General features: G+C 58.6%; 34 protein-coding genes and 5 pseudogenes. 25 read left to right on the forward strand and 14 right to left on the reverse strand.

Annotated elements, in window-relative coordinates:
- Positions 1–104: 104 nt before the first annotated feature.
- The 3 genes and pseudogenes from ASD36_RS30255 to vapB all read right to left on the reverse strand — a co-directional run.
- Positions 105–254, reverse strand: a pseudogene (locus ASD36_RS30255) (aldehyde dehydrogenase family protein); the annotation flags it as partial.
- Positions 255–613: 359 nt separating this feature from the next.
- Positions 614–1,015, reverse strand: coding sequence for a tRNA(fMet)-specific endonuclease VapC (gene vapC / locus ASD36_RS17925; protein WP_060511572.1), 402 nt, complete (start codon positions 1,013–1,015; stop codon positions 614–616).
- Positions 1,015–1,245, reverse strand: coding sequence for a type II toxin-antitoxin system VapB family antitoxin (gene vapB, locus ASD36_RS17930; protein ID WP_060511574.1), 231 nt, complete (start codon positions 1,243–1,245; stop codon positions 1,015–1,017). The genes vapC and vapB overlap by 1 nt, the downstream gene beginning before the upstream one ends.
- A gap of 231 nt (positions 1,246–1,476) precedes the next feature.
- Here vapB and ASD36_RS17935 point away from each other — a divergent pair, with 231 nt between their 5' ends.
- Together ASD36_RS17935 and ASD36_RS17940 are read left to right on the forward strand one after the other, a co-directional pair.
- Entirely contained in the window at positions 1,477–1,776 is a 300-nt protein-coding gene (locus ASD36_RS17935; RefSeq protein WP_060511627.1) for a hypothetical protein, read from the forward strand.
- Positions 1,776–2,207, forward strand: a complete 432-nt coding sequence (locus ASD36_RS17940; RefSeq protein WP_060511576.1) for a type II toxin-antitoxin system VapC family toxin — start codon at positions 1,776–1,778, stop codon at positions 2,205–2,207. The genes ASD36_RS17935 and ASD36_RS17940 overlap by 1 nt, the downstream gene beginning before the upstream one ends.
- A gap of 53 nt (positions 2,208–2,260) precedes the next feature.
- Here ASD36_RS17940 and ASD36_RS17945 read toward each other — a convergent pair whose 3' ends face one another.
- Positions 2,261–3,442: a Fic family protein gene (locus ASD36_RS17945; protein ID WP_060511578.1), complete on the reverse strand. Its 1,182-nt coding sequence runs from the start codon at positions 3,440–3,442 to the stop codon at positions 2,261–2,263.
- Between the two features lie 245 nt (positions 3,443–3,687).
- Between ASD36_RS17945 and ASD36_RS17950 the strand changes: the two are divergent.
- A pseudogene (locus tag ASD36_RS17950) lies at positions 3,688–6,039 on the forward strand (hypothetical protein).
- A 156-nt stretch (positions 6,040–6,195) separates the two neighbouring features.
- Here ASD36_RS17950 and ASD36_RS17955 read toward each other — a convergent pair.
- A complete protein-coding gene (locus ASD36_RS17955; protein ID WP_060511580.1) occupies positions 6,196–7,827 on the reverse strand; it encodes a GMC family oxidoreductase N-terminal domain-containing protein in 1,632 nt (543 codons plus the stop codon).
- Positions 7,828–8,020: 193 nt separating this feature from the next.
- Entirely contained in the window at positions 8,021–8,812 is a 792-nt protein-coding gene (locus ASD36_RS17960; RefSeq protein WP_060511582.1) for an alpha/beta hydrolase, read from the reverse strand.
- Between the two features lie 144 nt (positions 8,813–8,956).
- Between ASD36_RS17960 and ASD36_RS17965 the strand changes: the two genes are divergently transcribed.
- A complete protein-coding gene (locus ASD36_RS17965; RefSeq protein ID WP_060511584.1) occupies positions 8,957–9,424 on the forward strand; it encodes a MarR family transcriptional regulator in 468 nt (155 codons plus the stop codon).
- 50 nt (positions 9,425–9,474) lie between these two features.
- Here ASD36_RS17965 and ASD36_RS17970 read toward each other — a convergent pair whose 3' ends face one another.
- The 3 genes from ASD36_RS17970 to ASD36_RS17980 form a co-directional block, all read right to left on the reverse strand.
- Positions 9,475–10,446, reverse strand: a complete 972-nt coding sequence (locus ASD36_RS17970; RefSeq protein WP_060511587.1) for a zinc-binding dehydrogenase — start codon at positions 10,444–10,446, stop codon at positions 9,475–9,477.
- An 81-nt stretch (positions 10,447–10,527) separates the two neighbouring features.
- Positions 10,528–11,316, reverse strand: a complete 789-nt coding sequence (locus tag ASD36_RS17975; protein WP_060511589.1) for an SDR family oxidoreductase — start codon at positions 11,314–11,316, stop codon at positions 10,528–10,530.
- Positions 11,313–11,642: a nuclear transport factor 2 family protein gene (locus tag ASD36_RS17980; RefSeq protein ID WP_060511590.1), complete on the reverse strand. Its 330-nt coding sequence runs from the start codon at positions 11,640–11,642 to the stop codon at positions 11,313–11,315. Before ASD36_RS17980 ends, ASD36_RS17975 begins: the two co-directional genes overlap by 4 nt.
- A gap of 96 nt (positions 11,643–11,738) precedes the next feature.
- Here ASD36_RS17980 and ASD36_RS17985 point away from each other — a divergent pair, with 96 nt between their 5' ends.
- The 12 genes and pseudogenes from ASD36_RS17985 (at position 11,739) to ASD36_RS18050 (ending at position 25,804) form a co-directional block, all read left to right on the forward strand.
- The gene (locus ASD36_RS17985; RefSeq protein WP_060511592.1) at positions 11,739–12,650 is read left to right on the forward strand and encodes a LysR family transcriptional regulator; all 912 of its coding nucleotides are present in this window, start codon (positions 11,739–11,741) and stop codon (positions 12,648–12,650) included.
- A gap of 752 nt (positions 12,651–13,402) precedes the next feature.
- On the forward strand, positions 13,403–14,158 hold the full coding sequence (locus ASD36_RS17995; RefSeq protein ID WP_347360136.1) for a GntR family transcriptional regulator: 756 nt from the start codon (positions 13,403–13,405) through the stop codon (positions 14,156–14,158).
- 72 nt (positions 14,159–14,230) lie between these two features.
- A pseudogene (locus ASD36_RS31140) lies at positions 14,231–15,792 on the forward strand (putative N-acetylmannosamine-6-phosphate 2-epimerase).
- A 1-nt stretch (position 15,793) separates the two neighbouring features.
- Positions 15,794–17,122, forward strand: a complete 1,329-nt coding sequence (locus ASD36_RS18010; protein ID WP_060511601.1) for an extracellular solute-binding protein — start codon at positions 15,794–15,796, stop codon at positions 17,120–17,122.
- Between the two features lie 144 nt (positions 17,123–17,266).
- Positions 17,267–18,148, forward strand: a complete 882-nt coding sequence (locus ASD36_RS18015; RefSeq protein ID WP_060511603.1) for a sugar ABC transporter permease — start codon at positions 17,267–17,269, stop codon at positions 18,146–18,148.
- On the forward strand, positions 18,145–18,966 hold the full coding sequence (locus ASD36_RS18020) for a carbohydrate ABC transporter permease (RefSeq protein WP_060511605.1): 822 nt from the start codon (positions 18,145–18,147) through the stop codon (positions 18,964–18,966). Before ASD36_RS18015 ends, ASD36_RS18020 begins: the two co-directional genes overlap by 4 nt.
- Before the next feature lie 20 nt (positions 18,967–18,986).
- A complete protein-coding gene (locus ASD36_RS18025) occupies positions 18,987–20,054 on the forward strand; it encodes an ABC transporter ATP-binding protein (RefSeq protein WP_060511607.1) in 1,068 nt (355 codons plus the stop codon).
- Positions 20,055–20,472: 418 nt separating this feature from the next.
- On the forward strand, positions 20,473–21,588 hold the full coding sequence (locus ASD36_RS18030) for an ROK family transcriptional regulator (RefSeq protein WP_060511609.1): 1,116 nt from the start codon (positions 20,473–20,475) through the stop codon (positions 21,586–21,588).
- The gene (locus ASD36_RS18035) at positions 21,585–22,379 is read left to right on the forward strand and encodes an ABC transporter permease (RefSeq protein WP_082562836.1); all 795 of its coding nucleotides are present in this window, start codon (positions 21,585–21,587) and stop codon (positions 22,377–22,379) included. The genes ASD36_RS18030 and ASD36_RS18035 overlap by 4 nt, the downstream gene beginning before the upstream one ends.
- Positions 22,379–23,194 carry an ABC transporter ATP-binding protein gene (locus ASD36_RS18040; protein ID WP_060511610.1) on the forward strand — a complete coding sequence of 272 codons (816 nt, stop codon included), beginning with the start codon at positions 22,379–22,381 and terminating at the stop codon, positions 23,192–23,194. Before ASD36_RS18035 ends, ASD36_RS18040 begins: the two co-directional genes overlap by 1 nt.
- Before the next feature lies 1 nt (position 23,195).
- Positions 23,196–24,182: an aliphatic sulfonate ABC transporter substrate-binding protein gene (locus ASD36_RS18045; RefSeq protein ID WP_082562837.1), complete on the forward strand. Its 987-nt coding sequence runs from the start codon at positions 23,196–23,198 to the stop codon at positions 24,180–24,182.
- A 59-nt stretch (positions 24,183–24,241) separates the two neighbouring features.
- The gene (locus ASD36_RS18050) at positions 24,242–25,804 is read left to right on the forward strand and encodes a sulfatase (RefSeq protein WP_060511613.1); all 1,563 of its coding nucleotides are present in this window, start codon (positions 24,242–24,244) and stop codon (positions 25,802–25,804) included.
- A gap of 154 nt (positions 25,805–25,958) precedes the next feature.
- Here the strand turns inward: ASD36_RS18050 and ASD36_RS18055 are convergent.
- From ASD36_RS18055 to ASD36_RS18075, 5 genes and pseudogenes are all read right to left on the reverse strand, one after another.
- Positions 25,959–27,355 (reverse strand): annotated as a pseudogene (locus ASD36_RS18055) (aldehyde dehydrogenase family protein).
- A 57-nt stretch (positions 27,356–27,412) separates the two neighbouring features.
- Entirely contained in the window at positions 27,413–28,336 is a 924-nt protein-coding gene (locus ASD36_RS18060; RefSeq protein ID WP_060511634.1) for a 2-hydroxyacid dehydrogenase, read from the reverse strand.
- A 40-nt stretch (positions 28,337–28,376) separates the two neighbouring features.
- Positions 28,377–29,102, reverse strand: a complete 726-nt coding sequence (locus tag ASD36_RS18065; protein ID WP_060511615.1) for a ribonuclease activity regulator RraA — start codon at positions 29,100–29,102, stop codon at positions 28,377–28,379.
- A gap of 39 nt (positions 29,103–29,141) precedes the next feature.
- The gene (araD, locus tag ASD36_RS18070) at positions 29,142–30,872 is read right to left on the reverse strand and encodes an L-arabinonate dehydratase (RefSeq protein ID WP_060504101.1); all 1,731 of its coding nucleotides are present in this window, start codon (positions 30,870–30,872) and stop codon (positions 29,142–29,144) included.
- Positions 30,873–31,084: 212 nt separating this feature from the next.
- Positions 31,085–31,786: a GntR family transcriptional regulator gene (locus ASD36_RS18075; protein WP_060511636.1), complete on the reverse strand. Its 702-nt coding sequence runs from the start codon at positions 31,784–31,786 to the stop codon at positions 31,085–31,087.
- Positions 31,787–31,890: 104 nt separating this feature from the next.
- Between ASD36_RS18075 and ASD36_RS18080 the strand changes: the two genes are divergently transcribed.
- The 9 genes and pseudogenes from ASD36_RS18080 to ASD36_RS18120 all read left to right on the forward strand — a co-directional run.
- A complete protein-coding gene (locus ASD36_RS18080; protein WP_060511638.1) occupies positions 31,891–32,622 on the forward strand; it encodes a FadR/GntR family transcriptional regulator in 732 nt (243 codons plus the stop codon).
- A gap of 75 nt (positions 32,623–32,697) precedes the next feature.
- Positions 32,698–33,657 (forward strand): dihydrodipicolinate synthase family protein, encoded by a 960-nt coding sequence (locus ASD36_RS18085; RefSeq protein WP_060511617.1) that lies wholly within the window; start codon positions 32,698–32,700, stop codon positions 33,655–33,657.
- A 143-nt stretch (positions 33,658–33,800) separates the two neighbouring features.
- Positions 33,801–35,309: an ABC transporter substrate-binding protein gene (locus ASD36_RS18090; RefSeq protein ID WP_060511619.1), complete on the forward strand. Its 1,509-nt coding sequence runs from the start codon at positions 33,801–33,803 to the stop codon at positions 35,307–35,309.
- Between the two features lie 65 nt (positions 35,310–35,374).
- On the forward strand, positions 35,375–36,298 hold the full coding sequence (locus ASD36_RS18095; RefSeq protein ID WP_060511640.1) for an ABC transporter permease: 924 nt from the start codon (positions 35,375–35,377) through the stop codon (positions 36,296–36,298).
- An 11-nt stretch (positions 36,299–36,309) separates the two neighbouring features.
- Positions 36,310–37,242, forward strand: a complete 933-nt coding sequence (locus tag ASD36_RS18100) for an ABC transporter permease (RefSeq protein WP_244482077.1) — start codon at positions 36,310–36,312, stop codon at positions 37,240–37,242.
- 11 nt (positions 37,243–37,253) lie between these two features.
- Entirely contained in the window at positions 37,254–38,906 is a 1,653-nt protein-coding gene (locus tag ASD36_RS18105; RefSeq protein ID WP_112834641.1) for an ABC transporter ATP-binding protein, read from the forward strand.
- Positions 38,903–39,772, forward strand: a complete 870-nt coding sequence (locus tag ASD36_RS18110) for a DMT family transporter (RefSeq protein ID WP_060511623.1) — start codon at positions 38,903–38,905, stop codon at positions 39,770–39,772. The genes ASD36_RS18105 and ASD36_RS18110 overlap by 4 nt, the downstream gene beginning before the upstream one ends.
- 729 nt (positions 39,773–40,501) lie before the next feature.
- Positions 40,502–41,404, forward strand: a complete 903-nt coding sequence (locus ASD36_RS18115; RefSeq protein ID WP_060511625.1) for a HEPN domain-containing protein — start codon at positions 40,502–40,504, stop codon at positions 41,402–41,404.
- Between the two features lie 1,200 nt (positions 41,405–42,604).
- Positions 42,605–42,876 (forward strand): annotated as a pseudogene (locus tag ASD36_RS18120) (conjugal transfer protein TraH); the annotation flags it as partial.

Genomic DNA, 42,876 nt, shown 5'->3' on the forward strand with positions numbered 1-42,876 from the left:
ATCGCCCTCGATTGGCACCAGATCCATAATTCCCTCCTTCAAATCTCGAAAGATAAGAATTATGCGCGAACTCAAATCCCGTTAAAACGTGGGGTGTTCGCAATGCTTACGGTAAAGGTGATGCCCGCCAGATCCGGGCTGTCGAGCATCGCCTGACCCACGACAGAACCCTTGCCCATCACAAGGTTGAGCACGCCCTTCGGCAGGCCGGCGCGATGAAGAATATCGACCATCGCCCAGGAGCAGCGCGCCGGATGCGCGCTTCAAGATCACCATGTTGTTCACAAATCGCGGCGAAACTCGAAAATGCCGGGCGGCTTCCCGGTGACTATTACCTTCCTCAACAAACGCAACACCACGCGCACGCAATTCGATCGGATGCGGCTTGCCCATGGTCGTCCTCCTTCCATTGGCAAATGGAATCACAAACAGACGTTTTGGGTATCTGAATCAGGAAAACCACACCCTGCTTTAGTAATATTAAATCAGTAGACACTTTATGTGCGCATCAGACAACTGATCTATTGAAATTGCATAACCTGCGACCCGGCAGTAGATGCCGACAGAGGGACGTTATCCGGGGCTATCGATGGCTATCGTGAAGCGCTTGAGACTAGCTCGTCCAGTCTTCCACCCGTAATCCGGGAACGCGAACAAATTCCCTGTGATTATTAGTAACCACAATCAACCCCCGCGAGCGAGCGTGTCCCGCAATCAGTTGATCATATGGACCGATTGGAGTTCCACTGCGCGCCAGTTCGGCTCGTAGTTGACCCGTATGGATTGCAGCCGGTTCATCGTACGATAACACTTCAAGACGCGCTGCGAAGCCCTCCACTACGGAAAGGTTCTTTTCAGGGCTGCCTGACTTTTCCGCTCCGTAAATCAGTTCCATCAAACTAACCGAGCTGATGCACAATTGATCATAGAAACGATTGAACGCCACGCGCACCTGCTGTGGTCGATATTTGATTGTGAACATGCAAATGTTGGTGTCTAGCATGTACTTCAGCATTAAAATGCCTCGCGCTCCTGGGAGGTGGCCTGATCACGCTCACTCATGAAGTCGGATGTGGCCGCCGCTCCTTCAAACCAGCTGTCCCAGACCTCGCCAGCAGGTGCGATAATGCGGGTGCGTCCGACGGCTACTATATCGACGCGCTTTACATCGTCAGGCAAAGCGACTGCCTTTGGAAGACGGATAGCTTGGCTTCGATTGCTCTGGAATACTGCACCCTGCTCCACCTACGTCCCTCCGGATTGCATCACCGACTGTATGATATACATAAGCCCCGCCTGGGATATGTCAACGGGATATACATTTGGCGGCGCCGCGAATTCTCGATCAGTGCCTTCGCCTTGAACGGTATCGAACCGTCAGCCAGGGCATCTGGGCCGCAACTCACAGAACGAGGGGCCACCCTTGAAAGACAGAATATTTCCGGCTATATTACCGGGAATAGCAAGGAGGGCAAAATGTCTAGCTCCCAGACCCGCGCAATTCAAAACTACAGAGCCAGATTGAGTGACCGTGGGCTCGCCCGTTTCGAGGTACTGGGGCGCGATTCCGATCGTGAGCTTATCAGGCTGGTAGCACGCCGCTTGGCGGAAAATAGCCCTGAGTCAGCCAGATTACGCACGGCAATGAGTGATACGATCAATGGTGAACCACCCAAAAAGGGCGGAATTCTCGCAGCGCTTCGCCGATCACCACTTGTGGGTGCTGACATCGAATTCCCGCGTCACCGCGAAGAAGGTCGTGAAATCGAGCTTTAATGCGCTACCTTCTTGATACAAACATCCTGAGCAACGCAACCAAGCCAGAGCCATCGGCCGCGCTGATGACATGGATGGCTGATCAGACTGATGAGGATCTTTTTATTGCTTCCCTCACGGTGGCTGAGATCCAAAAGGGGATCTTGGAGAAACCCGCTGGCAAGAGGCGAACTTCTCTTGAGAGCTGGTTTGTCGGTGAAGATGGGCCACAGCATCTCTTTGCTAATCGTGTCTTACCCTTTGATGAAACGGCGGCACTCATATGGGGCCAATTGATGGCAGAGGGAAAAGCAACCGGACGCCCGCGCAGCGGCCTCGATATGATCATAGCGGCCACCGCCCAGGCAAACGGGTGTGTTGTCGTAACCGACAATGAGAAGGACTTTTACGGCGTCGAAATGATCAATCCCCTTCGCATTGGCCCGGGCTGAAGCAGCACTACTTAAGGCCTTGATGAAAATCGAACCTTTGGCCCATCTATTTCTCATGAACTGAGAGGCAAAGGATCCGTGCCTTCGCTTAGAATTGCAAGGTATCGTGGATAGCTGAACACGCGGCCACGCTTGCGGCCGGTCACCTCATCAACAATGCCCAATCGCTCCAGATCGGCGAGTGCGGCGTTGACGGTTGGTGCGGACAGACCTGTTATCTGAACAATCTGGTTCGCTGTGTGAAAAGGATTCTGCTGAAAAAGCTCGTGAATACGAAGGGCCGACCCTGCTCTATCACTCTCCACCGTGATCCGCTCCCGATCTTCCTTGAAAAGATCGACGATCTGGGTCGCAGCCTCAAACGCTTGATTGGCAGTGTCGGCAACGCCGGTCAGGAAAAAGTCGAGCCAAGCTTCCCAGTTTCCATGCTCACGGACCTCTTGCAATAACCGATAATATTCTCTCCGATGGGACTTTAAGTAGAGGCTGAGATAGAGAAGCGGCTTCCGCAAAACCCCGTTCACACAAAGGTACAGGGTTACAAGCAGGCGACCAATACGGCCGTTGCCATCGAGAAACGGATGGATCGTTTCAAACTGCACATGCAGCAGGCCAGCTTTGATCAGCGCCGGGAGCCGAGATTGGTCGTCATGCATGAAGCGCTCGAATGCGTCCAGGCAACCAGCCATTTCAGTGACGGGTGGCGGTACAAAGAGTGCGTTACCGGGGCGCGTGCCACCAATCCAGTTTTGCGAGCGGCGGAACTCTCCAGGATCCTTGGTGCCTCCCCGCCCACTGTGTAAGAGCCTGGCGTGCATCTCACGGATCAGACGCAACGACATGGGCAGCGTTTCAAGCCGCTCCAAACCATACATCATGGCGTCAACATAGTTGGATACTTCACGGATATCATCAACCGGCTGCCCGACTTGAGCTTCGGTCTCAAACCGCAAGAGATCAGAAAGCGTGGACTGCGTGCCTTCGATCTGCGAGGAGAGAACGGCTTCCTTTCTCACATACATGTAAAGAAAAAGCTCCTGTCTCGGCAGCAGCATTGTGATACCATCCAGGCGTCCTAGCGCGCGCTCAGCCAAGCTGAGACGTTCTAGCAATGAAAGCACATCGATCGTCGGCTCGGGTGGCAATGGCGGCGGCACGAACGCCCGCACTGTTTCATTGGCGGCGACCGTCTCGACGAAACGACCCAGGCGGTTTTTGGATTGGGAATCAGACATAACCAAATATCAGCCGCGCCCGTTATTTAAGCAAGACGCCTTTCATTTAATTAATCGACAGACTTAGATAAGCGCGCTTAATTAACGCGCCGACGTTGAACTCTCGAGCTTTGATCTAAGCGACAACGACCCCTAATACGATGAACGGGCGCCATTAGAGTCACACGCCCGATACATCCTTTGTTAAAGGTCGCCTCATATTCCCGCTCGCCCACGGCACTGGTGCCGAGAGAAACGGAATGAGTATGCCCAAACACGAACTTTCATCACGTCATTTTCAGCGAAAAATATCCCAATTCTGCGATCTGCGTATCGCGCCGATCACATCCAAGCGGGTGCTGGAGAACATCCGGCCCTTCCTGATCAGCTTAATCATCTATAGGAACTCGCCTCCGCTCGGGAGCGGCCAACTCGATTGGACAGCGATAGGCTGTGATATCGAAGCTGAGCTGACGGTGGAACTGAAAAAGCGGCTCCGGCCGGGATTGGAAGCGATCATCCGATGGCTCGACGGAGCACCAGCAGTCGAAGAACAACGGCCACCGAAGCCAACGGCTCGCCCGGAAAAAATGGCGCCAGCCAGAAAGGCAACCTCCGTCACCTCAACCAAAAAGCCTCAACGTGCGACGGCAGACGGCACCTTTGCCTCGTCTGCATCTGCGCCACGTGGGCCGGCTCCAAAACCGATCAGCCCTTTCCCGGAACCACTATTCCAGGCGACAGAGGATCCGGCGAGCTTTCAGGATGCACTGATCTATCATATGCGTCGGTTCGGCGACACCTATTGGCAACTTTACCGCGCCGTTGTTCATCTAAATGAGACCTTCGACAACAAGACTCTGCTATCTTGGATCCAGGGAGAGCGCGTACCCCGCTCTGTTGCCAGTTTCAGTATCCTCCGCCGCATCGAGCGACGCTATCGACTTTCAGAAGGATATTTCAAAGAGAAACTGCCGCATCAGGCGCGCTCGCTGTATGGTCACAATCTCGGTGATATCAGCCCAGCTGAGCGTCGACGGATTTCAGTGCACCTGCCCGAGGACTTCAATAGCCTGCCCTTTGCCAAGCGCGAGGAGATCCTCGATTGGGTGCGCCGGGTGATCATTTCAGGCTCTACGGAATAGAGCCGCTATCAGGCGGCGGCCGTCAAGCAGCGATATGCCATCCGCTTTCCCGGCGTCACCTATGGCAGCAGCTTTCTTTCCTCTCGATCGTTGGCCTCGGCGGCCGGCGCCAATCAGAACGTTGCCGCAGAACTTGATGATCCTGATCTGCTCTCCGGCGTTATCGACGCACCGCCGAGACTTGCCATGGAAATGGCTGATCTCATCCGCTTCAAGACTTCGACGCTGACGGCGATTGGTTTCCAACGGAACGGCGTCTGGGGTGAAGAAGCGGCCTCCCAAAAGATTGAGCACCTCGGCTTGATGTTTGGTGCGCTTGCTGCCTCGCCAAACGGTGTTGTGAAAGGTTTTGGTGTGCCAGTCAGCCAGTTAAGCTTCGGCCTTCTCGTCTTCCCCGGTGTTTGGGACTGGTATCTGCAGTGGCGGGAACAGCGACGTGGCTTCTACACCAAGTGGGAAGAAGACATGCTGATGGTCGCCCAAGCCCTATCTCGTGCGGACGTTGGTTGGATCCGACAGCATCCGGAGCTGCTTCGGAATGTCAGGCCCATCGCGGGTTTGGTCGAACAGGAAGAAATCGACTTAGCGGCCCGCGATTGGCATGGTGCCTGTGATGCTTTTCACCGACATGCCGCTAACCGTTCTAAGGAGATTCAACGAGTGATGCGAGTGCATCGCGATCCATTTGAACCGATCATGTGTGTACTTGAAGCAGACAGCCCTCTGGCGGAATATCGCAAGATCACGGACGAGATCGTGAGACGTATGCCGGATGAGAACAGATATCCACGACCGGCCGCGGAAGCCGTTAGGTCGTTCCTATTGCTTCGGCTGGGCCTGCACCTTGGGCTCAGACAAAAGAACCTTCGCCAACTACGTGTCTGCCCCCGCGGACACTATCCGACGTCAGAACGCCGGCTGGAGGATTTGAAATGCGGTGAGCTGCGCTGGAGCGATCGCGACCATGGGTGGGAGGTCCTTATCCCGGCGGTAGCATTCAAAAACTCCGGTTCATCCTTCTTTGGACAGAAACCGTTTCGGCTGATCCTGCCGGACCTGCTCGACCTCTATGAATATCTCGATGCCTATATCGACCGTCATCGTGGTGTCCTGCTTGGCGGCGCCAAAGACCCCAGAACCCTGTTCGTCAAAACGGTGAAGACCACCAGCATAGACGCGGCTTACAACTCGACCACGTTCTACGAAGCTTGGAGAACCGTCATCCAACGCTATGGAATTTTTAACCCTTACACCGGACGAGGTGCCATCAAAGGCTTGTTGCCGCATGGACCCCATAACCTGCGGGACATTCTCGCGACGCATATTCTGAAGCAGACCGGATCCTACGAGCAGGCGAGCTACGCAATCCAGGATACACCCGATGTCGTTCGGCAGCACTACGGTCGCTTTCTTCCGCAAGACAAGGCTGCACTGGCCGCAAAGATCCTCAATCAGGTTTGGGAAGCTGCGTAAGGTCGAATGAGATGCTCGGCTCGGATACTCAGAACATGTTGCATCTGAGCCGAGCGTCCTCGTCTCCGCCTTGATGGGATCAGAACCATTGACCCGCCGATCGCAGCGAGCATGACCCTAAGCGAGTGGCGCCATGCTCGCACGTTTCGATCGACTTTAGCTGTCAGAGGCAACGCGTTCGGCCGTCGGCACCAGGCCATGACTTGCCCTCACCAGATCGGCCGCTCTCTCACCAATGACAACGCATGGCGCCATCGTGTTGCCGGTGGTGATCCGCGGCATGACTGAGGAGTCCGCGATGCGGAGCCGTTCGATCCCATACACTTTGAGCTCACCGTCAACCACCGACATGCTGTCGCGTCCCATCTTGGCTGTGCTGGTTTGATGCCAATAAGTGACTGCAGACCGCCGGATAAAGTCGGCCATTCCTGACCTGTCGCGCGCACCCGGAGCTGTTTCACCGGTTACCAGGGAAGAGAAGGAATCGCTGTTGCCAAGCTCGCGGCATAATTCGACGGCGACCAAGGCGGCAGCCAAATCTTCCGGCTCACTGAGAGAGTTCGGTTCGATCAGCATGGTATCGTTCACGTTCGCTCCGGAGAGCCTCAGCCGGCCGCGGCTTTTTGGCTGGGCGAGACCATTGAACATCGTCCAACCGTGTTCGGGCGTCTCAAGACCCGTCTCTGCCGGCGAAGGGACGGCAAACTCCAATTGGCACTGAAGAATGTCTGGGTGGGCAAGCTGTGAGTTGCTTTTCCAGTAGAGTTTCGCTTCGCAGCCAGTACCACCGACGGCCTGCGGGTCTCGATATGCCCATGTGCAACCGAAGGCGAGGTGATCCTGGTGATTGCGACCGACGCCAGGTAGATGCTGAACCACCGGAATGCCGTGCGCCCGTAACTCATCTTCGGGACCTATGCCTGATTGCATCAGCACCTTCGGGGTATTGATCGCGCCAAGCGACAATACCGTCTCGCACCGCGCCGTAAACCGACGTGTCTGGCCATCGACAACGACCTCTACCCCCGTCACCCGCTTGCCATCGAATATGAGGCGTGAGACCAGCGCGTCGGTCATGACCGTCAAATTGGGCTGCAGCATTAGCGGACGCACATAGGATCCGAACACGGATTCACGCTTTCCGTCCCGGATGCGCAGTTCGGCAATCGATGCACCACCGGAGCCCTCCATCATCTCTCCGTTCGGTGTGTCGTAGACGGGAATGCCAATTGTCGAAGCAGCCTGCAACATAGCCTCTGCGATCGGCTGCGGCGCATCCGGTTGCGCGACATAGGCCGGTCCTCCCACTCCTCGGCGTATCGGGTCAGGTGTTCCCTGCCAATTTTCAATCCGACGATAGTAACCAAGGATAGATTCATAGCCCCAAGCGTCGTCACCGGCTTCAGCGGCGAAGTGATCCCAGTCACCCTTATGTCCTCTGGCCCATACCAGTACATTGATGCTTGATCCTCCGCCAAGCCCCTTGCCCATGCTGAGGGGAAGGCGTCGACCGTTGAGACCAGGCGCCGGTTGACCGACAAAGCCCCAGTCGCGGCTGGTGCCAAGATTGAGTGGCCACATTGCGGGATTGGAGACGGTTTCGGCGGCATCGTCTCCGCCAGCTTCGAGTAGCAGAACGCTGGCGTTGCCATCCTCAGCCAGTCGCGCCGCGACAACGGAGCCGCTGGAGCCAGCGCCGCAAACGATGAAGTCGAAAACGTCACCGACTTCGCGTAGCGGGATTGATGATGCGTTCGGCGCATTATGTTCATGAGTATTCAGCTTCACGTGGTTACCTCCGTGAATTGATTTGAAGAAAATTGAGGGAGCGCTGCAGGATCTCGAACCAAAAGCGGCGCCGGATTTTGCTGGGCGACAGACCGGCAAATTTGTTTGCCTTGGCTCTACGCCGATCAATGCGATGGAGGTGGCAGCGTCATCGGGGCAGTTTGTCGCCCCAATGACATCGCTGGCTCCGCCACTACTGCTTGGTCGAGACGGCCTTGGCGGCCTGATCGATTGTGTCGGCGACCACAGTCGGCTGCGTCATGAACAGCGCGTGGCTTGCCGATACCTTGGTGATCCTCGCCTTGATGCGGTCCGCCATGTGGATCAGCATCGCCTGATCGAATGCCTTGTCTTCGGTGGCGATGACGGCCCAACTCGGCTTGGTGCGCCAGGCGGCGTTTTCGAGCTTCGTGGCGAAAGAGGCCATGTTGATTGGCACCTGCGAAGCGCTCATAAACGTAGCCTCGACATCGCTGACGTCATGCGCGAAACCGGCCTTGAATTTTGCCGGGCTGACATATCCAAAACCATCCTTGGTGGTCTCGATGACGAACTCCGACGCGGGCGCGAACCCTTCGTACTGCTGAGCCGTCGTCTCGCCAGCGTCTGGCGAAAGCGCAGAAACATAAACGAGGCCAGCAACCTTCGGATCTATGCCTGCTTCCGTAATGACCGTGCCGCCCCAGGAATGTCCAACGAGGATGGCCGGACCATCCTGACGCTCCAGCGCCCGTTTGGTGGCGGCAACGTCATCTGCAAGAGAGGTCAGTGGGTTCTGCACAATGGTGACGCGATAACCACGCTTGGTGAGATTGTCGTAGACGCCCCTCCACCCGGAGCCGTCCGCAAATGCGCCGTGAACAAGCACGACATTTTTGACGGACTGATTGACGGGGATCGTGTCAGCGGCATTTGCCGCCGTGGCGGTGGAGAATGCAGCGGCAGCTGCGATTGCGGCTATGGTGGTCGTTGCCTTGCTGGTCATGGCTTTCTCCTTGTTGTTATAGCGATATCTGTTATCGCGATATCTATAAATTGTCAGACTTCGATAATGGCGTCAAGATAATTCTTATCGCGATATTGGTTTCCGCTGTAACACGGGATATATGGAGCTACACAGGAGTTCAGAATGACCAAACGCCACAACGATCCTCCGCGGCTCAAAGACCAGCTCTGCTACGCGATTTACACCGCCGGCATTGCCATTCAACGCGCCTATAAACCGCTCCTCGACGAACTCGGTCTGACTTACCCTCAGTATCTCGTCCTCAACGTGCTTTGGAGCGAGGATGGACAAACGGTAGGCTCCATTGCCAACGCACTTGCCTTGGAATCCAGTACGCTGACCCCGCTTTTGAAGCGCCTTGAGGCATCGGGGCTACTGCACAGAACTCGAAACCTCGACAACGAGCGGCAGGTCCTGGTCGCTTTGACCGACGAGGGCCGTGCCCTGCAGCACAAGGCCGGCTGCCTCAGCGACACGCTTCTCAAGACCTCCACGCAAACACCACAGGAACTGGCGGCGCTGAACCGGGACGTGCGTCATCTCCGCAACGCGATCTATTCCCAGATCGGCGGATGGGACGCGCCGGCCTGAGCAAGTGGCCAGAAGGTTCAGCTCGGCGAAGCGGATGTCACCCTGCGCGATCACCAGGTGAAGACGGTCTTGCCCCGGGTGCGCCCTTCGATCATGTCGCGGATGGCCTCGCGCGCTTCAGTCATTGGCACCACCGCTCCGACTTCGGGCGTGATGTTGTTCCGGATGACGAACTGCATCATGGCCTTCATTTCCTCGAGTGTGCCCATAATGGTTCCTCGGATGTCGATCTGTTCGACGAAGATGCGCAGCAGATCGGTCTCGGCGGTGTGGCCAGTCGTGATGCCGTTGATCAGCAAGACGCCGCCCCGCTTCACAGCTTTCAGGCTATCCGCCCATGTCGCAGCTCCGATATTGTCAACGACCGCGTCAACGCGGCGAGGAAGGACGTCGCCATGTCGGAATATCCGGTTGGCACCAAGACGCTCGGCGATCGCTGCCCCTTCATCATTGCGAGTCGTGACCCACACTTCGAAGCCAGCAGCCCGACCCATCTGGATGAGGGCCGTCGACATACCACCCGAAGCCCCCTGCACGAGAAGGGTCTGGCCGGGGATCAGCCGTGATTTGGTGAAGAGAGAGCGATAGGCCGTGAGCCAGGCAGTGCCGAGCAGTGATGCATTGAGCGGGGACAGACCTTCAGGAATAGGCACCGCGTTGCGCTTCGGAACCGCGACATAGTCAGCCATTGTCCCGGGCACAAGCTCGCAGAGAACGTGCCAGTGAGGGTCAATCGTCTCGTCCCCCTTCCAGCTATCTCTCCCCATCACGGGGTATAGCACGACGGACGTCCCGTCGTCGAGCAATCCTGCGGCATCATTGCCCAAGATCATCGGGAACGGGATCGGCTCCTCTTGGGAAGTCATCCCGCGAAGGGTGAAGATGTCGTGCCGGTTTAGGCTGGCATGTGTCACTTTCACTCGCACCCAGCCCTCTTTCACGATCGGATCAGGGCGTTCGCCGACGACAACAGAGGCAAGAGGGTCGTCGAGATTCGCTTCTTTTGCATAGACGGCGAACATGGTGTTCCTTTCAAACCGTAATGAAAGTTTGGTGCTGCGCGGTGGCATCGATCGATTGCCATCGGCCGCATACCGACACCCTCAAACCGTGCGGATGGTCCCGCCATCGATCACGAACTCGGCGCCGTGGATGGCAGCAGCACGGTCGGAGGCGAGGTAGGCGATAAGGTCGGCCACCTCTTCTGGCTCGGCTCCGCGCCCGATCGAGATCCCGCCCAAGGCATCGAGCACGGACTGCCGCGCGTCCTCGATCGTGCCGCCACTGGCAGTCCGAAGCATTTCGAGAAAGTCTCCAGTAGCATCGGTCATGATCCAGCCGGGCGAGACGGAGTTGACCCGCACGCCCTTGGGACCGAGCTCTTTCGAGAGTGACTTGCTGTAGGTTCTCAGCGCAGCCTTCGCGGCGGCATATCCTGTCGTGGATTCGGGCAGCGGCAGGACGGACTGAATTGAGGTGATGTGCACCACAGTGCCCTTGCCCCGCTCAAGCATCTGCGGGATCAACAGGCGATCGAGCCGGACGGTCGCCAGCAGGTTAAGGTTCAGTTCGGCGAGCCAGTGGTCGTCCGTCAGCGCGGCGAAGCCACCCGCCGGCGAAGCCGAGCCACCGATAACGTGGGCAAGGATGTCGATGCCGCCTAGCCGCTCCTGCGCCGCCTCAGTTACTGCTTCGCTGCCTGCCGCGGTAGTCAGGTCTGCCTGGACATATTCGACGCCCTCGATAGGATCCTTGATCGTGCGGGCGGTCGTCATAACACGAGCACCACCAGCGAGAAAGCGCTCGACCGTGGCGCGGCCCAGCCCCTTGGTGCCACCGCTGACGAGCACGCGCTTGCCAGCGAACTCTTTGGAATCTGCCTGGATGCTCATACCGTGGTCTCCAGAACCTTGATGGCGTCGTTCGCCAGCGTGAAGCGATAGGTGAAGCGGATCGGGCTGCCCGGGAAGTCACCATGAGCGGGACCTTCGAGCACGACATCGCCGTCTTCTTCCCGAACAGTGTCCGGCGTGAAGATCGCCTTCACCGCGATCGCTTCGTCCTTGAGTAGCTTGCGGATCTCAGCCAGTCCCTCGTAACGCTTGCCGTTGTCGATGAAGACGGCGTCATCGAGGAAGGGCTTCATCATGCCGTCGATATCGAGACGGGCGTTTGCCTCGACATAGTCGGCGATTGGTTTGGGCAGGTTCATTGTCATGTTCATCTCCTCGATAGTGATGAAGCTAAGTTAGCAATGGACTTTTCTCCTGATAAGCAAGATAAATCGGCGTGACGTGTTGCGAAAATCAGGACAATGACTCGGCATTCGCTAATCGAACTTGAAGCGGTTCTCGCGATCGTTCGGTGCGGCTCGTTTCGAGCGGCCGCGCTCGATCTCGGCATGTCGACCACGGCCATCAGCAACGCGGTGGGCAAGCTTGAGCGTGAGCTTGACGTTCGTTTATTCAATCGCACCACGCGCAGCGTCTCGCTCACCTATGCTGGGCGTATCTTCGTCGCACAGATCAAACCAGCACTCGAGGGCATCCAGAAAGCGATGAATACGGCGCGCTCCCAACAGGAGACGCCGTCCGGCGTCTTGCGCATCAATGCCTTCGCGACGGCCGCGCGTGAGATCATGGCGCCGCTGGTCCTGAGCTATCTTAAGCTCTATCCGCAGGTTCATATCGACATCGTCACCGAGGGGCGACTTGTCGACGTCGTGGCGGCAGGCTTCGATCTGGGCGTGCGCAGCGCGGATCTGGTGCCCAGCGACGCGATCGCCATACCGCTGGGTAAGATGCGGCGCATGGCGGTTGCCGCATCTCCCGCCTTTTTCGAAAACAGGGCTATCCCCGAAGTGCCGCAGGATCTGCTCTCTTACCCTTGCGTTCGCGGGCGACTTCCCAATGGCGCATTGTTCCGATGGCGGTTCGAGAAGGGCGGCGAAGAATTGCAGCTCGATGTCGAGGGCCCGATCACTCTTGACGAAGCATCCCTGGCGCGGATTGCGGTGACGAACGGCGTGGGGATCGGCTATTTCATGGAAACCGATGTCCGCGAAGACATCGCAGCAGGACGGCTCGTGCGCATTCTCGAAGACTGGACCCCGCCGCTCGTGCCGCTGTGCCTTTATTACTCCAATCGGCGCAATTCTTCCGCCGCATTCCAGGCCTTTATTGCGCTCGCGCGCGACTACGCGGCCGGACGGCTCGCACAGCCCTAAGCACGATGGTGCGCGTCCGCAAAGTGCACCGCAGGTCCTTCACCAGCCATTTGGACGACGCGGCGATTGGCGAAACGACGCTCCAAATACAGACAAGGATGATGTCCAAACTGCTACGTTGGAAGCGCAATGCTGTCATTGCTGCTGGGCGGCATGCGACCAAAATGCCTTGCTGCGTCTTCGCCTTGAACCAATTTGAACCTGTGACCCCGTCGCGAGAGGAAGGTATGATCGGCCTGTATTACTTCGCCATCGCCTACTCTGCCTTAGATGTCCTGCAAGCCACGTGCCGACGCCTTCTGCGACCAGCATCAATTATCGACGATGTGGTGGATCATGGAGAGCCTATCGGTATATACGCGCGATCCCGGCCAGAGAACGGCGGAGAGCTGACCGAAACATGGTGGTTCGCGGATGGGGCGCTCCAGCTGGGCCATCGGCCCATCACAGTTGATCATCGCCGGGGCTTGGCAGACCAGTTGTCGAACTGACGACCGGTTCGTTGTCGTGCTCTTCCCCTACACCGCAATGCCGTCACCCATACGATCTGCCTCGTCTGGGTCACGTGGTAGGGTGACGTTCAGGATGGTTCATGCGCGCAATACCGGGCAGGGCGCGACCTGGCCAAGCAGTCTATACGTCGCCAGCGGCGTGGGGCCAAACAGGCTAAATACAGCAAACTGGTCGCAGCAGAACAATACCAGTTTACCTGTTGAAAATAATTTTGCATAAGGAAGCTCTCTCTTAAGCAGGTGCTTCGATTGAGCGATCTAGCGGTTCTAACCCTCCTCACAAAAGCTCTGGCCAGCGAAAGTGGCGAGCCGCTTTACCGCAGGCTTGAAGATGCGATCAAGGCGGCGATCGGGACAGCACATATCAAGCGGGGCGCCGTCATCCCCAGTGAACGCGCCTTGTGTGCGGCTCTCGACATTTCTCGGGTGACAGTACGCAAGGCCATAGACAATCTGGTTTCCGACGGTTTTCTCGATCGTCGCCAAGGTGCCAAAACTGTCGTTTCATCGCGTCTCGAGAAATCGCTGGCTACCATGACCAGCTTTTCCGAGGACATGCGCTCTCGTGGTCTGGAGCCCGGTTGCGTATGGATTTCGCGTGATATTTCGCGGCCTTCGCCCGCCGAAATGATGGCTCTGGGGATTTCAGGCAGTGAAAAGGTCGTTCGGCTCAAGCGTTTGCGCACAGCCGACAATACCCCCATCGCTATCGAAATCGCGACCTTGCCGGCACGTTTCGTGCCCAACCCGCAGGCGATCCAGGCCTCCCTCTATGAATATCTGGAAGCCAATGGCGCGCTTCCCGTGCGCGCCCTCCAGCGGATGCAGGCAAAGCCCGCCAGCGAAGAGGAACGCGACCTTCTCGGCATCCCTGAAGCTGCCAGTCTGCTAATCATGGAGCGGCGCTGCTTTCTTGCTGACGGCCAGATCGTTGAGTTCACGCAAACTAAATATCGCGGCGACGTCTACGATTTCGTCATTGAGCTTATGCGATAATACCAGTTAAAGTCCTGTTGCAATCTGGTCTTGTCCTGCTACCGTGATCACACAACAGGAGAGCCGGACGTGCTGCTTGATATTCAAGCCTTAAAAAATGGACTAATCGTATCGTGTCAGCCGGTAAAAGGTGGCGCGATGGACAATGCCGCAATGGTCGTCGGCTTCGGCCTGGCGGCATTGGATGGCGGTGCGGCGGGGCTCCGCATCGAGTCGGCTGACTATGTCCGCGCCGTCCGTTCGGCAACCGACAAGCCGATTATCGGATTGGTCAAGCGCGACCTCGACAACACGCAGGTGCGCATCACGCCATGGATCGAGGATGTCGATGCATTGGTAGCAGCCGGTGCAGATATCATCGCCTATGACGCAACCCAGCGCATCCGCCCGGTCGACACCAAGACGCTGATCGACCGTATCCACGCACATGGGCGCATCGCCATGGCCGATTGCTCTATTCTGGCGGACGCCGAACGGGCACTGGCCGAGGGCGCCGAGATCGTCGGCACCACACTAGCCGGATATACCGGACCGGTAGAACCCACGGAGCCCGATTTCGCGCTGATCGCGGCGTCTTCGAAGCTTACGCCTCATGTCATCGCTGAAGGTAACGTCCGTACACCCGAGCAAGCCTCGAAAGCCCTTGCAAGTGGCGCGTTCACAGTGGTGGTTGGTTCAGCGATCACGCGCCCGGAACACGTCACCTCCTGGTTCCGCGCCGCGCTCGATGACACCCTCGCTTCGGTCGGAGCATGACCCGCATGATCGACCCGGATACTGTTCTCGCACTCGACATAGGCGGCACCAAGATGCTTGCCGCACTGGTGCGCGGAGGCGTTGTCCTGGAAAACCAAAAGGTGCCGACACCCCGCGGCGGCAATCCCAAACAGTGGCTTGAAGCGCTGTTTGCAGCCATCCCTTCGTGGCAGGGCCGTTACGCGACAGCGGGCGCGGCCGTCACTGGCATTGTCGATCAAGGCTTCTGGTCGGCGCTCAACCGCAACACGCTTGACCTCCCGGATCGCTTTCCTCTTGCAGAAACGGTTGCACGCCTTTCTGGAGTGCCGGTTCTCGCCGCTAACGATGCGCACGCAGCAGCCTGGGGCGAATTCCGTTTCGGCGCTGGCCAGAACGAAGACATGGTGTTTCTTACCATCTCAACCGGCATCGGCGGTGGCATCGTCGTCAACGGCAAACCGATGTTCGGCCTTGCCGGCCATTTCGGGCAGTTCCGCGTCGCCGAGGATGTTGCCGGGACGCTGGAAGATCAGGTTTCAGGTCACTGGATAGCTAGCCAGGCCAAGGACCATCAGGCAGGCGCAACCGCGCGCGATGTTTTCGAAGCTGCAGCCGCCGGCAAGACGTGGGCCATGGACATAATTGGCGCATCGGCACGCCAGACCGCCCAGCTTTGCCGCAATATCCATTTTGCACTCGATCCCCCGCGCATCGTCATCGGCGGCAGTATCGGGCTTGCGCCCCCCTATCTCGACACCGTCCGGCAGGCACTAGAAGGCCTGCCGCCGCGGCTCACACCGAAAATCCACGCCGCCGCACTCGGGGAAAGTGCCGGTGTCGTGGGGATCGCCGATCTTGCAAAAAATCACCAGAAAAATCACATAGAGGAGAACTAAAATGACATTGACGACGATCAGGAAAGGCAGCCTTCTGGCAGTTGCCATCGCCAGCCTTCTGGCAAGCCCCGCATTCGCCAAAGTGACAGTGCTCGGTTGGCCGGGCGGACCTGAAGAGACAGCGCTGCGGGCCGCGACCGACGTCTATAATGCGAAACCAGATGTCCCTGAAAACGACAAGGTTGAGCTTTTGTTCTTCAACCGCGACGGTTTCTGGGACAAGCTCCAGGCCGACCTCGCTGCCGGCTCCAAGGCTTTCGACGTCAACCTGCTGGCAACCTATTCCATCGGCCGGTATGCACCGTTCATGGAGCCGGTCGAACTATCCGACGAAGCAGCCTCGGTCTACGGCGAATCCGTGCTCAAGACCATGCAATACAAAGGCAAGCAGTTCGGTGTTCCGACCGACCTTTCGATGCACTTCATGTACTATCGCAAGGACCTGATCGAGGCCCTGATGAAGGACGACGCCGCTAAGGCGAAGTATGCTGAAATTTCTGAAAAGCACCTTGGCAAGAAGCTCGAGCCGAAGAGCCCGGACGAATGGACATGGGATGACTACGCCGCAACCGCGCTGTATTTCACCCAGGCCGTCAATCCTGACAGCCCGACGCGCTACGGCACCGTTCTGCAGCTCAAGAACCTTCTGTTCAACATGATGGTGTTCCAATCGTTGCCGCGTGCCTATGGCGGCAACTGGATGGATGAGAGCGGCAAGATCACGGTCAATTCCGATGCCTATCGCAAGGGGCTGGAGACCTACAAGCTGCTCTACGATGCCGGCGCGACACCTAGCGATTCCCTATCGTACGAATTTGCCGAAGCCAATGCGGCCTTTACGTCGGGCCAGGTTGCCGCGATGATGCAGTGGAATGCTGCCGCATCCGACCTGACCAGCAAGGAAAAGTCGCCGACTGTCGCCGACGTCACGGAAACGGTTGCTCCGCCCGCTGGCCCCGAAGGTCGCTTTACCCACATCCATGGCCTTGGTTTCGGTCTCAACAAGAACGCCGAAAACAAGGCCGGTGGCCAGGCTTTTATAAAATGGCTTTCGTCGAAGGAAGCTGCTTTGACCTACGCCCGGAACAACGGCGCGCCGGCGTTGACGCCCGAAGTCGTCACCGAAGTCGCGAAAGAACGCCCCGATCTCGTGAAGCTCGGCGAGTTCGCGTCTAAATACGGCTACGTCATGAACGGGGGCACTGCTGCAAAGGCGCTGTCTGTCTACGAACTTCAGGCCAAGGAATTCACCGGTTATTGGTCCGGCCAACAGTCGCTGGACGATGCACTTGCCAATACCGAAAAAGGCATGACTGAGCTGCTCAAGTAGCGGCTTTGCTGGCGGCGGCTTGATCGCCGCCAGCATCTACCGCAAGAACCGGCGCAGCGACGATGGGCCGACAAGCAATCTCCTAACCGAACGGACATGCCGGATGAACGCCTACCCAGTTGCTACAGGAAGGACAGTGGTTCGATGAACGCACAGCGCGCCCATTCTTCGGAGTTTCGGCTGCTGGCCATGCCGCTCGTCCTGTTTCTGCTGGTCTTCCTCGGCTTTCCGGCAATCGTCAACCTGATCTATTCCGTCTCCGACGTATCGTTCGAGACGCTGCGCCAGCCCAAGATCACCGGTCTGTCGAATTTTGCTGCGGTCTGGAACGACAGGGCATTCTGGCAGGCCAGCTGGTTTTCATTGCGCTTCGGAGCGCTGACCGCGCTGCTCGAATGCGCGCTCGGGCTGATCCTTGCCATATTTCTGTCGCCGCTGATCGAACGACGCAGTTGGCTGATGGCGATCCTGATGCTGCCGCTGATGGTGGCACCGGCGTTGGTCGGCCTGATGTATCGTCTCGTGCTGCACGAATTCGCGGGCCCGGTGCCTTATTATCTCTGGGCCTGGTTCGGCACCAGTGTTTCCTTCCTTGGCCCCACCTCCGCATTCTGGACGCTGATCGTCGTGGAAACCTTGCAGTGGACACCGTTTGCCCTGCTATTGTTCTATATGGCCTATCGGGCGATCCCTACAGAGATCGTCGAGGCATCTGCGATGGATGGAGCCCGGCGGTGGCATCTGTTGTGGTACATCGAACTGCCATTGATGGCTCCGACGATTGTCGTTGCCCTTCTTATCCGTTTTATCGATGGCTTCCGTGTTTTCGACAACGTCTACGTTCTGACAGGCAGTGGCCCCGGCGGCTCCACGGCCTCGCTATCGATCTATATCTATGAGGCCTTCTTCAAGCAGGGCGCCATCGGCAAGGCGGTCGCTGCGTCCGTGATCCTGTTCGCCGTCTCCTTCGCCGTCCTCTACGGCCTCAATTTCATTGCCAGCCGCCGTAAGGGAGCACTCACATGATCAATGCTCTTCGCTGGCTCGTCTTCGCCATTGCCGCCTTTGCGATGAATTTTCCGATTCTGGTGACGCTTGTCACCTCCTTCAAGAGCACGCGCGAACTGTCAACCAATCCCGGACTATGGGTGCAGGCGCCGACACTCGACAATTATCTCGCGGTGTTCCAAGTGTCCGATAGGTTGAACATCTTCCTCTACTTGTTCAACAGCATCACGGTTGCCTTCATCGGCACCACGTTAGCGGTTGTTCTTGCCCTGCCCGCAGCATATGCAATTGCCCGGGGCCGGCTCGGCGAACGTACGCTTTTGCCCTTTATCGTCAATTTGCGCGCCGTGCCGTTGATCATCTTTGCCATCCCACTCTACATGATGTTCCAGTGGTTGGCGCTTCTGGACACCCGCCTCGGCCTCGGTCTGATCCTGTCCATCGTCAACCTGCCACTGGCCCTCGTCATCCTGGTCAACGCCATCCGCGACCTGCCTGGTGAACTCGACGAAGCGGCCCTGATGGATGGCGCCAGCCGTACGCAGATTCTTCTGCGTGTCATTGCGCCTGTCTGCCGCCCGGCCATTGTCACCAGCCTGATCTTCGGCTTCATCACCGCATGGAACGAATTCCTGTTTGGCTTGATGTTGACCACCTCGAAGGCAGTACCGATCACCGTTGGCGCTTCATTCTTCTTCGCTGCCAGCGGCGGCGGCGTGCAATGGGGCGTCGCTTCAGCCGTTATGGTCGTCGGCGCATTGCCGCCGGTCCTGCTCGGTCTCATCATGTATCGTCAGATCAGCGGGTCGATGACGGCCGGCGCGGTCAAGGGCTGATCTTATTTCAGGAGATTACCATGGGTAAGATTTCGCTGCGCAAGGCAGGCAAGCAATATGGCACTGTCGAGATCATCAGGGATCTCGACCTGGAGATCGCCGACGGCGAGTTCGTGGTCATCGTCGGTCCTTCCGGCTGCGGCAAGTCCACCTTGTTGCGGATGATCGCAGGATTGGAGGCGACGACCGCCGGCCAGATCGTCATCGACGGACGCGACGTGACCGAGGCCCTGCCGGTGGAGCGCAAGCTCGCCATGGTGTTCCAGTCCTATGCGCTCTACCCCCACATGACCGTTCGGCAGAACATGGGTTTTGGCCTGAAACTCGCCAAGCTCTCGAGCGGCGCGATCAAGACAAAGGTGGATGCGGCAGCCGATACCTTGAAATTGACTCCGCTTCTCGATCGCTACCCGAAGGAACTTTCCGGCGGCCAGCGCCAGCGTGTTGCCATCGGACGGGCGATCGTGCGCGAACCGGTCGGCTTCCTGTTCGACGAACCGCTGTCAAATCTGGATGCCGCCCTTCGCGTGGATATGCGGCTCGAGATTGCCAAGCTTCACCGCACGCTCGGCACCACCATGATCTACGTAACCCACGATCAGGTCGAGGCCATGACGCTGGCGGATCGCATCGTCGTGTTGAAAGACGGCCGCGTCATGCAGCAGGGTACGCCATACGAACTGTACGAAAAACCCGCCAATCTGTTCGTCGCCCAATTCATCGGTAGCCCCAAGATGAACATTCTGGCCTGCAAGCGAAATGGCGATGGCCAGCTTGATCTCTCAGGTCAAGGGTTCCTGGAGATGCCGTTAAGGAGCGACGCGGTGCCCGTGCAGCTCGGCGCGCGTCCCGAGCATCTGTCGCTGGTTGCCCCGGAAAACGGGCACTGCCGGGGAACGGTCGAAGCCCGCGAGTATCTTGGCGGCACCACCTCCGTGTTTGTGCGCAATCCTGAACTCGGGCTGATCAATGTCAGCGCACCTGCGGAAACCGGGTTTGGCATCGGCGAGACGGTAGGCATTCATATCGACAATGTCCGTTTGTCGCTGTTTGATGCAGCCGGAGCCGCTGTCATTTCTTCACGGTGAAACGCCTGCTCCGATAGCAATTGCCACCCGCCTTGGAGGGATATGAACCGCCGACCCGCTGTTTTGGGTACACATGGGACGAATCTCCAACCTTCGCTGACAGCGGCTTCAGATCGCTGCGAACGTCAACGGCAATAACGCTGTCAGCCTGAGATTCATCCTTCGTTCACGTCTGCCGTATGATTTCGAGCAGTTCTTGTTCCGGCCCCACAATCAGGACGAGCCCTGCATGGACGGGCCGTTTTTCGATATGCCGCCCTTGGCGACGCCATCGATGAGCGCCTTGTCCCTCGCGCGTTCCGATCCGTCCCACCGTCAAACGCCCTGCCCGCAGCGCGTCTGGCGGCACGACGTTTACCGTCTTGACAGGGGCGTAGATTAATTTCTAAACTTTAGAAATTAATGTGAGGGGGGGGCTATGGGTATCCATCACGGGCAGATACTCTGCATTCTCCGGGATGGCGGTCCGCAGTCCCGGGCGGCTTTGGCGCGGTCCAGCAAACTGTCGCCCACCACCCTGACCCACGTCACCGCCCAATTGTTGCGCGACGGCGTGGTGGCGGAATGCGACGCTGCCGAAACCACCGGCGTCGGTCGGCCTGGACAGGCCATCCAGCTGATCCCCGATGCTTTCCATGTCGCCGGGATCCATCTTGGCGCCGGGCTGGTGCAGATTGTGATCACCGATCTCAAGGCCCGCGCCAAGGCGACTGCGTCCTTTGATTTTTCGCTCAGGGAAACGGAGCCCGGCGATGTCGTGTCGCGTGCGGCCGAGATGCTGTCCGGGCTGATGCGCGAGGCGGGCGACCCTTCCCTGCTGGGCGTCGGCGTTGCCGTGCCGGGTCCGGTGAATGCCGACCAGCGCTCCATCCTTGCCTCGATCAACACCGGATGGCGCAACTTGCCGCTGGCCAACATGTTCGAAGCGAAAGCCGGCCTTCCCGTCGTTCTCGAGCACAATGTCAGTTCCATGGCGCTCGCCGAAGTCAGATATGGCATCGGCCGCGACGTTCCGGCGGTGCTGTATGTGTACTTGCGAACCGGGCTGGGTGCCGGACTGGTGGTCGACGGCATGCCGTTCCGGCCGGGGGGCCATGGCGCAGTCGAACTGGGCCATATCCAGATTTCGCGCGACGGCCCGCTCTGCAGCTGCGGCAACCACGGCTGCCTGGAAAGCTACGTCAATGAAAGCGTACTGATGCGCGCGGTCGGTCTCGAAGGACCAGCTCCGGGCAATCTCATGCAGTGCCTGGAGGCAACGGATGCGTGGGCGCCGACGCTCGACCGGCTGACCGATTCCTTGGCCATCGCCATCAATCTTCTCACGCCCGACCTGATCATTCTCGGCGGCCATCTGGGTGAAGCCCCGGACAGCCTGTTCGATCATCTGCTCAAAAATCTGCCGCCCCGGGTCATGCCGCATATGCGCGATGTCCTGCGGATCGAACGCTCGGGGTTTGGCCCGCCTGCCGGCGCGATCGGCGGCGCGGTCGTGGCCCTGGATCATTTTTTCTATTCTGGAGTGAGGCAATGAACGCAGTGTCCGCTGGCGACCAACGCGCGCGGAGCCGATCGCTCGCCGACTGGCCCCCTATCATCCTCAACCTGATTGCCTTTGCATTCGGCGTCGCTGTCTGGTGGGCGATCACCGCGGCACAGCTGGTCGTGCTGCCGGGGCCGGTGGAGGTGTTTCAACGCGGCATCGAGCTGATCGCGAGCGGTCAGCTGCTGATCGATATCGTGTCCAGCCTGCGCCGCGTTCTGACGGGGTTCATGCTCGGCGTCGCCCTGGCTATTCCCGTCGGCTTCCTGATGGGCTGGTACCGCGTGGCGCGCGCCCTGATCGAGCCCTACATCCAATTCTTCCGGATGATCCCGCCGCTGGCGGTCATTCCGCTGGCGATCGTCACGATGGGCATCGATGAAGCGCCGAAGGTGTTCGTCATCTTTCTCGCGTCCTTCCTTTCCTGCGTCGTCGCCACCTATCAGGGGGTGATCAGCGTCGATCGCACGCTGATCAACGCCGCCCGCGTTTTGGGCGCGAAGGATCGCGTCATTTTTCCGCGGGTCATCATCCCGGCGTCCACACCGTTCATTTTGGTCGGCGTGCGCATCGGTCTCGGCTCAGCCTGGGCGACCGTGGTCGCCGCGGAGTTGATCGCGGCACAGTCGGGCCTCGGCTTCCGCATGCAGCAGGCGCAACTCTATTACGACCTGCCGACGATCTTCGTCAGCCTGATCACGATCGGCGTTCTCGGGCTTCTCATGGACCGTATGGTTCAGGCAGCGGAGCGCCGGCTCACTCAATGGCAGGAGCGCGTCTAATGACCCTTTCCCCGATCGCCGACCCGAAGATCTCGTTTCAAAATGTCAGTCGGCGCTTCGGAGAGGGCGACAGTGCCTTCCTCGCGCTGGACCGCCTGTCGCTGGACATCGCCGATGGCGAGTTCGTCACGGTGGTCGGCCCCTCCGGTTGCGGCAAGTCGACGGCGATGAATATCGCGGCAGGCCTCACCGCCGTCTCCGACGGCCGCGTGCTTGTCGATGGCACGGGCGTTGACGGTCCGGGACCGGAGCGCGGCGTCATCTTCCAGCAATATGCGCTCTTTCCCTGGCTGACCGTGCGCCAGAACGTCGAGTTCGGCCTTCGCATCAAGGGCATGCCGGCGGCCGAGCGCAGGCGCGTGTCGGATCACTTTATCAGTCTGGTCGGCTTGACCGACTTTGCAGACGCGCTGCCCAAAACCCTGTCGGGCGGCATGAAGCAGCGATGCGCCATTGCGCGCGCCTATGCAGTCAACCCTTCGATCCTGCTCATGGACGAACCCTTCGGCGCCCTGGATGCGCTGACCCGCGTCAACATGCAGGACCAACTGCTGGATACCTGGACCCGCGAGCGGCGTACCGTGGTTTTCATCACCCATGACGTCGACGAGGCTGTGTATCTCGCCAATCGCGTCATCGTCATGGCGGCGCGTCCCGGCCGCCTTCATGACATCATCCCTGTCGACCTGCCCTATCCGCGCACCGAGGAAATTCGCCTGTCGCAGGCGTTCGCGGATATCCGCAACCGGGTCTGGCATGCCGTCTACCACCAAAAGCCCCAGATCGAACCAAGCATCCAAGAGGAGGAACTCTGACATGACACTGACCAGACGCCATTTTCTGACCACCGCGGCGGCCGGCGCGCTCGCTGTTCCGGCGCTCTCGCTGACGACGCGCGGCGCCTTCGCCCAGGCCACCCCTGTACGGATCGGCTATATCGCCGATTATTTCGGTACCAGCCTGACCGCGATCGCTAGCGATCAGGGCCTTTGGGCCAAGCATGGCCTCGAACCGGAACTCAAGGTCTTTACCAACGGCCCCATCCAGATCCAGGCGCTGGGCGCCGGCAGCCTCGATTTCGGATATGTCGGTCCGGGCGCCCTCTGGCTGCCGGCGACCGGCAAGGCCAAGATCGTAGCAATGAACGCGCTCGGCCTGTCCGACCGGGTCATCGCCCAGGCAGGCTTCAACTCGATGGCAGACCTGAAGGGCAAGAAGATCGGCGTTCCCGAGGGCACGTCCGGCGACATGTTGCTACGGCTGGCGCTGGCCAAGGCCGGCATGCAGCTGTCCGACGTCGAAGTGATCAAGATGGATCCGCCGACCGTCGTATCGGCCTTCGCCTCCAAGCAGATCGATGCCGCCGGCATCTGGTATCCGCTGGTCGGCATCATCAAGAAGACGGTTCCGGATCTCATGGAGGTCGCCAAGAGCGCGGACTTCTACCCCGCCAACTCCTTCCCCTCAGCCTTTGTAGCGCGCAACGAGGTGGCCGAAAAGGATCCCGAGCTGGTGAAGAAATTCATCGCCGTGATCAAGGAAGCCAACGACTTCCGCGCTGCGGACGTGCCGCGTTCGGTCGAGATCACCTCCAAGTTCCTCGGTGTTCCCGGCGAGCCGTTGGTTACGGAAAGCCAGAACGGCCAGTTCCTGACGTCGGACGAGTTCGTGACCGCGACCAAGGACGGCGCCGTGTTCAAATGGCTGCAAGGCCTCAACGAGCAGTTCGTCTCGTTCGGCAAGCTCCAAAACCCTCTCGATCCCAAGGACTACTATCTGGCGGACCTTTACGCCGGTAACTAGTTTCCCGTTGCCCGACGCAACGCTTGGCGTTGCGTCGGGCACATTTTAGCGAGCCTCGAATGACCCAGAAGCCCAATATCCTTTTCATCATGTCGGACGACCATGCCGCTAGGGCGATTTCCGCCTATGGCGCCGGTCTGAACAGCACGCCCAATCTCGACCGTATTGCACATGAAGGCATGCGCCTCGACAGCTGCTACGTGACCAATTCGATCTGCACGCCGAGCCGGGCGGCGATCCTGACGGGCACCTACAACCACGTCAATCTGGTCACGACGCTCGACACGCATATCGACAACCGTCTGCCGAACGTCGCCAAACACCTGAGCGCCGGCGGCTACCAGACCGCGATTTTCGGCAAGTGGCATCTGGGGGAAGGCAAGGCCCATGAGCCCACCGGTTTCGACGAATGGTCCGTGCTGCCGGGGCAGGGGGAGTATTTCGATCCGGTCATGATCGACCGAACCGGTCCGCACGCGGAACAGGGCTATGCCACCGATATCATCACCGACAAATGCCTGGATTTCCTGGCGCGGCGCGACGCCGACCGGCCGTTCTTCCTGATGTGCCACCATAAGGCACCCCATCGCAGCTTCGAGCCGCATCCGCGCCATCGCCATCTCTATGCCGACGGCAAGCTGCCCGTCCCCGAGACGTTCGGCGACGATTATTCGAACCGCGCCGCAGCTGCGGCCGCCGCCAAGATGCGCATCCGTTCGGACATGACCTACAAGGACCTGGGGCTTGTGCAGCCGGAGGGCGGCGAGGAAGTCGGTGACCTTCTTCTGCCCGGCTGGTCGCAGCGCAAGGTTCCGGGCATCACCGAAGGCCAGGAACTCAGGCTGATCGACACGAACACCGGCGAGGCCTATGTCTTCACCGACGCGGCCGCGCTGGATCTGTTCAAATATCAGCGCTACATGATGCGTTATCTGCAGACGATAGCCGCCGTGGACGAGAATGTCGGGCGGCTTCTGGACTATCTCGATGCCGAGGGTCTGAGCGAGAACACCATCGTCATCTATACGTCCGACCAGGGGTTCTTCCTGGGCGAGCACGGATGGTTCGACAAGCGGTTCATGTACGAGGAATCGTTGCAGATGCCGTTTCTGATCCGCTATCCGGCCGGGATCCAGCCAGGATCGACCTCGAAGGTGATCGCGACCAACGTCGATTTCGCACCGACATTCCTCGACTATGCGGGGCTGGCGACGCCAAGCTACATGCAGGGCGAAAGCATGCGTTCGACGTTGGAACAGACCGTCGCTCCCGATCCGCAGCGCGTTGCCTATCATCGCTACTGGATGCACAAGGACGAATTCCACAACGCCTTCGCCCATTACGGCGTGCGCGACGGCCGTTACAAGTTAATCTACTGGTACAATGATCCGCTTGGTCAGCTGGGGGCCTATGCCGGCGACGAGCCGCCTGAATGGGAACTTTTCGATTGCGAAACGGACCCGTTCGAGCTGCACAACCGGGCCAACGATCCCGCCCTCGCCGACGTCTTTGCCGCGATGCTTGCCAAGCTCGATTCCAAGATGACAGCGATCGGCGACATCCCCGAACATGACACCGCCGCTGTTCTCGCAACCTTGCGAAAACCGGACGTCGGAGCCTAGGCTGACGGCTCGTCGTGAACATCCCCAGATGACGGGCTGCGATATGGTGACGTCGGATGTTGCGGGCGACACTGGAGAATCCGGGACGCTGGTGGATCGGCTCGCCAACGTAAGGAAGGACACGTCAAAGAGTGGGAGACCGATGTGAGCGATTTCACGCCAGCGTATAAGCGGTCTTCACCACCGTGAAGAATTCGGCTGCATACTTGCCTTGCTCGCGCGAGCCGAACGAGGATGCCTTGCGGCCGCCGAACGGCACGTGGAAATCGACACCGGCGGTCGGCAGGTTGATCATCACCATGCCGGCTTCCGAATTGCGCTTGAAATGGGTGGCATGCTTGAGGCTCGTCGTGGCGATACCCGCCGACAGGCCAAACGGCGTGTCGTTGGCGAGGCGACGGGGCCGAAGATTTCGTCGCGGCTGATGCGCATCTGGTTAGTGGCTTCGGTAAACAGCGTCGGCTGTAGGTAGAAGCCCGGATTTTCCCGTTCGATCGTCTCGCCGCCGAAGGCGAGCTTGGCGCCCTCCTTTTTGCCGATGGCGATATAGTCGGTATCGGTGGCAAGCTGACGCTCATCGACAACAGGGCCGATATGGGTGCCAGCCTTCAGCGCATCGTCGACCACCAGCGTCTTCAGCATTTCGGTAAGTGCGGCGACGAACTTGTCGTGAATGCCTTCAGTTACGATCAGGCGTGAGGAGGCGGTGCAGCGCTGGCCGGTCGAGAAGAAACCGGAATTGGCAGCAGCCTCGACGGCAACCGTCAGGTTGGCATCGTCAAGTACGACCATCGGGTTCTTGCCGCCCATTTCCAGCTGGAACTTGCGGTTATGCTCGATCGAGGCGGCAGCGACCCGCTTGCCGGTGCCCGTCGAACCGGTAAAGGTGATACCCGCCAAATCCGGGCTGTCGAGCATCGCCTGACCAACGACCGAACCCTTGCCCATCACCAGGTTGAGCACGCCCTTCGGCAGACCGGCGCGATGCAGAATATCGACAATCGCCCAGGAGCAGCCCGGCACCAATTCGGCCGGCTTGAAGACGATGGTGTTGCCGTAGCAGAGCGCCGGGGCGATCTTCCAGGCCGGAATGGCGATCGGGAAATTCCACGGCGTGATGATGCCGATGACGCCGATCGGCTCGCGGGTAATCTCGACGCCGATGTTCGGACGAACCGACGGCAGAACCTCACCGGCCAGGCGCAAAGCCTCGCCTGCAAAGAAATCGAAGATCTGTGCCGAACGGATGGTTTCGCCGATGGCTTCGGGAAGCGTTTTGCCCTCTTCGCGGGCGAGCAGGTTGCCAAGCTCTTCCTTGCGGGCGAGGATTTCGTCGGCTGTCTTCTTCAGGATCGCGTGACGTTCAAGGATACCCGAGCGCGACCAGGCCGGGAAAGCGGCCTTGGCAGCGGCGATCGCGGTCTGGGTGTCTTTGAGGCTCGCCCGCGCGTAAAGACCAATCACCTCATTCGTATTCGAGGGATTGATATTCTCAATGGCATCTGCACCCGCGACCCATTCACCGGCGATGAGATTCTTGAACATGCTGATTTCCTTCAAAAAGCATCGCTTTCGACGCAGGCCGACTTGAAAGACAAGTCCGCAAAATCACCGATCGGCGAAATGTTCACGCAGCGCCTCGACCAGCCGGTCGCCCATCTGTTGCCGCGTTTCACGCGTGCCGCTTCCCATATGCGGCGAAAGCACGATGCGGGGATCGGTCCTCAATGCCTCCGGCACGTGCGGTTCTTTCTCGAAGACGTCAAGGCCAGCGCCGGCAATGCCATTGCGCGCCAATGTCGCAATCAGCGCCGCCTCGTCGACGATGGTGCCACGGGAAATGTTGACGAGAAATCCATCCGGGCCGAGCGCGTCCAGAACCTGCTGATCAATTAGGCCGATTGTTTCCGGCATGGCCGGGCAGGTCACGATGAGCAGGTCGGCCCATTGGGCGAGTTCAACGGCGGTGGCGAAATAGGCAAGATCGGCCGGCTTCTTCCGTGGCCCCTGATAGGCGACGGTCGCGCCCATGGCCTGCAGGCGCCTGGCTATGGCGGAGCCGATATGACCGAGGCCGACAATGCCGGTTTTCAAGGAGCGCAGCGAACGGCCGAGCGGAAACGTACCGCCATTCTCCCAATTCCCATGCCGCACGAAATCATGGCCGCGAACGGTGCCGCGCGTCACTGAAATGGCAAGCGCGACAGCAAGATCGGCCACATCCTCTGCCAGGATTTTCGAGGTGTTATGAACTGCGATGCCCCTCGCCTGCGCGGCTTCGACGTCAATTCCATCCAGCCCGGCGCTGTAGCTGGAAATGATCTCCAACACCGGCATAAGGTCGAGCATCGCTTTGTCGATATGAGCATGACGCACGGCAATGCCGCGAATGTTCGGCCCATGCTCGGCTAGCAAACGTGCGCCTTCGTTATGGTCTTTTGGAAAATGCAGGATATCGAAGGTCTCGTTCAGTTCCCGCTCGGTCTTTTCCGGGAGGTGTGCTGCCTGAAGAATGGTGATGTCTTTGTGCATGAAACTGCCCATCGCTCGGTGGAAAAATTCGGGGCGGCGCTTACCGCCCCTTTGTTTCGCGCCATGCGGCGAAATCGATTTTGGTCTGGTCTTTTGTCGGAGGATAAAGACCGATGATCGAGCGGCCCTTCAGAACCTCCTCCGTGACGAAATCCTCGAACGCCGTCATTTCCACGGCCTCTTCGGCAATCTCGTCGGCAATGCCCGAAGGAACGATGATCACGCCTTCGCGGTCACCAACGACAACGTCGCCTGGCCAGACGGCGACATCGCCACAACCGATCGGTTTGTTGATATCGAGTGCCTGATGCAGGGTCAGGTTGGTCGGCGCCGACGGCCGGCTGTGATAGGCGGCGATATCGAGTTCGGCAATTTCCGGGCTATCGCGAAAACCACCATCGGTGACGACGCCGACCACGCCACGAACCATCAGGCGCGAAACAAGGATGGAACCGGCGGAGGCGGCTCGTGCATCCTTGCGGCTGTCCATCACAAGCACGGAGCCCGGCGGGCATTGTTCGACGGCCGCGCGCTGCGGATGATCCGGGTTTTGAAACACAGAAAGCTGGTTCAGATCCTCACGGGCGGGGATGTAGCGCAGCGTGAACGCCTGGCCGACCATGTTCTTCAGTTTCTGAGAGAGGGGGCGGACATCCTGGATGAACTGGTTGCGCAAACCGCGCTTGAAGAGCGCCGTGCAGAGCGTTGCGGTGCTGACGCCTTCGTATTTCGTTCGCGTCGCGTCTGAGAGAATGTAGTCGGTCATAGGTTCCTCCAGTCAGAAATGCTTGGCCGTAATCGGCACTCAGAAAATGTCGGGTTCGCCGGCGGACTTGCCGAATTCCGTCTTCAGGAAGTCGAAGTCGCAGCCGTCATTGGCTTGCAGGATGTGTTTCGAAAACATCCAGCCGTAACCGCGCTCGAACTTGTCGGCAGGCGCGACCCATTCCGCGCGGCGCCTTGCCAACGTCTCCTCGTCGACCAACATGTCGATCGAGCGGTTCGGCACGTCGACGCGGATGATGTCCCCGGTGCGCACCAAGGCTAGCGGTCCGCCGACGTGAGCTTCCGGGGCCACATGCAGAATGCAGGCGCCGTAACTGGTACCGCTCATGCGTGAGTCCGAGATACGCAGCATGTCGCGCACACCCTGCTTGATCAGCTTCTTGGGGATCGGCAGCATGCCCCATTCCGGCATACCTGGACCACCCTTTGGACCTGCGTTGCGCAGCACCATGATATGGTCGGCGGTAACGTCGAGATTTTCGTCCTCGACTGCCTTTTTCATCTCCGGATAGCTATCGAAGACGAGGGCCGGGCCTTCGTGGACGCGCAGGCGCTCTTCGCAGGCGGATGGCTTGATGACGCAGCCATCGGGCGCAAGGTTGCCGCGCAGGACCGCCAGCGACCCCTCGTGATAGATCGGGTTGGACAGGGGCCGGATGACATCGTCGTTGTAGACCTCTGCGCCCTCCAGCGTTTCGCCGAGCGTGAAGCCGCTGACCGTCATGACGTCGAGACTGAGCCTGTCCTTCATCTCGTTCATCAGTGCCCGCAGGCCGCCGGCATAGTAGAAATCCTCCATCAGGTATTGTTTGCCGGAGGGGCGGATGTTGGCGATCACTGGCGTGATGCGGCCCGCCTTGTCGAGATCGTCCAGCGTCAATGGTACCCCGGCGCGGCGTGCCATGGCAATCAGATGCACGACAGCATTGGTGGAACAGCCTGTTGCCATGGCAACAGCGACGGAGTTATCGACGGATTCACGGGTGATGATCTTGTCCGGCGTCAAATCCTCGAACACCATCTCGACGGCCCGGCGACCGCAGCGGGTCGACATACGGATATGATTGGCGTCGGCGGCCGGGATCGAGCTTGCCCCCGGCAACGTCAGCCCCATGGATTCGGCGATCGCCGTCATTGTGCTGGCCGTACCGAAGGTCATGCAATGACCGTAGGAGCGGGCAATACCCTCCTCGACGCCGGTCCACTGTTCGTCGGAGATCGTACCTGCACGGCGTTCATCCCAATATTTCCAGGCATCTGAGCCGGAGCCCAGATATTCGCCCTTGTAATTGCCGCGCAACATCGGCCCCGCAGGCAGGAAAATCATCGGATATCCGGCGCTGACAGCGCCCATGACAAGAGCGGGCGTAGTCTTGTCGCAACCGCCCATCAGCACGACGCCATCGACAGGATGGCCGCGCAAAAGCTCTTCCGCCTCCATCGCCAGGAAGTTGCGATAGAGCATCGTCGTCGGCTTCAGCGCACTTTCAGACAGGGATTGGACCGGCAGCTCGACAGGAAAGCCCCCCGCCTGCAATACCCCGCGTTTCACATCCTCGACACGATGCTTGAAATGCGCATGGCAAGCATTGAGATCGGACCACGTGTTGAGAATGGCGATGATCGGCTTCTTGCCCCAATCTTTCTCATCATACCCCATCTGCATCAGGCGCGAGCGATGGCCCGAGGACCGAAGGTCGTCAGGAGCAAACCATCGTGCGCTGCGCAGTGCGCTCACTGTCTTGGACATCGGTGTTTCCTACATCGTGTTTTTCTCGAATTCCGGATTAGCACAGGCAATAGGGAACGGCAATACACTAATGCATTAGCATTTATGTGGCGATCAAACCCTCCACCTGCTATAAGAATATGGAAAATTAGAACGGAATGGCGATGGCTACCCGGCCTGAGCATCGGGCGGGGTATTTACGGACACGGGTGGTAGAATTCACCCTCCCGCCGTCAGAGCTGAACGAAATCCGGATAGCGCTCGACGATGCTATCAACCATCGACAGCGTCCCCGAGAGATGAATTTTCATCGCTTCCTCGGCCCTTTCAGGGACCCCGGCAGCAATACCTTCGATGATGGCATCGTGATTATCGACAACGCGCGCCTTGCCGACATTCGGCAAGTTGAGCCGGCGAAGCCGATCGATATGACCGCTGTGACGCCGAACCACCGGCCAGATATCTTCCAGTCCTGCTTCTTCATAGAGAATATGGTGGAAGTCACGGTCGCGGCGCAGGAAATCCCCGTATTCGTTGGAAGAGACGAGAGCCTTGAGCTTTTCGTTTGCAGCGGTCAGGCGACTGATAAATCGACGATCCGGCTTGGATGCCAGTTCATGGACGATCTCCTGCTCGACGGCACGCCGCATGAAATGCGACTGCCTCGCCAGGTTGATATCGATCTTCGATACCAACGTGGCATATTGAGGATAGACCGTGACAAGCCCCTCCTCTTCCAAACGCATCAATGCATCGCGAACAGGGGTCTGGCTCAGACCGAACTGCTTTTGCAATTCAAGGCGGGACAGAGCAGTGCCGGGCGCAAGCTCAAGTTCGAGAATTTTCTCGCGAAGATATTCGACGATCTGCGGAGCAATCTGGCGCGTGCGATCCAGGCCACTACGATGCTTGGCAAAGGGCAAATCGGAGGTCAAAGACATCTTCCTTTTCAAATCGTCTTTGACTGTCTTAATGCATTAATGCTTTAGTGTGAAGCGCTTCGCTCTTAGTGGCATTTTTCGCAGAAGGTACCGCACTCTTGACGGAAGACACTGCTCCAATCGCAGACATACCGGAAATAAGGCCGTCCAGCTATGCGGATCAGGTCTACGGTCATGTTTTGCAGGATATTTTGAAAGGTACGTTTCCACCGGGTAGCAAGCTGCCATCCGAGAGCGACCTCTGCGATCGTTTCGGCGTGTCGCGTCCGGTCGTTCGTGACGCCCTGGCACGACTGCGACTGGATGGTCTCGTCGAAGCGCGCCGAGGAAGCGGCACCTACGTCCTCAGCACACCGTCCCGAAACCTGCCTGATCTTGCCGACCTGACAGATATTTCCCGCTTTCTACGCTACCAGGAGCTTCGGCTTTGCGTCGAAGGCAATGCGGCAGCACTCGCAGCCGAACGACGCACAGATACGGCGCTGGGCGACATCGTCGAAGCGCACGAGCAATTCACCAGCCAAGTCGCCCGCGGCCTCTTTCTGCCGGAAAGCGACCGCCGTTTCCACCTGTCGATCGCGGAAGCAACTGGAAACGAGTTTTTCAGCATGGCTCTCGAAGGTCCGGACGTGTCGTTGAGCAGCTTCATGAACGTCTCGTTGTCGTTAACACGGTCAGGATCTCCGGCACGCGCGCGAAAGGTGATCGGAGAGCATGCAGACATTGTCGATGCCATCCGCAACAAGGACCCCATTTGGGCTCGCGTCGCAATGGAAAGCCATATTCTTCAGGCCCGTCGACGAATGACAAATGGTGATCTGGACCCCTAAATGCCAAAATATGTAATTTATGTTTACAACTTTTCTTTAATTCAGTAAGGATAGTTGACTTTAGGAGGGTCAACTATGCAACAAGCACTGACGCAAGCCGACTACGCCTCGTCTGTAGTCGCCGTGCCTCCCATCGCGCTAAACACTGATTACTCGGTGAATGCGGGCGCCAACGAGGCCATCATCAAGCATATCGAAGGCGGTGGAGTGGATATCCTGCTCTATGGCGGTAATGCCAATCTCTATCATTTCGGCCTTGAAGATTATCGGTCTGCGATGCGAAGCATCAAGGCAGCGGCCGCACCGGCGACACACCTCATCACCTCCATCGGCCCCGACTTCGGCAAGGCGATGGCGCAGGCTCCCATTGCACGCGATCTCGGCTTCAAGAATGTCATGGTCCTGCCGACAAACTTCCCAGCCGACCCGGCAGGTGTCGCCAACGGCGTACGTAAACTTGCCGACGCATTCGGCAGCGGCCTTATCCTCTATCTGAAGCGGGAACACTACGCAGATCCCGACGAACTGGCAAAGCTGGTCGCAGAAAAAGCCGTAAGCTTCGTCAAGTACGCCGTCGAGAAATCCGACGCCTCCAAGGATCCCTATCTTGATGCTGTCCTATCTGCGATCGGGACGGACCATCTTGCGAGCGGCATGGGGGAAACCCCAATTCATGACCATCTTGGACTGCGCAAGCTGACGACTTACACATCTGGCGCCGTCTGCATTGCACCGGTGGCTGCATCCGAACTGCTGACACTCTACAAGACCGGCCGAGCAGCCGAGGCTCTCGAATTGAGCCGGGCTTTCCTGGAGTTCGAAAAGATTCGCCTCGATCTCGGTGGCCTGCAGGTTTTGCATGACGGCCTGCGGCTTTCCGGAATTGCAGATACCGGCCCGCTTATGCCAATGGTTTCAAACCTTCCTGTGGAAAAATTGAAACCGGTCCAGGCTGCGGTTGACGCCTTGAAAGTCGCCGAAAATCAAGCCATTTCCCGGGTTTCGACCCTCGAGAAACGGATGGCCGGCCAATAGTTGACAGCCCGTCGCACCTAGACTAATACATTAGTGCTCTAGTGTGTTTTAACAGTGTGGAGGCACTGTATCCGGGCCGCGCATACCGATGCGGCGGCCCGGGCACCATCGCATCAAGGTCTTTGACCAGGAGGAGAATGACAATGACCACCAAGTATTCACGGGGTGTATCGGCTGCGCTGATGTCGATCCTGTTTGCGGGCGCCGCCCATGCGGCCGAAGGAGAAGTCAAGATCGTGCTGCCGGAGCAGCCCGCCAATCTTGAGCCCTGTCGGTCGATCCGCTCCGATATCGGGCGCGTGATCAATTCCAACATCACCGAGACGCTGACCAATATCGAACCAGAGAAGGGCACGGTCGCACCATGGCTCGCCGAAAGCTGGGAACAGGTCAACGAGCTCACTTGGCGCATCCATCTAAAATCAGGCGTCAAGTTCCAGGACGGCGCTGACTTCAACGCAGAGGCCGCTGCCAAGTCGATCAACCGGCTCATGAATCCGAAGCTGACATGCGACAGCCGCTCGAAGTTCGGCGACGTCAAACTGACGCCGAAGGCGATTGACGCGACGACGCTTGAAATTGCCACGGACACGCCGCTTCCGATCATGCCGACATTGCTCGGCACTGTTCAAATCGTCTCCCCCAACATGCCGTTCGATGGCGAAACCAATGCGCCCGTCGGCACAGGCCCCTACACGCTGGAAAGCGCCACCAACGAGCAGATCGTTCTTGCCCGCAGCGATAGCTACTGGGGCGCAAAGCCGGAAGTGGCCAAGGCAACCTATGTTTGGCGCGGTGAATCAGCCATCCGGGCTGCGATGGTTGAATCGGGCGAAGCGGATATGACACCGTCGCTTGCCGTGCAGGACGCCACCAATACCTCGACCGATTTTGCCTATCTGAATTCCGAAACCACCCGCATGCGCATCGACGCGGAAATTCCGCCGCTCAACGACGTGCGCGTGCGCAAGGCCCTTAATCTCGCCATCGACTGGGATGGCATGGGTGAAGCACTGTTCGGTAAGGACGTGCTGCGTGCCTCGCAGATGGTCGTTCCCGGCGTGCTGGGCCATAACCCGGACATCAAGCCATGGCCTTATGACCCTGATCAGGCAAAGAAGCTCATCGAAGAGGCCAAAGCGGACGGCGTCCCGGTTGATACCGAAATTGTCATCATCGGCCGCAATGGTTTCTTCCCGAATTCCGCCGAATCCCTCGAAGCGATGATGGCGATGTGGCAGGAGATCGGCCTGAAGGTTTCGCTGCGACAGCTTGAGGCTGCGGACTGGGTTCGCTACCTCGACAAACCCTTCCCCCAGGGCCGCGGGCCGACCCTCTTCCAGCAGCAGCATGACAACAATACCGGCGACGCTGGCTTTACTGCTCCGGTGATGTTCCTGAGCGATGGGCAGTATTCGACGATCGCCGATCCGGCACTCGACGTGGTCCTGAAAAAAGCGATGGCGGCCACCGGCGGCGAGCGCGAAAAACTCTTTCAGGAAGCCTTCCTCAAGGTCCACGACGAGATCGTTGCTGATGTTCCGATGTACCACATGATCGGCTATGTCCGGGTCGGAAACCGTCTCGACTGGAAGCCGGACCTGAAGACAAACAGCGAAATCGCACTGTCTCAGATCAAGCTCAAGGACTAACCTTGCCTAGGCACGGCGGTCGATCCGCCGTGCCTTTTCTTTTTTCATTCTGGAAGGAAATGGCAGTGTTCGGCTTTATCCTGAGACGCTCGGCACAGAGCTTGATCGCTGTGATCGGCTTGCTCGTCCTCGTCTTCTTCTTGTCCCGCCTGACGGGCGATCCGGCCTATCTCTATCTGCCGCTGGATTCCTCGGAAGCGCAGCGTCAGGCTTTCTCGGAAGCCAACGGCTTCAACGATCCGGTCTACGTCCAGTTCGGACGCTATCTGCTTGGTGTCGCCAATCTCGATTTCGGCACGGCGCTCAGCCGCAACCGGCCAGCCATGGAGGTGGCATTAGAAGCCTTTCCGCAGACGCTGAAGCTTGCCGTCATCGCCATGTCGCTGGCGCTCGTTCTTGCCATCGTGGTCGGCTCGCTCGCCGCAGCAAAGCCGGACAGTCTCTTCGATCGGATTGCGAGCACCGCATCCCTGGCCGGCGCCAGCGCTCCGGATTTCTGGGTGGCGATTGTTGCAATTCTCGTCTTTTCCGTCGGCCTCGGCCTGCTACCCACTTCAGGCACCGGCACGCCCTTACACTGGATCATGCCGATCTTCGTGCTGACACTACGCCCTTTCGGCCTACTGGTGCAGGTGGTGCGCGGCACGATGATCAGCGCGCTTGCCTCACCCTATGTGAAGACCGCCCGCGCCAAGGGCGTCCAACGGACCCAGATCATCTTTCGCCATGCGCTTAGAAACTCGCTGCTGCCGGTTATCACTGTTGCTGGCGATCTTGCTGCAAGCCTCGTCAACGGCGCCGTGGTCGTCGAGTCCATCTTCGGATGGCCGGGGATCGGCAAGTTGATGATCGATGCGATCGTGCGGCGTGATTTCGCCCTGATCCAGGCGACGGTGCTGATCACCGCCATTGCGATCTTCGTTCTCAACATCCTGATCGATCTTCTCTATGCAAGGCTCGACCCGCGCATCAGGTTTCAAGCGAAATGAGTATGCCAGCGATGACCATACCTGCAGACACCAAACAGAAGACGGCCGGGCGTTTCCAGGCCCTTCGTCTGATTGCGCGCAACAAGCTGGCTCTGGCCGCCGTGATTTTCCTGACGCTCGTGGTGCTCTGCGCCATCTTTGGCCCGTGGCTGATGGGCAACTTGATCGACAAGCCGAACTTCCGTGCCCGCAACATGGCACCCTTCAGTCTTGCTCAAGGCTGGGCCTACGTGCTTGGCGCCGATACGCTCGGCCGCAGTCTTTTGGCCCGCCTGATTGTCGGGGCGCAGAACACGCTGGGCATCGCGCTTTTCGCCGTGTTCTTCTCGATGCTGATCGGCGGCTTCCTCGGGCTAATCGCCGGCTATTCCCGCGGGCTGCTCAGCAATGTCATCCTGCGTGTCGCCGATATCGTCATGAGTTTCCCATCGCTGCTTCTGGCGCTGATCGTACTGTTCAGTCTTGGCCCTTCGGTCACCAATCTGGTTATCGTTCTTGCCGTCACCCGCATTCCGATCTATCTGCGCACCACGCGTGCCGAGGTGCTCGAGGTCCGTGAACGCATGTTCGTCAGTGCTGCCATGGCGCTGGGCGCCGGGCATATGCGGATCATCTTTCGCCATATCGCGCCGATCGTTCTCCCGACCCTCGTCACCATCGGTGCCATTGATTTCGCAACAGTGGTCCTGGCTGAGTCCTCGCTGAGCTTTCTCGGCCTGGGCATCCAGGCGCCGGAATTTACGTGGGGTGCGATGGTCGCGACAGGTCGTGGTTACCTGGCCACTGCCTGGTGGATCGCCTTCTGGCCCGGTCTTGCCATCCTGCTCACGACCCTGTCGCTCAATATTCTCTCGAACTGGTGGCGCACCTATGCCGATCCGCAGCAACGCTGGCGCATCGAACTTGCCCGCTCGAAAAAGGGAATTCCGGAGAAACGCACATGACCCCTTCCCAAGTGCCACCAGCACACCTGCTTGAGGTCAAGGACCTGACCGTGGACTTCCTCTCGCTAGGGGGCGCCTTCCGCGCCACCAACGGTGTCAGCTTCCATGTCAATGCCGGCGAGACGCTGGTGATCCTGGGCGAATCCGGGTCCGGAAAATCGGTCAGCGCCAGCGCCATAATGGGCCTGATCGACACACCACCGGGCGAGATCTGTTCGGGCACCATCACCTATCGCGGCAAAAATCTGGACGATTGCGGCGTCGAAGAACGACGCGATCTCAACGGCAAGAAGATCGCAATGATCTTCCAGGATCCGTTGTCACATCTCAACCCGGTCTACACGATCGGCTGGCAGATGGCTGAAGTGTTCTCCGCCCACGGCGTGGCGACAGGCGCGCAGGCCCGCGCCAAGGCGATCGACATTCTGGGCCGCGTTGGCATTGCGGAGCCGGAAAAGCGCATCGACCAATATCCGCACCAGTTCTCGGGCGGCCAGCGCCAGCGCATCATGATCGGCATGGCGATTGCCCTGCGCCCCGAAATCCTGATCGCCGACGAGCCAACAACCGCGCTCGATGTCAGCGTTCAGGCGCAGATTCTCGATCTCCTGAAAAAACTTCAGGCCGAGGATGGGCTGGCCATCATCATGATCACCCACGATCTGGAAGTCGCTGCGTCCATGGCCGACCGGGTGATCGTCATGAATTCCGGCCGCATCGTCGAAGAGGGCCCGGCGCGCGCAGTTTTTGAAAACCCGCAGCACAGCTATACCAAAACCCTGATCAACGCCTTGCCCCATGCAGATGCCACCGGCGGAACCGGCCGTCGTTCAACGACCGATGTCGGCAAGCCGATCCTAGAGGTGAAGAGCCTCAACAAATACTACGGCATTTCCTCCGGCTTCTTCGCTAAGAGTAACCAGTTGCATGCGGTGAAGGACCTGAGCTTCACGATTGCCAAGGGCGAGACCGTTGGTATCGTCGGCGAAAGCGGTTCTGGCAAATCGACCGTGGCGCGGGTTCTTCTGCGTCTCAACGATGTCTCCAGTGGCGAGGCGCTGTTTCACGGCCGCGATATTTTCAAGATGGAGCCGAAGGAGTTGCTCGCCTTCCGCCGCAAGGTCCAGATGGTGTTCCAAGACCCCTACAGTTCCATGAACCCGCGCATGACGATTTTCGACATTGTTTCCGAACCGTGGCATATCCATAAGGATATTCTCGACAAGCCACGCTGGCGCGACCGCGTCATCGAACTGCTTGGCCTTGTTGGCCTGAATCCTGAACATGCCGACCGCTATCCGCACCAGTTTTCCGGCGGCCAGAGGCAGCGCATCGCGATCGCGCGCGCCCTTGCCTGTGATCCAGAACTGATCGTCTGCGATGAGGCGGTCTCGGCACTGGACGTTTCCGTACAGGTGCAGGTGATCGATCTCCTGGCGCAACTGCGCGACCGGCTCGGTCTTGCCTATATCTTCATTACGCATGACTTGCCGATCGTGCGGCATTTCGCAGATCGCATTATCGTCATGAAAAATGGCGCGATCGTTGAGCATGCAAGGACGGAGGAGATCTTCCGCAATCCACAGCACGCCTATACACGACAGCTCATGAACGCGACGCCACGGCCAAAATGGGAGGCTGCTCCCGTGCCGCTGCCTGCATGAGATCCCACGCCGTACCCGCGATCGTCGCGGGTGCCCTGTTCATGGCCGGAAACTCCTTCGTCGCCGCCATGGACGGCGTCATCGTCCGGCTAATCGCAGGCGAAGTTCATCCGCTCTGCATCGTCTTCTTTCGCAACCTGTTCAGCCTGATCGCGATCTATGCGATCTTTCCGCGCAGCAAGCTTTACAGCGACACCAACACCTTCTTCTGGGTACACGCTCTTCGCGCGGTGATCAAACTCCTAGCACTGGTGGCAGGCTTCATGGCTGTGACACAGATGCCGCTCGCTTCCGCGACAGCGATTGCCTTCACCATGCCGCTTTTCGTGATGCTGGGGTCGGTGTTCTTCCTCGGCGAAAAATTCTACGCTGCCCGTGTCGCCGCCCTTGTGCTTGGGTTTGCTGGCGTCATGATCGTGCTGCAGCCTGGCGCAGCCACGCTGAACGCCGGTGCAGCTTGGGCTCTTGCCGGCGCAATCGGGTTGGCGGCGGTCGCGCTTTTGATGAAAGTCTCAGCGGGCCGCGAGGATCCCCTGCGTATCGCCTGGCTCAATCTCGTCATCACCGTTCCGGTTGCCCTGTTGATTGCACTCCCGGTCTGGCAGATGCCGTCCTTTTATGCCCTGTGTCTGATGGCCTTTCAGGGTGTTGGCGGCCTGATGGCTCAGCTTGCCTTTGCCCGCGCAATGAAGCTCGCCGACGCCTCGCTTCTTGTCGTCGTCGATTTTATCCGGTTGCCGCTGGCGCTGGTTTTTGGCCTGGCCCTTTTTGGCGAACCGATCCGCCTTGGGGTTGTCGTCGGTGGCATCGTGATTTTCTTGGCCATCCTGATGCTCTTTCACAGGGAAAATGGACGAAGAATCTAGTATTGTGACTACCGCGGATCCTCCAACTATCGGAAAAATGTTCGTTTCTGGCCCTCAACATTGTCAAACGGTTCGAACCGTCGATTTTCTCCAAACTCTTTTTGTTCATCTCCAATTCTTGTCTCCGCTAAGAATCGACGACGTATGTCTCTTGGTCAAAATTAAAACAAACACATGACAGTCGCGGTCGGTTTGGACCGCAACTTGCAGACAGGAACTGTCAAAAACGCTAGCAAGCGGGTCGGGAAAAGCGCTCGTGACCGACATTCATCTGAGCGCAACACCACACACAGGCCTCGTTTACAAAACACCAACGAATTCAGGTCCCCGGTACTATCTTCTTTCACGGTAAGCTCGTCGAGATACTCTAATAATGATCGCATTAGCGATCGCCCCGCGGATCGGCAGGGCGAATAATCCGATCAGGAAAATGCTCGCGAGGCCAAAGCGACGAACGAGAACAGGCTGCGGAAAGGCGTGTCGAAGTTGAGGTTTCGACCCCCTACCCGCAGCGGCGACCCTCATCCACGCAAGCTCGGACCAACCAACGGAATGGAAACCGGGTCGAAACGAGCAAAGCGTCAGTGCCGGCCTTTCGCGCGGTCTGTAGAGTGGTATTGTCGCCATAGTTGCGTGCGAGCAGCTCCGGCCTCTTGCGCTTTTACCGGCGGCAGCCGAGACTCCGTTTATAGAATCTAGATTTTCAGGTTAATTTAAAAGGCATACCTCTTGATCAACCCCGATCAGCTCGATCACCTTCCAGCAAAAAAACAACGCGAGCTGGCCCGCGTCGTGAAGCTCATCTTTGATGAATTCGAAGATGCCCAGAAGACCAAATTGTCGGACAAGGCCAGATCCGGCCGCATCCTGAAACTGATCCTGTTCGGGTCGTATTCGCGTGGCGACTGGGTCGAGGACCGGGTGAGCGGTTATCGCTCGGACTATGATTTGCTTGCGGTGGTGAATTCGGAGGCTTTCGCCGAAACCAACGAGGTGTGGATGACGATCGACGAGCACCTGACACGCGAATATGCCGTCACCCGGCATCTGGAAACGCCAGCCAAGGTGATTGCCCACAGTCTTGCCGACGTCAACGACAAGCTCGGCCGTGGCCTGCCTTTCTTCATCGATATCGCCCGCGACGGGATTGTGCTGTATGAAACGCCCGGCCATCCGCTGACCGAGCCGAAGCCACTGACGCCGGACGCCGCCCGGCAGGAAGCGCAGAAGCATTTTGATCAGTGGCACCGGTTATCGGAAGACGCGCTTGCAGTCGCCGAATTCTGCCTTGCCACCGATCGTTGGCGTGACGGCGCCTTTATGCTGCACCAGGCGACCGAACGGGCTTATCACTGCGCCCTGCTCGTTCTCACCCTCTACTCTCCCAAGTCGCATCGTTTGAACGTGCTCAGAACCCACGCCGAACGGGTTGCACCCCGGTTGATCGAGGCTTGGCCAAACGACACAAAATTCGCGCGGCGATGCTTTTCCCGGCTTGACCGCGCCTATGTCGACGCCCGCTATTCGGTGCACTATGTGATCACTGCAGAAGAACTGACTTGGCTGGTGGAGCGCATCAAGATCTTACAACGTCTGGTACAGGATGTTTGTATCGAGCAACTGGAAAAATAGAAACACTCAAAGCCGATACCGTTCACACCGGTTTCCATCTTGACGGGCTGAACGTGGGAACGCGACGAAAACGCCGGTTTTGAAAGTAGGCGCATCCCAGGTCCAGCGAACTGAGTACTGCGGCGAGATCGCAAGCGACCCCAAGCGGGATGAAATATTCAGGTTGGCAGTCATAACAGTCAAATCATAGGCCTTGGCTGTTGCCGCAATGATCCCATCTCCATGGTCGAAAATTGGCCTTTGACCGTGGCAGCATGCTCCAACGCCCCAACGATCCGAGCAACTATAAGATCGAGGTTTAAGATACGATCCCCAGAAAATTGTCCTGCACTTGAATGCCCCGATTTCGATTGCACGACATCCGCTGAACACGTTTGCCTATGCCAATGTGAACGGCGACAGGAGAGCCGATGTCGCTATAAAATCGATACCCCTCACTGTTTGCAAAGACTATTTTATCTCGTGATAATAGCGGATTACGCCGGAGCGACCGTTCCAATCGACTTCAGAAAACGACCAAGGCCCTCTTCGAAATTGCGGAGAGTTTTGGCCTTGACGTAGCGGTGAACCAACAAAGGGGACCGCTGGTGCGGGCTGTGAGGAACAATCCGAAACGCCGTTTTCTTTTCGCAACCGTACCGGAATGGCCGAATCCGGCCTTCCCTATTGGGTGAACTCACTTATTGTTGCGGCCGGTGGCCCTCCTACTCTCTGGGCTGCCACTTCCCTGCATCTGCTGTGAGCCAATCCCAGATGCACTTTTGCCCCGCCGCTTCCGGCGGGGTTTTTTCTGCCCGGCCCGATTGGAGACTTAAGCCCCCGCCACTCGCCCATGTTGTTCAGGCACTGGATGACTTTATTTTTTAGGTCGTCTCGATCAGCAAAGGCGTTCGAACAGCCTCTTTGGTGATTCGTCGTCGACTGTTTTTGAGAACGCGAGGCCAGTGTCTTCCAGCTCTTGCTCACCCGTTGAGTCCCGGCAGGTGGTGTAGCTGGCGGGAGGTAGCAAAGCCGAACGCCCGCGCGCCTCTCGTTGCGCTGTAGCGGGTGATCGGCTTTGCGGGCACCATCAGTGTTTTCCTATAGGGGCGGGTCGTCGAAGACCAACCTGACGGAAAGACCACCGATGACCAATGACATGATGAACGTGCGCACGCTTGTTGAGAAGAGCGCGGTTGCAATTGCGGGAGATGATGGGCGTTGACCCATCTGTTCGCGAAGGACTATCGTTTCGTCACGAAATGGTATGGATCAGAGCCGCCGGAGGCGTTCGATGATTCCGCCTATGCTTGGAAGACGGGTTACGCCGAGGGTAAATTCGTATACCTTGAGCCGGAGCCCGGGAAGCCGGAGACCGGCGCTGCTAACGTAAAGTCTGAGAACCACGATGGTGCCCCGTCTACGCTGGCCACCCCCGCGAAAGATGTGACCAGCCACGGGGACCACCCAGCGAGCGCTGACCCCCGCGTCGA

Source organism: Rhizobium sp. Root1334 (assembly GCF_001426665.1).
In the GTDB taxonomy this organism is placed as follows: domain Bacteria; phylum Pseudomonadota; class Alphaproteobacteria; order Rhizobiales; family Rhizobiaceae; genus Pararhizobium.

Bases quoted from the DNA above. Each gene is read 5' to 3' on its own strand.
- ASD36_RS17985 (WP_060511592.1), top strand. From the start codon at position 11,739: ATGACTCGGCATTCGCTAATCGAACTTGAAGCGGTTCTCGCGATCGTT.
- ASD36_RS17975 (WP_060511589.1), bottom strand. From the start codon at position 11,316: ATGAGCATCCAGGCAGATTCCAAAGAGTTCGCTGGCAAGCGCGTGCTC.
- ASD36_RS17965 (WP_060511584.1), top strand. From the start codon at position 8,957: ATGACCAAACGCCACAACGATCCTCCGCGGCTCAAAGACCAGCTCTGC.
- ASD36_RS18025 (WP_060511607.1), top strand. From the start codon at position 18,987: ATGGGTAAGATTTCGCTGCGCAAGGCAGGCAAGCAATATGGCACTGTC.
- ASD36_RS17945 (WP_060511578.1), bottom strand. From the start codon at position 3,442: ATGTCTGATTCCCAATCCAAAAACCGCCTGGGTCGTTTCGTCGAGACG.
- ASD36_RS18010 (WP_060511601.1), top strand. From the start codon at position 15,794: ATGACATTGACGACGATCAGGAAAGGCAGCCTTCTGGCAGTTGCCATC.
- ASD36_RS18065 (WP_060511615.1), bottom strand. From the start codon at position 29,102: ATGACCGACTACATTCTCTCAGACGCGACGCGAACGAAATACGAAGGC.
- vapC (WP_060511572.1), bottom strand. From the start codon at position 1,015: ATGCTGAAGTACATGCTAGACACCAACATTTGCATGTTCACAATCAAA.
- ASD36_RS17960 (WP_060511582.1), bottom strand. From the start codon at position 8,812: ATGACCAGCAAGGCAACGACCACCATAGCCGCAATCGCAGCTGCCGCT.
- ASD36_RS18085 (WP_060511617.1), top strand. From the start codon at position 32,698: ATGCAACAAGCACTGACGCAAGCCGACTACGCCTCGTCTGTAGTCGCC.
- ASD36_RS17970 (WP_060511587.1), bottom strand. From the start codon at position 10,446: ATGTTCGCCGTCTATGCAAAAGAAGCGAATCTCGACGACCCTCTTGCC.
- ASD36_RS18060 (WP_060511634.1), bottom strand. From the start codon at position 28,336: ATGCACAAAGACATCACCATTCTTCAGGCAGCACACCTCCCGGAAAAG.
- ASD36_RS17980 (WP_060511590.1), bottom strand. From the start codon at position 11,642: ATGACAATGAACCTGCCCAAACCAATCGCCGACTATGTCGAGGCAAAC.
- ASD36_RS18050 (WP_060511613.1), top strand. From the start codon at position 24,242: ATGACCCAGAAGCCCAATATCCTTTTCATCATGTCGGACGACCATGCC.
- ASD36_RS18020 (WP_060511605.1), top strand. From the start codon at position 18,145: ATGATCAATGCTCTTCGCTGGCTCGTCTTCGCCATTGCCGCCTTTGCG.
- ASD36_RS18035 (WP_082562836.1), top strand. From the start codon at position 21,585: ATGAACGCAGTGTCCGCTGGCGACCAACGCGCGCGGAGCCGATCGCTC.
- ASD36_RS18040 (WP_060511610.1), top strand. From the start codon at position 22,379: ATGACCCTTTCCCCGATCGCCGACCCGAAGATCTCGTTTCAAAATGTC.
- ASD36_RS18090 (WP_060511619.1), top strand. From the start codon at position 33,801: ATGACCACCAAGTATTCACGGGGTGTATCGGCTGCGCTGATGTCGATC.
- ASD36_RS18030 (WP_060511609.1), top strand. From the start codon at position 20,473: ATGGGTATCCATCACGGGCAGATACTCTGCATTCTCCGGGATGGCGGT.
- ASD36_RS17935 (WP_060511627.1), top strand. From the start codon at position 1,477: ATGTCTAGCTCCCAGACCCGCGCAATTCAAAACTACAGAGCCAGATTG.
- ASD36_RS18100 (WP_244482077.1), top strand. From the start codon at position 36,310: ATGACCATACCTGCAGACACCAAACAGAAGACGGCCGGGCGTTTCCAG.
- ASD36_RS17940 (WP_060511576.1), top strand. From the start codon at position 1,776: ATGCGCTACCTTCTTGATACAAACATCCTGAGCAACGCAACCAAGCCA.
- ASD36_RS18045 (WP_082562837.1), top strand. From the start codon at position 23,196: ATGACACTGACCAGACGCCATTTTCTGACCACCGCGGCGGCCGGCGCG.
- ASD36_RS18110 (WP_060511623.1), top strand. From the start codon at position 38,903: ATGAGATCCCACGCCGTACCCGCGATCGTCGCGGGTGCCCTGTTCATG.
- araD (WP_060504101.1), bottom strand. From the start codon at position 30,872: ATGTCCAAGACAGTGAGCGCACTGCGCAGCGCACGATGGTTTGCTCCT.
- ASD36_RS18015 (WP_060511603.1), top strand. From the start codon at position 17,267: ATGAACGCACAGCGCGCCCATTCTTCGGAGTTTCGGCTGCTGGCCATG.